Here is a 57,233-nt window from a genome sequence, read left to right as displayed (position 1 = left end):
CCTACGACGGCGGTACAAAACTGGGATATAACCTACTCGCGAACGACAACCGACGACGACTTGTGTTGAGCCGAAAGTTTCTGTCCCCCGCTTGTTTATCGGTTCTCGGCCTGGTCTGGCTGAGCTACTTGGCGGGCGCCGTGGTGATGTTTTTTCAGCTTCCGACTTCCGGGTTCGTGGCCCGGGCGCTGATCGGCGCCAGCGCTTGGCACGAGGGCGGCCGAGCGCCGCCGCCGCCGCCCGTGACCGGAGCCGGCCCGGTCGCCCGAGCGTCGATCGACCGACCGGCGGAGACCTACGACGGATTCACGCTTTACGCCTGTCTCGGTTCCAAGCAGACCAGCACTCAGGCCATGCTGATCGATATGCGAGGCGAAGTCGTCCACCGCTGGGCGGTGCCCTTCAGCCGCGTTTGGCCCAGCCCGACGCATCTCAACACCCGTGTGCCCGATTTGCTGTTTTGCTTTTACGCCTGCCACCTCTACCCCAATGGCGACTTGCTGGTGGTGTTTCACGGCAGGCACTCGCCGATCGGCTGCGGCCTGGCCAAGTTGGACAAAGATTCGAACGTCTTGTGGTCCTACGCCGGCCCCACCCATCACGACGTGGAAGTCGCCGACGACGGCACCATTTATGCCATCGAACAAAAGTCTGTGTACGACCTGCCGAAGGGGCTGGAAAGGATTGCCACCCCTTGCGACGTCGACGACCTGGTGGTGCTCTCGCCCGAGGGAAAGCCGTTGCGAGAGCCAATCTCGGTGCTGGAGGCGTTCCTGGACACGCCCTATGCCGATCTTCTGGAGTCGGTGCAATTGCCGGTACGGCGCCACACGCCGCCGTTCGGCGCGAGCATACCCAAGATCGAATACCAGTTCATGGTGGGCGATCCTCTGCACACCAACAGCGTGCGAGTGCTGGGCCGCGATGTAGCGGCCCAATTTCCGCTGTTCGAGGCCGGGCAACTGCTGCTTTCGATACGCGACCTGGCCGTGCTGGCGGTGATCGATCCCGCCTCGGGCAAAGTGGTCTGGGCGGCCCGCGGGCCGTGGTATGCCCAGCACGACGCGCACTTCCTGCCCAACGGCCACTTGCTGCTGTTTGACAACCTGGGCGCGGCCAACGGCTCGCGGGTGCTGGAATACGACCCGCAAACCCAGGCCTTTCCCTGGTCTTACGCCGGGCCGCCGGCAGACCCGTTTTATTCCAGCGAACGAGGCATGTGTCAACGCTTGCCCAACGGAAACACGTTGATCGTCAACTCGGAGGGTTTCGAAATTTTCGAGGTGACTCGCGAGAAGAACGTCGTTTGGTCGACGCGGGTGAGCGACTGCATCACCACGGCCAGGCGGTATGGCAGCCGCGAAGTCCCGTTTCTCTCGGACCGACCTCCGCGGCCGTGAGCGCTTTGCCAGGGCTTTTTGCTGGCCCGGATTATTCATGGCCCCACACTAACCCGAAGCGCAAGCGAGGCCGGGCAACGAACTTACCTCGCTTGCGCTTCGGGTTGGTGTGCGCGCAGCGTGCCCTGGAATCCGGGCTATCGCTACAATCCGGGCTAGCGCTACGGGGCCGGGGGTTGAAGCCCTGGGCGCTGCGTGGGCGAAACGAGCAACTCCGCCGCCTTGCGCCAACTTTTCGCCATTTCGTGATCGTCGAGCCGCTCCGACAACTCGGCCAGCCGGAAACGCATCGCCGCATCGGTCTCGGTGAGCGCTCGGCGGGTCAGCTCGCTTTGCTCCTCCAGCAGCTTCAAGAGCGTTTCCATCTCGTCGGCGTGCCGGGCGGCCAACTCCTCCTTGCCCAAATGGTGATAGGCCTGCACGAGCCGATAACGAAGGTTGTAGTCGGCCGGCTCCGCATCGACCGCCCGCTCCAAAAGAGCCGCGGCCTGAGGCACATCCCGCTTGGCCATGGCCAGCGTGGCCTTGACCGAGAGCGCGTGGGAGTTGTCCGGAGCCTGCTCGAGCGCGCGATCGACGTACTCCACGGCCCGCGCGAGTTCTCCTTTTGAATAATAGCACTCGGCCCGCAGGGTCAGGCAATCGGGAGTGTCGGCACAGGGACGCAGCGCGTCCAGCGCTTCATCCCACTCGTTGCGGTAAAAAAAACAGCGCGCCAATTCGAGGCGTACGTCTTGCGCGTCGGGGGGGGACGGATCGCGCCGCAGCGATTCTTGATAGGCTTCCACGGCGGCACCAAAGGCGAAGGCATCGCCGAGCACTTCCCCGCGCTCCCGATGGATGATTCCCAGCAGTCGATGCAGCCGGCCGTTCGACGGTTCGCGGAGGGCTACCTCCTCGAGGTGAGGTATGGCGGGCAAGTATAAGCCGAGCTCGTACAACACGACTCCCACCCAGCGGTGCGCCTCGACCTCGTGCGGATCGAGCTCCAACGATCGTTCCAGCAGGTTTAATGCCTCGCGCAACTGGCGATTTTCGTAACGGGCGCGGCCCAGCAGCGCCAACGCCAAGGCGCGGTCTTTATCGTCGTCCTCGACGGCGTCGCTGAGCTCCTCGATCGCGGCGTCGGTGCGTAGGAAGTCGTCGCGGTCCTTCGACATCAGCATCAACCAGCCACGCAGCAGCGAAGCCTGAGCTTGCAACCCGACGCTCGGCTCGATTGCCAAAAGCTGGTAGTTGACCTGTTCCACGTCGCTGGCCCGCAAGGAGCGCAGCGCGGTCTCGAAGCGCCGGTCCGGCGCACCAACCCCGACATACCATCCGCCGGCCAGGGCGAGCGCGGCACAGGGAGCAATCAGGCGAGTCAGTTTCATGCTTTCAATGTAAGCCGAGACCACAGGGGATTCAAGAGGGCCGTTCGCCCAGCTACTCGGTGATGTACAGCGGGTGATCGTCGCGCGTGCGGATGAGCCGCTGGACTTCGTTGTCACGCAAACGTCCCTCCCGGTCCAGGAGCAGGCGGGGTGGAAAATCGCGACGGGAGTCGGCCGCCCGCCGCTGCCAGCGCTCAACCGCTTCGCGCCGCGCGGCGATTCGCGCCGCCGCCGGCGCCCAAAAATCGTAATCGAGATGATCGCCCAGCTTTTTCAACGAGCGGGCGGCAATCAGCCGGACCGCCGAGTAGGGATCGTCCAACAGCCAAGCCAAGAACGGCGGCAGCCAGTCCTCGCCGGAAGCGTCGCGCGCCGCGGGCCATCCGCAAGACCACGCCACAAGCGCCCGCTGCACGGCATCGCCGCGCAACATCCACAAAATGGCCGCCGAAATGCCCTGCTGGTCTGCATCGAATTCAACCGGTTTCTGGCCATACCACTCGGAAAGCGTCTCCGCGCTCCAGGCCAGCGTTTGATCGAGGTGACAAAGATTGCAGGCGTTGGGACGGCCGGTCGCGAGTGCCGCTGCCATATTCGGGCTGCTGATCTGGTGGCTGCGGATGCCCTTCAACAAGGTGTAGGTGGTGTGCGGCATGTGACAGTTGTAGCACAGGCTGCCAGTCGAATTGGCCAGGTGATGGCTGTGTGTCTCGATCTGTTGGCGATACGACGAATGGCAGCGGTAGCAGGCTTCGTTGCCGTCCATGCCGGCCCCCAACTGGTCGTTGGGACCGCTGTCGTGCATCGAATGACAGTCCAGGCACGTCATGCCGCCTCGCTGATAGCAGGCCGATTCGACGAGCCCGTTGTACTCGCGCGCGACGCGCACCATGCCATCGGGCCAGAAGTTCGATTCGATCAACGCCGGCTGATCGTTCAACATCGCCTTCAATTCCTCGACGGGCATGTACGAGGGCGAGATCGTCACGAGCTTCTCGCTTAAATCGCCTCCCGGCCGATAATCGGGGCCAAACAGGAACCAATCTTGATAGAGTTGCGAGTTGGCGAACTTGACCATCCCGTGGCATTGGCCGCAGACCTGAGCGGAGCGGTCGGGCTTCAGGCGTTTAGGATTGACGATCGCGGCGTCAGCCGCGTTGTTTCCCGCACCGGGCCGCTGGCCCGATCGGTCTTGATAGGCTGCGATATGGGCTTGTCCCGGACCATGACACGCTTCGCAGGCGATGCCCAATTCGGCAACCCTCGTATCGGCGATATCGGCGATACGAGTGTGGAAATCGATTCCAGGCACGCCGTTGACGCTGTGGCAAGCAACACAATTCATGTTCCAGGTCGTGTTCCAGGACGTCGGACCGAGGGGCGCGCCGGGCGGGTCGCCGGGCGGGCTCAAAAAGCAGTCGGCACGCGGCACCCAGCGGCCCTGACCGTCCTCTTCGAGCAGCCACATCAGGGGGAGCTGATCGAGAAGATTGCTTCCGTCCCGGCACACCCAATAGCCCTGCATGTGGTGCGAACCCGTTGTCATGACGATGCGGCGTGTTTCCGTCGGCCCCGTTTCGTCCGTCGGCCCAGTCTCCTCCGTGGCCAAGGAAACGGGCCGCTTTTCGACCCAAAACTGGTCGTCGCGGCGCGTCATTCGCAACGTCCAGTCGCCCAGCGAAAACTCTTCGCCGTTGAACGGCGCCAAGACGGAGTCGACGTTGGCGGGTTGCGTCATCCGGCGATGATAGGTCTTGTGCCAACTGGCATGCTGCCGCGGATGACAAGATTGACAGGCCAAGGACGAAACGTATCCATCGTCCGTGACTGCTTTCGGCAAACCGTTAAGGGACCTAGATGAAGGCACCGAAACTTCTTTTCGGGCCGAATCTTCTTTTCGGGCCGAATCTTCTTTTCCTGGAGGCGGACGGTCCCACGACAGCCACCAACTGGCCGTCAGGCCGGCTGCCACGCAGAACAGTGCCGCGCACCACCCGCCAACTCGGCGCAACGACAAACCTTGCATCAAGATGGTGGTTAATCGCATGACGGCAATTCTGAGATTGGGCGCCGCCACCCCGACCTACCAGCCGCCGGCCAGGGCGAACGCGGCGCGAGGTGCAATCAGGCGAAACTGCTTCCTGCTTGCAATGTAAGCCGAGACCAAAGGGGATTCAAGAGGGCGAGAATGAGACATTTTCTCCCAAGCAAAAGCGGTGGCTGGGGCAGAGCTTGGCCTGGTACTCTCGGCCGCGCGAAGCAGCGTCATGTGCGTGAGCGCGGCACCGCTACTCGGTGATGTAGAGCGGGTGATCGTCGCGCGCGCGGAGAAGCCATTCGGCTTCGTCTTCACGCAAGCGTCCCTGCTGGTCCAGGAGCAGGCGTGGTGGAAAATCTCGATGGGAGCCGGCCGCCCGCCGCTGCCAGCGCTCAACCGCTTCGCGCCGCGCGGCCCTGCGCGCCTCCGGCGGCGCCAAAAAATCGTAGCTGAGATGATCGCCCAGCTTTTTTAACGAGCGGGCGGCAATCAGCCGGACAGCCGAGTAGGGATCCTCCAACAGCCACGCCAAGAACGGCGGCAGCCAGTCCTCGCCGGAAGCGTGGCGCGCCGGCGGCCATCCGCAAGACCACGCCACGAGGGCCCGCTGTACGGCATCGCCTCGCAACATCCACAAAATGGCCGCCGAAACGCCCTGCTGGTCTGCATCGAATTGAACCGGTTTGTGGCCATACCACTCGGAAAGTGTCTCCGCGCTCCAGGCCAGCGTTTGATCGAGGTGACAAAGATTGCAGGCGTTGGGACGGCCGGTAGCGAGTGCCGCAGCCATATTCGGGCTGCTAATCTGGTGGCTGCGAATGCCCTTCAATAAGGTGTAGGTGGTGTGCGGCATATGACAGTTGTAGCATAGGCTGCCACTCGAATTGGCCGGGTGATGGCTGTGCGTCTCGATCTGTTGGCGGTACGACGAATGGCAGCGGTAGCAGGCTTCGTTGCTGTCCATGCCGGCGCCCAACTGGTCGTTGGGATCGCTGTCGTGCATCGAGTGACAGTCCAGGCACGTCATGCCGCCTCGCTGATAGCAGGCCGATTCGATGAGCCCGTTGTACTCGCGCGCGACGCGCACCATGCCATCGGGCCAGAAGTTCGATTCGATAAACGCCGGCCGCTTGTTCAACATCGCCTTCAATTCCTCGATGGACATGTAAGAGGGCGAGATCGTCAATTGCTTCTCGCTTAAATCGCCTCCAGGTCGATAAGCGGGGCCAAAGAGCAACCAATCTTCATAGAATTGCGAGTTGGCGAGCCTTTTCATCGCGTGGCATTGGCCGCAGACCTGGGCGGAGCGTTCGGGCTTCAGCCGTTTCGGATTGATGATCGCGGCGTCAACCGCGTTATTTCCCGCACCGGGCCGCTTGCCCGATCTCTCTTGGTAGGCTGCGATATGGGCTTGTCCCGGACCATGACACGCTTCACAGGCGATGCCCAATTCGGCAACCCTCGTATCGGCGAGATCGGCGATACCAGGGTTGGGAGCGATTCCAGGCACGCCATTGACGCTGTGGCAAGCAACACAATTCGTGTTCCAGGTCGCGTTCATGGACGTTGGACCGAGGGGCTCGCCGCGCAGGTCGCCGGGCGGGCTCAAGAAGCAGTCCGCACGTGGCACCCAGCGGCCAGGACCGTCATCTTCGAGCAGCCACATCAGCGGGAGCTGATCGAGAAGATGGTTTCCGTCTCGGCACAACCAATAGCCCTGCATGTGATGAGAACCCGTGGTCATGACGATGCGGCGTGTTTCCGTCGGCGGAGTCTCCTCGGTTGCCAGCCGCTTTTCGACCCAAAACTGGCCGTCGCGGCGCGTCATTCGCAACGTCCAGTGGCCCAGCGAAAACTCCTCGCCGTTGAACGGCGCCAAGACGGCGTCGACGCTGGCGGGTTGCGTCATCCGGCGGTGATAGGTCTTGTGCCAACTGGCATGCTGCTGCGGATGACAAGATTGACAGGAAGAGGACGAAACGTATCCATCGTCCGTCACCATTTTCGGCAAACCGTGAAGGGCCGGAGCTGAAGACGCCGAATCTTCTTTTCGGGCCGAATCTTCTTTTCCTGGAGGCGGACGGTCCGACGGCAGCCACCAACGGGCCGTCAGGCCGGCTGCCACGCAGAACAGCGCCGCGCACCAACCGCCAACTCGGCGCGACGCCACACCTCGCATCAAGATGGTGATTAACGGCATGACGGCAATTCTGAGATTTGAGCTTGGGCAGCCCAGAGAACGCCCTCTGGATGCTTTTCAATATAACCAATCTCGCTTTCCACGTAACTAAGACCCACCTTACACGCGCTTGGAGAGGTCGGGCATTTCAGTCGAGATTGAGTTCGCCGAGATACGTGTCCAATTCCGTCTGCCGCTGGGCAAGCTCGTCGGCCAGCGAGTTGATGAGCGCGCGAAGTTTTTCGACTTCGTCTTCCTGGTCGGTGAACTTCTTCACATAACGGCGGTAAAGATCCGAATTGCGCTCCAACTGCTGCATGTTCTGACGGATGCGGTTCTGCTCCTGGTCGATGGCCGCGATCTGCTGTTCGAGCTGCCGCTTCTTGTTCGCCAACTCCGAAAGCCCCTGTTTGCGACGGATGACCTCGGCCAGTGCTTCTTTGACCTTGTCGCCGGTGACTTTGGCGTTCATGTAAAAACGGATGGTGTTGTCGTCGAGATTGGTCAAAGCGATCTGCTGCGAGACGGCCATCTCCTCGGCCACCTGCAACTTGACCGGTTTTCCGGGCCCGGCGTGGAGCGCAAAGCGGTAGCGATCGCGCGTCGTTTCGGACGGCTCCTTGGGCTTGACCAGCGTCCAACCTCCCTCCAGCGCGTATTCGATCAGCACCTTTTTCGCGTGTTTTCCGGAGTTCTTCACGGTGTAGTCGCGATGACGTTCGAGCTTGCTTGTGGTGTGCAAGACGCCTTTGACCACTCGGCAGCGGACAAGTTGTTGGGGTGGTTGCTGCGTTTCGAAGGCGACCTCGGTTTCGAGATCGAGCGCGTAACTCAGCAGGCGCTCGCTGCCCGGCGGCAGGTCTTCGATCTGCGCGTCGCCGGCATAGGCGCCGTCGTCGAAGACGGTGATCGGTCCTTGCATGAGGTGCAGTTCGGTCGTGTTCTTCAAGCGCCAGCCGTTGAGCGGATGCTTGGCCTCGACGGCCTCGTTGTAGATCGAGACCTTGTCGCCCTTGACCGCTTCGTTGACGATCGGCAGCATCGCCGACTTCTGTCGCGCGAGCGTCACGGGCGTATCGATGGCGTATTGAAACAGCTCGCCGACCTTGCCGGCCGCCGCCAGTGACTCGACGCCGTGGTTGATGGCCATAGCGGCTTTGTCAGCACCAGCCTCCCCGCGCGCAAGACGCTGGCCAGCAAACAGGCCCGCTGCCATCGGGGTCGCGGGCGCCGCATCCTCAGCCGCGACTGCCTTATATCTTTTCAAGCGTTGTTCTCCCTTGGCTTTCTCGGCGAACTCCGCTTCGCCCGCCGCCAGATCCCGCCCATACGTTTGCGGCCGTAACGAGGCGAACAGCTCCGGCTCAACCACGGGCCGCGGCACGTAAAGCGGCTGATAAAGGTCCATCACAAACGAGATTGGCCGGCCGCTGACCAGCGTCAGCGACACTTTCTCCCAGTCCTCCTCAGTGGTGTTTTCGACAATCGCCCAACCTTGCAAGAACGGCGGCTCTTTTTCGGAGAGCACGAGTCGGTAACTCGTCTTCCAGATCGGCGCTTCCCGGATGTATCCCACGCGGACCGGCCGCTTGCCGTCGCCCAGAAACTGCAGCGTGACCGATTTCTTGTCGTTGTCGTGCCCCAGCGCGAGCACGGCCAGCGCCTGACGCAGTTCGGCGTCGAGCTTGTCGTTGGCCAGCTTGATGCGGCCCACCGACTCCAGCTTGACGCTGCGTAGGCCGTCGTCGGTGAGCAAGTTGAGCATGTCGACCTCCACTACGTCGTCGCCCACCTTTTGCTTGCGCGTTTCGACGCCCAAAACGGTTCCTGCCACCTTATTCGGCGCGTCGATCTCGACCTGTTCGCCGCGGACCTGGTCGAGGAGCTGGGCCAAAGTCGGATTGCCGGTCAGGTCGATGGCGAACGTCTTGAGCGTCTTGGTGATCGGATCTTGCGAGCCGTAGGTGACGGTCGAGATTCGCCCGCCGCCGAGGTCTTCGAGCACCATGCTTTTCAGCAGGTCGTTGATGCTTTCGACGTTGAACTTCAGCTCGACCTGGGCATCGCCTTCGATCTCGGCCCCGCGCTCGAAGAAGCCGACGCCCGAATTGAAGAGCACGATGCGTTTCAGCGGGACCTTGGCTTGCGACATGGCATCCTCCGCACGGGCAGGGGAAAAAAGCGAAACAACGGCGGCCAGCGAGGCGGCCACCGCCAGCGGACGACGAATGGATCGCGGACGTAGAGGGATCGACATGGCACTTCTCCTGGGGAACGGCCCCAAAGGGCAGCATAGGTCCGGGCGACGCTGGGGGCAAGGAAAGCGTAGGCCGGTCTCGGTAGCCCGCTTGCTCCGCTAGCGGACGGGCGCGGCTGCGCCGTTGGACCGTCAGTTGGGAGGGCAAACGAACGAATTGGAACGCCGTTCCGCTCACGGAGTGAGCGGGCTACCAAGCCAGCGGGCCTCCGACGGTAAATCGAGCACCAGCCGAACGCCCCCAAGACCGCCGCCAGGCACGCCAGCAGTCTCGATCGTGCCCGGCGCCAACTGCGCCACCGACGACAACCAAGAACCTCCGCATAATACATGGCGCCTGCGCGGCCCGTTCCCGCTCAGACACCATTCGGCCGCGTTTCCAAAAATATCATGAAGGCCGAACGGATTCGCTTCCAGCAGCCCGACCTGGTGCGTGCGGCCGGCGGCATTCGCCTCGTACCAGGCATACCGATCGAGACTTTCGTTTCCGTCGAACCAATATCGCGTCGCCGTACCCGCCGCGCAGGCGTGCGACCATTCGGCCTCGGTCGGCAACCGATAACTGGCCCGCTCGCGATCGCTAAGCCATCGGCAAAAAGCTTCGGCGTCGGAAGCCGTGAGCGCTGTTGCCGGATGCCGGTCGCCTTCCCAGCCGCGGGCAGCGGAGGTCGCGTAACCGCGGGCAGCCAGGAACTGGTGAACCTGGCCGGCCGTCAACTCGTAAACGCTCAGATAAAACGGAGTGCGGACGGCAGGCACCGATTCATCGGGACCATGCGACAGTGGAATCAGAATGAATTGCATGCCCAGCGTGTTGGTCATTCGCCGCGGCACGCCCAGCGACTCCGACCACTGACACGCCTCCGCTTGTGCGGCTTGGTAGATGCTTTCCTTGCTGTCGGGATGAGTTTGCGGACCCGGCTCACGCCCCGATTCGAGCCACGAAAGGCCTGCGATCAGCGTCAATGCGCCGGCAAGCGTCACGATCGCTGTCCTGGGAGAAACGCTCGCGGTACTTGCCGGTGTGTACGATTTACTTGCCCGCGAGCCGGCGGGCGCAAGCGGGCGAACGGCGACCGCCGCGGCACCCGGAGCGTCGCCTGTGAATGTCGGCGCCAACTCCAGGTCGTCGCCGCTTTCACTGCGCCCCGGCGTCAATCGGTCGCTCAGGCGTCCCCCGAGGGGCGACGCAACGAAACGCCTTTCGACGAAACGCAACCGCTCGAATGCAGCGATCACTTCCTCCATGCTTTGCGGGCGCTGGCTGGGGTCTTTGGCGACCAGCTTTTTGAAGATGCCGTCGAGCGACCTCGGCACTTCCTCACGCCAACTGCGCAGCGACGGAATCTTCTGATCGCGGTGGGCCGCGATGATCTCCTGGGGCGAGCGGCCAGCATACAGAAATTCGCCGGTGATCAACCGGAACAGCGTACACCCTAGGCCGTAGATATCGGCGCGAGCGTCAACCTGGCGCGAGCCGGCCGCCTGTTCGGGAGCCATGTACTCAAGCGTGCCCACCACGTCGCCGGGCAAGGTCAGCTCGGCGCCCGCCGTCGGCGCGGGCATGCGGGCCAGACCTAGGTCGAGCACTTTGACGATGCCCGAACGGTCGACGATCAGATTCGAGGGCTTGATGTCGCGGTGGATGATTCCTTGCGAGTGGGCATAGGCCAGCCCGCGTGCGGCGTCGAGCGCATGGCGCACCGCATCCGCCACCGGCAACGGGCCGTGCTGACGGATCACCTCGCTCAAATTCGGTCCATCGACGTATTCCATGACCAGAAAGTGGATGCCCTGCGCTAAGTCGGCATCATAAGCCGCCACAATATTGGGGTGCGACAGCCGGGCGGCCGACAGCACCTCGCGGCGGAACCGGGCGACGGAATCCTCTCCTGCCGATCGCTGGTCGGGCAGGGTCTTCAGCGCGACCACCCGCTCCATGCGGCGGTGCCAGGCCTTGAACACCTGCCCCATGCCACCCGCCCCGATGCGATCGAGGACGACGTAATTGCCCAAGACGAGTGCGGTCGTGCGGCCTGCGCCGATTTCACCGGCCTGAAATTCGCTGATCTTGCCTGCTTCGACCAGCAGCCGGGCCAGCTCTTCGGCCGCTTTAGGCCGTTTCGCGCGGGGCAAGCCACGCTCGAACTCCGCTAGCTCCGCGGGCGAAATCAGCCCGGTGGCAAGCAGCGATTTTCGATAGCGGCGAAGCGGGAGCGCCATCGGCTGGTCCAGGCGGCAAGTGCGGGTGAGGGAAAGAGCTTATCGCTATTTCTGCCATCGGTAGCGAGGTGAGTCGATCGTTGCTCTTTTTCGACACAAGCCCCGGCGAACGATGCACTTTGGCAACAACGGGCGGCAAAACCAGCCGGCGCGAAAGCGACGCAAAGAGCGAGGCGCCCGCGAGAAACGGCGAGCGTTTAACCCCGCTGGCGCTTCGGGTTAGTGCAACGCAGCGCGCCGAGCAGTCACCCGCGAAACCGAACAACGTCACCGTGCCGGCGCACCAGTTGCCTTGCTGGGAATCCATCGTCGGTCACCAGGCGCGGGAGATGTGAACATGGCAATCGTATCGGTGCGGCAATGCCCTTCGCCGTTGCGGCCGTGGGCGATACTGGCAGCGCCGGCGATCGGCCTGGCCGTTCTCGCTTGCTGCTTTGGCGGAGCACGGCCCGATCAGCCACCGCCCCGCGCGTCGACCTGGCGCCGCACGCGCGACGGCTGGCAACAGACGACTTGGCCAGCCGGCAGCGAGGGGCCTTGTGGCGTGCCGTTTCATCCGCTTTGCGCGGCAACGCTTCAAGGGCTGTTGGCCGCGATGGCACTCGTCGGGCATGCCTCGCCGCGGCGCAAGGCGTACCCAAAACCGGCTCCCCATTTTCTGCGCCGCAAGACCGACGCCCCGGAGGCATCGGCTACAATGCGCCTAGTGCCGCGTCCAGTTGAGGAGTCTTGCGATTGTTGACAGCAAACAGGTACCCATGGCCGATCCCACCTTTCAATCTTCGCAGTCCAAGGATTTGAACTCCAGCCTGCAGGCGATCCTTAATTCTGCCAGTTATCTTCTGCCGGAGCGTGACGCGGCCTTTTTGACGCGCCCGGAACTGCGGCCCGTGCGGATGCAGTTGGAGCTGCTCAAGCCGGAGTTGCTGTTGGAAGAGCACCGGGTCGCCTCAACCATCGTGTTGTTTGGCAGCACCCAAGTGGTCGAACGGCAGCACGCCGAAGCGCGACTGGCCAGGGCCGAAATCGCCCTGGCGGCCGCGCCCGACGACCCGCGTCTGCTCCGTTCGGTCGAGCGGGCCAAACGGCTGTTGGGCAAATGTCATTATTACGAGGCCGCCCGCGAATTCGCGCGGCTTGTCACGCAGCAGAGCCAAGCGGGAGGAACGAACCATTATGTGATCGTCACCGGCGGCGGGCCGGGCATCATGGAAGCCGGAAATCGCGGTGCCTCGGAAGCGGGCGGCAAATCGGTCGGCCTCAACATTTCATTGCCGGCCGAACAGGTGCCCAATCCCTACATCACGCCGGAACTCTGCTTCCAGTTCCATTATTTTGCCATGCGGAAGATGCACTTCCTGTTGCGGGCCAAGGCGCTGATCGTTTTTCCAGGCGGCTTCGGCACGCTCGACGAGCTGTTCGACGCCCTGACACTTCGTCAAACGCACCGCATGCAGGAAATACCGGTCGTCTTGTTTGGCCGCGACTATTGGGACCGCGTGATCGACTTCCGCTTTTTGGCCGATGAAGGCGTGATCGCCGACGAGCACCTCGATCTGATCAGCTACGCCGAGACGCCGCAAGAGGCCTGGGACATCATTACTCGGTTCCACCAGGCTTGAGGAATGCCACGTAGCCCGCTTGCTCCGCAAGCGGAACGGCGTTCAACTCGTTCGATTCCCCTCCCCACGACGATCTGGCGGCATGCGAGCGCGTTTGATTTCTCTCTCTGTTGACGAGTCAACGGCATCGCCGCGCCGTTCCGCTTGCGGAGCAAGCGGGCTACGGGTACTTGTAATTCCAATGGAATCTGTCTTAAAATCGCTGGGCGCCGAGGACCTCCTTCGTTACCGAGCGAAAGCGTGAACTCCCATTCCGACAAGTGCCCGTCGTGCGGCAAGCAGCATGTGCCGGGCTTTGCCTTTTGCCAGCGGTGCGGGGCGCCAATGGCACACCACGGTGGCCAGCGCCCACGTCCGACAGAGACTCCACAAACGCAGCCTGACCTGACAGCGACGGACCGCCTCGAAAACGCGGTGGTGGCCATGCTCGAAGACGGCAAGATGGACGAAGCCCTGCGCGCCTTCCGTGAGGCGACCGGTGCCGACACGGCCCGAGCCCTGACGGCCATTGAATTGCTGGAGCAGAGAATCGACTTTATCGCGGGATCTCCCCGAGCCCTCCATCACGGGCGTGGCCGATCGCCACGCAAGGCCCTTAGAGGTCTGGTTGCCGCAGTAAAAGCGGCGATCCAACGTTGTTTGTAGCCACTGGATGTGTTGAGCTATATTTTACGCGCCCGAGAATGAGACCTTGGCGGTGGCTGGGGCAGAGCACTACGTCGGCGCGGTCCGCTGGATCGGCACGTCGAACAGTCGCGGCACGTCGCCCGCCAGCGATTTGGACACGCGCTCGGCAAGCTCATCCGGATCCCCGACCCGCTGCGCCTCGACTCCCAGCGACTTTGCCAGCCCGACCATGTCGATCTCCGGTTGGCTCAAATCGAGCGCCTCGAACTCTCCTCGCATCGCGGCCGGCAAACGGAGCTGCTGCGAACCGACTTTCAGAATGTGGTATTGGGCATTGTTGGCGACGACGAAGGTCACCGGAATGCGATAATGGGCCGCCGTCCAGAGACCTTGAATGCCGTACATGGCCGCCCCTTCGCCCAACACGGCCAACAGCGGACGGTCGGGCCAGGCCAGCTTCACCCCCAGGGCACAGCCGATCCCCCAGCCCAACGCCCACCCACGGTGCGCGAAATAGCCCGACGTGGTGTGCAGCGCGCCGAGTCGTTCGAAGTAGGTGTTCGTGGTGGTGATCGCCTCTTCCACCACCGTCACATTTTCGGGCAAGATCCGCGCCAGGCTCGACATCAGTCCCAAGGGCGTTAGCGGCCGCTGGACCACTTCTTGCTCGGCGCGGTGCCACAAGGCCCGTCGTCGCTCGAGGTGGGCCGTCTCCCTCGACTCTCCGCGGCGGCGGGCCGCACTGACGGCCTTGGGCGGCATGAGCGAGGTCACCAGTTCGCTCAGCTCCGTCAGGCCGGCTTGCGGATCGCCGATCAGGCCGACCTCGGTCGGAAAGTTCTTGCCCAATTGCCGCGGGTCTTGGTCGAGGTGGATGAGCCGCACATGCCGCGGCACCGCCAGGGCGGGCTCGAAGTAAACATAGAGCTGGAGCAGATCCATGCCAACCACCAGCAGCACGTCGAATTCGGCCAGCCGCTCGCACACCTCGGGCGCCCACAACGGCAGGGCCTGGCCATAGAGAGCGTGATCGGCGGGGAAGGCCAGGCGGCCGTGTGTCGTGCCCGACTCGGTGAACACCGGCGCACCGAGTTGCTCAGCCAATGCCACGACCTGCCCGACCGCATCGGCCTCGACCACGCGACTGCCGGAGAGAATGGCCGGATTCTTGGCTTCCGCCAGCAGCTCGGCTGCCCGGCGAAGTGCTTCGGCCGGCGGACGCACGCGCGTGTCGAGCCTCGGTGCCGCAGCCACGTCGAGCTCGGCCATTTCCATCTGCAAGTCGATCGGCAGCGAGAGAAACACGGGTCCGGTCGGCGGCGTGAGGGCGGCCTGGATTGCCCGCCGCAGCAAACTCGGCAGGTCGTCGAGCCGGTCGACCTCGGTCGCCCATTTGGTCCACGGACGCACAACCGAGACCATGTCGGACCACAGGATCGGCTCCGAGGTCATCAGCCGCCGGTCTTGCTGGCCCGCCGTGACCAGCAGCGGCGTTCCGGCGCGGTAGGCGTTGTAGAGCATTCCCATGCCGTTGCCCAGGCCGCAACTGATGTGCAGGTTTGCCACGCCCAACGTGCGCGATGCCTGGGCATAGCCGTCGGCCATGGCGACGACCGGAACCTCTTGCAGGGCAAGCACATACTGAATGCGTCGATCGAGCACCAGCGCGTCCATCAGGGGCAGTTCGGTCGTGCCGGGATTGCCGAAGAGGTAGCGCACCCCCGACTCAAACAGCATGTCGAGCAATGCTTGGGCGCCGCTGATGGCCATGATGCTTCTCAATCGTTAAAAAACAAAAGTCCCTTGTCAAGGCAGACAAGGGACTTTTAGTTTACGCGATCGCCGACGAATGACGAGAGGTGTACCGATGAGGGTACGGGCGTCCCGACTGCCCCGGTGCAGGCAAAACGCCCGCACCATGAGCAACGCGGCTATTCATCTTCTTGCATCCGCACTTGTGGTCGGGGCCGCGATTTCGAGCGGACACGCCGGACACGGGGCGCCTCGGCCACCAGCGCCGGTCCTTCGTCCACCATATCCTCTTCGGCCTCGTCACCCGGCGGCGGCACGGTGGTCACTTCGCGGTAACTGCCCGGCACGACGCGGCTCGCGGGCCGCACCGCGCGACTGCGGTCGTTGGCGACGTACTGCCCTTGCGGCGAGTTGCCGCCCGTTCTGGCGATGATGCTCTGGCCGGTCCAGTCGCCGCAGTGGTCGCAAGTATCGCAGCAATGCGACCAGTTAAAGATGGGAGCACGCTGGCAGCCCATATCGCCGCACTCGTTGTTGCAATGCCGGTGCAGACAGGGAAACATCGGGTGGCAGAACAAGCAGCAGCCGGTGTTGCCGGCCGCCAACGCGAGGGCGAAGCACGCCGAAATCGCGAATCTCATCAGTGGGACTCCTGCAAGGGTCACGGTCGAATTCGGAAAGATCGCACAAACCATGCAGGCTTTATCGGAACGAATAACCGCTACAATCGAGAAATTCGGTGTCCTCGGGAAGGCTGGTGTCGATTGCCCATCCTGCTTGCCGAGAGCTTTCCAGGATGAACCATAACCCGCTGCCGCAGTTGGGTTTGCGATTCACTGATGATGTTTCTGTTCCGGCGACGGCTAACTGAACGATGGGCTTCATAGTCCGTCCTGCGCGTTTTTTTTAGCAACCACACGCCTAAACTGAAACGGAATGGCGGTGGCTGGGGCAGAGCCGAGCCGATTGGGCAGTTCCGCGCAAACCCGCTCCGTCGCGGCGATGCCCCGGTCGCACCACCGCCGGGGCTTCGCTGGGCCGGCGGTGCGTATTGCAAGGGCCGAACCGATCTCGGCCCAGCTTCTGCCCCAGCCACCACACGGGGCATCAAGCATCCCGGCGAAGCGCAACAGCAAAACTGGATTCGCGCCGATGGTGGGCAGGCACTCGCAAGCTCGCTGGTCCCACCCTACGCCGGAACAAACGACCGGCTTTCGGTCCGGGTGGTTGGAATGAGCCGTCGTGCTAAGATATGATATAATCCTTCTGGTCGGGAGAAAAATTCAAACTACGCCCGGCAGGATTCGAACCTGCAACCCTCGGTTCCGAAGACCGATGCGCTGTCCAGTTGCGCCACGGGCGCGAGGCAAGAGTTCCAAGATACGTTTTAGCCGCGGGTTCTTCAAGCGAGATGGCCTTGATCACATTACGAGTGTTGGACGGCGCGGACCGAGGCAAGGTTTTCGAAGAACTTTCCACGCCGGTGACCATCGGACGCGAAGAAGGCAACTCGGTGCAGTTGAACGACGAGCGCGTCAGCCGATTTCACATCAAGATTCAAGAGGACCAGGAGAAGCTGGTGCTCACCGACCTGGAAAGCACCAACGGCACCAAGGTCAACGGCGAAGACATCCAGCTTCGCATCCTGCGGGTGGGCGACATGATCAGCGTCGGGCGGTCGGTGCTGCTCTTCGGTTCGCGCGAAGAGATTGCCGAGCGACTGGCCAAGATGCGAGGCAGCGACGTTTACACCACCGGCACCGTCAGCCCCGACTCTGCCGCGGGCTCGCCACGCGCGGCGAGTCTCGATTTCGAGTTGAATTGGAGCGAGAACCCCGGACTGCAAACGACGCTGGGCATCGCCGAGCCACCGTCGCTGCCCGACCGGATGAGCCCCGGCCAAGCGGCGCAGCTTTCCGAGATGCTGGAGTATTTGCACGTGCGGCTCCGCAACTTGCTGGCATCGGTGCGCACGGAGGGCGGCAGCCGGCGCGTTTCGGTCGACGAGCGGCGCTGGCAGGCGTTGCTCGAGCTGCAATCACTGTTGGCCGAGTACTTGCGCCGCATTGGGGAACCACCGGAGGATTAGGGTTCGGGGGGGTTCGGGGTTCGACGAGGGTTCAGGGTTCAGGGTTCAGGATTGGGCCTTTGGCCTTTGGCCTTTGGCCTTTGGCCTTGGGCCTTTGGCCTTGGGCCTTTGGCCTTGGGGCTTGGGGCCTTGGGCCTTGGGGCTTGGGGCTTCAGTAAGCGAAGGCATCCCTCATCCCTCATCCCTCATCTGAACCCTGAACCCTGAACCCCGAACCCTGAACCCTACACCACTCCCGCGGCTTCCGGCTCGCGAAGGCTGGCCTCGACACTCGACGGGAACCTTACCTCGAACGTGGTGCCCATGCCAAGACTGCTTTCCACCCCCATCGTGCCGCCGTGCGCGATGACGATCGACTTGCATATACTCAGCCCCAGACCGTTGCCGCAGATCTCTTTGCCCCGGTGTCGCGACTTGTCGCCACGGTAAAAGCGTTCGAAGACGTGCGGCAGATCGTCGGGCGAAATGCCCATACCGCTATCGCTCACCGAAAGCACGGCCTGCTCGTTTGCGGCGTCGCGCCGCAGCTCGACGGAAATGCGGCCGCCGGGCGACGTGAACTTCAGGGCGTTATCGATCAGGTTGTTGACCACCTGCCGCAACCGCGCAGCGTCGCCCAGCACCACGGTGGCGACCCGATTGTCGCACGACAGCGATAGATTGTGTTCTTCCGCCGCGCCGCGAAACATCTCCACGGAAGTGGTGACAACCTGATCCAGCCGCACTGGTTCATACTTCATGCGCCGCTCCTCGCTGTCGTGTTCGGCCAGCAGCAGGAGCTGATTGACCAGCACGCCCAGCCGGCTGCACTCATCGACGATTTCACAGAGCAGGTCTTGGTATTCCTGCGGCGAGCGCGGGGCGTTGAGCGCCACATCGACCGAGCTTTGAATGGCGGCCAGGGGCGAGCGGAGCTCGTGGGCCGCATTGGCCACGAATTCGCGGTTGCGCTCCAGGTAGTCGGCAATCTGGTCGAGGAAATGATTGATGGTGATGGAAAGCTGGTCGAGTTGGTCGCCCGTGCCCCGGATCGGCAGCCGTTCGTCCATGTGGCTGGGGCGCAGCCGGGCGGCGGTGTGGATGATGGCTTCCAGGGGGTGCGTGGCCCGGCCAGCCAACCAGAAACCGCCCAACGGCGCCAACAGCAGCACGGCGGCGCCGGCGATGGTCATCAAGTGCGTGACCACGGCCACGTCGTTCTCGATGCCTGCCTGCGAGGCGCCGATGCGGACCGTGTAATGGGGCGTGCCGCGCCCGCCGAAGCGGCGACGTGCGATGCGGTAGCCCTGCGCCGTGGCCAGCAACTCGCCCGAACGGCGCGGGGCGGCTTGCACCTCGGGCGCGTCCTTGCTCGACCGGATCACCTTGCCGTCGTCGTCGAGCAGTTGAATGAACAGGTTCAGGTGCCAATGGGCGGCGGCCTTGCGGTCGATCTGTTGAAAAACGCCTTCCAGGTCGGGGTACGACTGAATCACCGCCTGGGCCAGTTCTTCGGCGTCTTCGCGGAGCCGCTGGTCCATGTCGCCCTGCAGCGTGTGGCGCAGCCCCTCGCGCACGCCGATCAACGCCCCGCCCACGGTCAGCACCACCACCGCGGTGTTCCAAGCGGTCAGCCGGAAGCGCAGCGAGCGAAATGCGCCGCTAAGTCGCCCGTATGGCATAGCCGCGACCTCGCACCGTCTGGATCAACGAGTCCTGGAACTTCTTTTCGAGCTTGCCGCGAAGGCGGTTCACGTGGACCTCGATCACGTTCGTCGTTCCCTCCCAGTCGGACTGCCAGAGGTGTTCGCAAAGCATCTTGCGCGTGACCACCTGGCCGGCGTGCCGCATGAGCAGCTCCAAAAGGCTGAACTCGGTGGGCGTGAGCTCGACTTCGTCAGGGCCGCGATGCACGCGGCGCGTCGTTAAGTCGAGCGTCAAATCGCCCACCTCGAGCACGGCCGAGGGCCGGTCGACGCTGCGGCGGCAAACGGCCTCGATGCGCGCCGTCAACTCGGAGAAGGCGAACGGCTTGACCATGTAGTCATCCGCCCCGGCATTCAGGCCCGCCACGCGCTCGTCGACCGAGCCCAATGCCGTGAGCAGTATGACGGGCGTGCGAATGCCTTGCCGGCGAAGCTCGCGCAGCACATCCAGCCCCGGCATGCCGGGCAGCATCAGATCGAGCACGATGGCGTCGAAGCGTTGGCTGGTGGCCAACGATAGACCTTTGTCGCCCTGCTTTGCCCAAGCGCACTTCTGCCCCGACTCGGTGAAGCCCTGGCGCAGGGCCTTGCCGATGACCGGGTCGTCTTCAATTACCAGGAGTTCCACCGTGTAAATCCAGCTTGAGATTTCGATGCGGCACCCGCCGAACATCGATCCATTGTAGGGTGGAACGAGCGAGGTTGCGAGCGCCGGCCCGCGCGTCGCCGAAGTCGGGTATCGGTTGCCAGCCGCCGTCGCCGGAGATAGACTTGCGGCGCAGCACCCAATCGACCCCGTCAATGCCATGCGCCCCGTAAGCAAAATCAGCCCCGATTGGTGGGACTACACCACGCTCGACCGCGAAATCTTGGACGACGCCGCTCGGCTGACCGCCGATGACCTCGCCGCCCTCTCTCGTCCCGGCTTTCAAGTCCGGTTCTATGAGACAACGGAAGAGTTTTACCTGGCCGAGGCCCTGGAGTATATCACCGCCTGGCGCCAGGCCACGCCCGAACGCCCGGCGGGGATATGCGGCCCGATTGGCCCCACCGAGCAGCTTCCGCTGGTCGCGCGACTGGTGAATGAGCTGGAAATCGACTTGCGGCACGCCCATTTCTGGGGCATGGACGAATGGGTGATCGATGGCCGCGAGGCGCCGGAAGACTTCCCGCTCAGCTTTGCCCGCGCCGATATGGAGATGTGCTTCAACCGCATTCGACCGGAGTTGCGGATGCCACGAATGAACATTCATTTTCCCAAAACGGACGCTCGCGAGTACATCGAAAGTTATCGGCGTGCCCGCTGTGTCACCATGCAAGGCGGGCAGGGCGAGGTGAAGCACTGGGCGTTCAACGATCCGCCCCGTCGCGAGGGCCAATATCGCGACCAGCCGCCCACGCCCGCGGAATACCGGCAGCTCACGACGCGGGTCGTCGATTTACACCCGATGACGATCATTCAGAATGCCCGCACGTCGGGCGGCGGCGTGGTGACCAACGTGCCGACGCAAGCGATCTCGGTCGGCCCGGCCGAAACGTGGTTGGCGGAAAAGGTTTCAATTTGGCACGCCGGCAACCACGACAATCCCTTCGGCCAGCGGCTGACCACGTTGATGATTTCAAAACGCATCCCGGACTCGTCGGTGCCGATGTCGCTGTTGGCGGACCATCCAAACGTGCAGTTCAATTTTCTACGCAGCGGAATCGGGAGCTGCGAGGCGGAGATGCATTAGACGCGTGCCTTGCTACCCGAGCTCGTGCTCAGCCTCGAACAGCAGCAACGACCAAAGCGGCTCAGGGTCCGGCGGTAGGTCGGCGGGCAGAGCCCCGAGCCCCGCAAGCTCCCGCCGCAACCGCGCCACACGCTCCAACTGAGCCGCCCCGGAGGGCCGATGCACTACCTCCGCCCGGTAGCGGTTCCAAGCCTCTGTGATCCGGCGGAACTCCGCCGCATTCGGGCCGGCCCATACCATTTCTGCATCGCCCACCACGCGGAAGAACACTTGCCCCCCAACTCCGACGACGAACTCGTAGTCCGGGCCACCATAGTAAGAGCCGCGGGCGATTACGTCGCCGTCGGCTGCTTCCAGCATCTTGACTTCCACCGGCGAAAGCCTCCGTCGCCTAACGATCGTGATATTCATAGAGTCATGCCGCGCTCGTCGACAGCCCGTCGCATGGGTCGCCACCTTAAAAGAGGCGAACTGAGACGCATTTATGCCCCGCAACAGGAGCTATGGTACAATTGCTAAAACGCCGGAGCAACAAGCCGTGCCGAGCAGCCCCTCGAATGACGCCCCAGCAATTGGAAACGCAGTTGTCGTCTCTTTCGCCTGCCGAGAAGGTTCAGGTGCTCGAATGGCTCGCGCGCGAAGTTTCGGGCGGCGGTTCCGGCATCGAGTCCACGCCGGACGTCTGCGGCGGTGAGCCGTGCATTGCCGGAACCCGGATTCCTGTCTGGGTCTTGGAGCGAGCTCGGCAACTAGGCAGCACCGAAGCCGAACTGTTGCGGGCCTATCCGACCTTGAAAGCTCAGGATCTGGTCAACGCTTGGGCTTTGGTCGAAATGCATCGCGACCAAATCGAGCAGCAAATCCGGGAGAATGAGGAAGCTTAGCGTGGCGTTGCTTTATGCCAACGAGAACTTCCCATTGCCGGTCGTCGAAGAGTTGCGCCGACTTGGCCACGACGCGCTAACGGTCGCGGAAACGGGCAAGGCGAATCAGAAGACCAGCGATCCGGCTGTTCTCGAGTTCGCGATTTCGCAGGGTCGAGCGGTACTTACACTCAACCGAAAACACTTCTTCCGCCTGCACCGGCACCGCGCTGCTCATTCGGGCATCATCGCATGCACCTACGACCCAGATTTCCTCGCCTTGGCCGAACGGATCCATAACGCGATTGTGACTGCGGGTGATCTCGCCGGGCACGTGATACGAGTCAATAGACCGGGCTAAGCCGCTTCGGGGTCGCGATTTTGGCGAAAACCCCGCGAAAAAGCAAGACGAGCCGGTGGCAAACACGATCCACCAATTCAAACCCATTCACCCGCGGAACGATCGCTCGATCACTTCGGGCATAAGGCGGCCGAAGGTAAACGACCTTCCGGAATCGACGTTGCACAGCGTGATCGCGGCGGGACTGAACAGGAGCGGGTCGATTTTGTAAAAATCGTGCCCGGCCCGGCGGAAAACTTCGGCGAAAGGCTCGCCGTGGTCGCTTGACGAACAGCTCGGGATCTTTGGCCCGATCTCCTGCAAACTATCGTCGTCGCCGCGGACCCAGAGCGTCACCCGACCTCCGTAGAGAATGGCGTCGTTCGTACGGCCAATGCCGGCCAGGTCGTCGGCGGCCGGCGGCGGCAACGGCGCCAGCCCCCAACCGCTCTCAATGCGGCTCACGTCGAAATTCAACTCGTGCAGCTTGTGCAACGCCGTCTCGACGCTTCGTGCCACGACTTGCGCCGTGCCCGCCTGACTGGCGGTTCGCGCGGCCACCAGCGTCAGGGCTACACTCGGCAGACCGCACGCATGGGCGAGGTGTTTGACGACTTCCTCCGGAGGCAGTTTCGAGGTTTCCAGCACGCCCACGGCCACATCGGCGGCTTCTGTCAGCGCGAGCTGTTTGACAAGTTCTTCCTTGGCGGCCACGGCACGCATCGGCCCCGACGCCATGGCGAAATACTTGCCGATGGCCACCTGCCAGCCGGCATACTGCGATGCCAGACAAGCGGCGACCGGGTGATCGGTGGCGACCGCTACGGCTGGACCCTGCCATACGGCGGCGTCGCCAGCCACAAGCTGCACGCGGCCCAAGCCCGACAGGCAGATCTCGGCCAGCGCCAGGCCCGCCTCCAGGCCGCCGCGGGCATTTACGCCCAGGTCAATCACTGAGGCGCCGGCGACGCAGTGGACCTCGGCGCGAAGATCAGAGGCACGTTGCGCTACCGCGTGACAAAGCTGCGACGCTCGTTGGTTCAGTTTCATGGTTCTCGGAGCCGATCATGGTGGGCCGGCGCTCGCAAGCTCGCTGGTCCCACCCTACGTGTCGTTTTCCTCTTCTTCGACCTGGCGGCGAATGATTCCGCTGAGCCACCAACCCCAAACAATGTAGTGCAAGGCCGCGATACCGAAAATGACGCCCGCAATCACCGCCGCCGGTGCGACCGCACCGGACGTCAAAATAAACAGTCCGGCGAACACAAGCACCGCCAGCACCAAGGCCAACAATACGCTCATGCAGCCCTTCGGTTTCGGCTGCTCGGCGGGCGCGGCGCTGCGATCGATCACGCTTCGACCTCGACGAACTCCGGCTCGACCGCCTGCGGAATCACGCCCGCCGCGTGGCCGCGCGCCAGCAGTTGCCTGACTGCTTCGCGGCCGCGGGAACCAAAATCGAGCGTCCAGTCGTTGACGTACATCCCCACGAACTCGTCGGCCCGACGACGGTCGAGATCGCGGCCGTAACGCAAGGCGTAATCCAGCGCCTCTTCCCGGTGCGCAAGTCCGTATTGAATGCTTTCCTTCAACAGCCGCGTCACATCGCGCATGACGGCAGGCCCGAGATCCTTGCGGATGCCGTTGGCGCCGAGCGGCAGCGGAAGGCCCGTCTCCTCGTGCCACCACTTGCCGGTGTCGACGATGAGCTTCAGCTTGCGGTCGCCGTAGGTGAGCTGCCCCTCGTGGATAATCAGCCCCGCGTCAATCGGCCGGCCCTGAAAGCTGCCTGCCTCGACGGCGTCGAGAATCTGGTCGAACGGCACAATCACGTGGGCGAAATCGGTGGCCAGACATAGCCGCAATGCCAAGAACGCCGTCGTCAGCTTGCCCGGCACGGCGATGGTAGATTTCCGCAGATCGTCGAGTGACATGGCCGTGCGGGAAACAACCATCGGCCCATAACGGTCGCCTATACTCGCGCCGCAGGGACAAAGGGCGTAGCGATCGGTCAGGTAGGCGTAGGCGTGCAAGCTGAGGGCGGTCAGCTCCAGCTCGCCGGCGAAGGCCCGCTGGTTGAGCGTTTCGATATCGACCAACTCGTGACGGAATTCGTAGCCGTCGGTCTCGATCTTGCCGTTCGCCAGGGCGTGAAACATGAAGGCGTCGTCGGGATCGGGACTGTGACCGACCCGGATCAGGTGTTTGGTAATAGACATAAACAGGAGTTTGTGCGGGGCAATTGGTAGGGTGGGACCAGCGAGCGTGCGAGCGCCGGCCCACCCTACGGCAACCGCGAGGCGGCGCGCACATTAACGCTTTGCGGCATGATACGGCGCGCGCCGGGAAGGCGTCAAATGACCGCTCGTCAAGCGTCGGCTGAAAAGCCGCGGCTGGCCAGGTCGTCGACGTGTTGAAGGAAGTGCGGCGAACGACGGAGCTGCGGGCGCGCGTCGTCGTCGAGCGAGGAACCGAGCTGCTCGCACACTTGCCGCCAGGTTTCGCGCTCGATTTCAAGCACGGTGACGGCGTCGTTCAGCTTGAGGGCGTCACGTTTCAACCCCGCTTCGATCAGCGAGCCGAAGACGAAGTTGTAAAGGGCCGCAACCTTGCCGACGAGCTCCGGCGCTTCTTCAGGCCGGAGCCCGCGCAACAGTTCCGTCACGATGTTCTGACAGCCTGCGATGGCTTCGCCGCCTTCGTAGATGCGGCCGTGTTGCCAATGTTCGGCGGCCCACCGCGCATAGGTCAGCGCGCCGTCGATCAACATCAGCCGCAGCTTTTGCGGCGTCGCGGTAAGAATCTGCGTCTCGAAATAGCTGTCGCCCGGCCGTTGGTACGCCATTGGTTTCCCTTTTGTTGTCGGACAAGATCGCCGGCACTGCGTGCGCCGTCGCAAGGCGATCGCCACTCTTCCATTAACCGCCCGAACTGTTGCTCGAATTCGCCGCGCCGTTCGCATAAAACGCATTGAAGTTGGCCAGATTGCTCAATTGGGTCAGCATGCTTCCCTGTGCCTGGATGGTTGCCAGCGACGTCTCCATGTTGGCAAACTCGTCTTGCAACAAGGTCGTCTTGGAGGCAATTTGGGCGTTCAAGAAGCTGATCTGCGACTGCTGGCCGCTGATCTGCTGGGTGAGATTGCTGCTTTGCTGAGCGATGGCGCCGGTGTAGGGCGTGGTAAAATTCTGTAACGCGGCGGAAAGCTGCGTTGCCATACCGGTCGTGGCGTTGCCCAGGAAGTCCTGCACTCCGCTGGGATCGGCCGTGAGCGCGGCTTGCAGGGCCGTGGAATTGATGCTGAGTTGGCCGTTGCTGAGCGTGATGCCCATTTGCAACAGGCTGCGGGTCTGGTCGGTGGAGTTGCCCGAGACGCCCGTGACGGCGCTGGTGATCGTGTTGCTGATCTGCTCCACGGTCGGATTGGCGTACAACACGCTGCCCGTGTTCGTGCTCGTGTCGTAAGAATCGTCTTGGGCGATCGTGCCCGTCACCGTATTGAAGTCGTTGACGAAACTTTGGATGGCGCTTGCCAGAGCACTGGTGTCTTGGCCCACCGTGACCGTCACCGGGGTAGAGCTGGTGCCGGCGACGTTGACCGTCAAGTCCGGCAGAATGTTGCTGAACGTGTTGGTGGGCGAGGTGAACAGCAAGTTGCTTCCGTCGCCCTGGCCGACTTGGATGGCCGCGTCGGCGGCGGGCGTCAACGTCGAGAGCGAAAGTCCGGTCGTGCCGGTATCGACCAGCAGCCGCCCGGCGAGGCCCGACTGAGTGCTGCCGATCAGGATGTGATACGGTTGCGATGAGTTGCCGTCGTTGAGGATGTTGGTGGTGACCGGCGCCCCCGAGTTGAGTAGCGACTGCTCCAGCGTGCTGAGGGTGTCTTTCGGGCCAACCGCGACGGTATACCGAAAGGCGCCGTCGATTTGCCCGCCGATGGCCGTGCCAGCCAGTTTCAGGCTGGCGGCGGTCGTGCCTCCCTGATCGGCGACCTGCAACGTGCCGCTGCCGCCGGCCACGTCGGTCAGCAAGATGCCGTCGCCCGTGGCATTGATCGACGCATGCACGCCGACGCCGGAGGTGTTGATGGCCGTGATCACGTCGCCCACCGTATTGATGTTCGTGCCGCTCAAATCCACGGTGCCGGTGCGGCCCGCGCTGTCGGTGATCTGGAAGGTGCCGGGCTGAATGCCGGCGCCGCCGTTGAGTTGGCTGAGCGGGGTGTTGGTATTGATGTAGCGGAGATTGAGGTCGCCGCTGTTCACGCTGTTGGCAGCGGCGTTGGATGTGATGTGCAGATTTGCGGCGGTGGTGCCGCCGCCCACGTCGGCGACAATCAGGTTCGAAGTCGTCTTGCCGGTGGTGTCGTTGATTTGGATGCCGTCCCCGGCCGCGTTGACCGAGGCGGCCAAGCCGAGTCCCGCGCCGTTGATGGCCGTGATGACGTCGTTGAGTGTCGCGGCGTTGGTCAGGTCGACGGTCGCGGTGGCGCCGCTGCGGTCGGTAAGCTGGATCTGGCCCGGCGTGGTAATGCCCGACCCTCCGTTGATGTCTTTGAGCAGTACCGTGTCGAGGCCCGAGATGATTTGCGTTCCGGTAAGGACGCCGCCGCCTTGCTCCGTGCCGAGAATGCCCAGGTCCTTCGCGGCGCTGCTGCCGTTGAGCGCGGTGACGGAGAGTGTGCCCGCGCCGCCTGTGTTGTCGGTCAATACGAGGTGTGTGCCGGAGATTGAAGCGGTGAGCTTGCCGCCGTTCTGGCTGTTGCCGTTGATGGCGGTGAGCACGTCCTGCAACGTCTTCGCCGAGCCGAGCTGAACGGCGAAGCTGCTGCCGTCCTTGAGCGTGACGGTGAAATCGGCGACTCCCGGCGCGGAGGCGACGCCGTTGTTGTCGTTCAACGAACTGAGTTGCGTGCTGCCCGATAGGCTGACCAGATCGGTGCCCGTGAGCGTATTGGCGGCGACGGAACCGACGATGCCCAGGCTGGCGGCGGTAGTGCCGCCGGCCACGTCTTGTACGATCAGGTTGTCGGCGGTCGAACCCGACTTGTCGGTGATGACCAGCGAATTGCCGCTCAGCGAGGCCTGCACATGAATGCCGGCCGTCTGGTTGATGTCGTTCACCACATCGTCGATGGTGCGGGCGGAACCCAGGTCGATGGTGGCGGAAGCGCCGCTGCGGTCGGTGATGCTGATTTTTCCGCGGGCCACGCCTAGTCCGCCGTTGAGCGGCTGCAACGAGGTCGAAGGGGCGACAAAGCCGCCTAATTTGATCGTGATCGTGCCCTGTCCGACCGGCGTGTTGGAGCTGTCGGAAAATCCGTTGGAGAGCAGTGCTTGCGTCTGCGCCTGGGCGACGGGCGTCACCAGGTAGCTCGCCAGCGGCGCGCCCGCGCTGGCGGAGGCGGTGAGGGCCGACGGGTTGGAGCTGCTGGCCGAGCGGGCGCCGAGCACGCTGAAGCTTGCCAATTGCTGCGCGTCGGCCTGCAACGCGGCGAGCTGGGACGATAATGTCGAAAAAGCGCTCTGCTGGTTTTGCTCGGAGGTGATCTGGTTGTTGAGGCTCGTGACCGGTTCCTGGTCGAAGGTCAACAACGCACTGATAATCTGCTGCGTTTGCAGCCCGCTGACGATGCCCGTGCTGGACGAGATGAGGCCCTGTCCGGCGGTGGGAACAAAGGCCGTGGGCGAACTGCTGCTGGAAGACGGCGTTGCCACGCTGCTAACGCCCGCCATCGTGATCGTCCTCCTGCTCTCTGTGGGATCTTCCAAAGGTCCTAGGCGTCAGACGCCTAGTCGTAAGGTGGGACCAGCGAGCTTGCGAGCGCCGGCCCACCGTAATCGACGTCGCCAACGGTGGGCCGGCGCTCGCAAGCTCGCTGGTCCCACCCTACGTGCCCCAACCACCGAAAAATGTCTTGTTCTTCCCCGCGTGTCGTATAAACGCGGCCGGCCAGACGAATTCGTCTGGCCGACCGGGCAAATTAGCGAATTCACGGTCTAGCCTTTGGGCAGCAGGGCGAGCACGCTTTGCGGCTGCTGGTTGGCGATGGCCAGCACGCTGGTGCCGGCCTGCACGAGCACCTGGGCCCGCGTCAGGTTGGCCGTTTCGGCGGCGAAGTCGGCGTCCTGAATGCTGCTTTGGGCCGAGGTGACCTGCTGCAGGGCGGTTTGTTGACTGGTGATGTTGCTTTGCAGCACGTTGGCTTGCAAGGCGCCAAGCTGGCCGCGGAGCGTGGCGATCTGGCTGATCGCTTGCGACACGATGGTGGCCGCATTGGTCAAATCGGTGCTGCTCAGCACCTGGCTTCCGCCGGTGTGAAGGTCGTGCAGGCCAAGCGAGCCGGTCGTGCCGACATTTTGGCCGAGTAAGTGGCTATCGAGCGTGGTGATGTTCACATTCACTTGATTGGTGTAGTTGACGGTGGGGCCGATCTGGAACAGGGCGCCGCCGGTCACGTCGAAATTGGCGACGGCGGTGTTCGGCGCCGCGGTGCCGGAGGCCGTCGCTGTGAATGTGCCGGCGTTGTTGAAGGTCGTCACGTCTCCGGCAACGCTAGCGGCACTGGCCTGGATGGAAACACTGCCCCCCGGGCCCACCGTGCTGCTGGTGAGCGCGATGTTGCTCAAGGCATACGAGCCGCCCACGGCCTGCGTGCTGGCGGTGACACCGGTCTGCAGCGACACCTTATTGATGGCGTCGACCAGCACACGGCTGTCGCCTTGGAGCTGGGCCACGTTGATGCCGCTGATGCTGGCGGAGCCGAGAGAACCGGTTACTGTGAAGGAAATCGTGTTGCTGTCGGTCGCGCCGGCGGTGAGGTGGCTGATTCCGGCACCCGCGCCGCCCGAACCAACAATCGTCGTGGTGGCCGCGGTGGGTGGGGCCAGGTTCGGCGAACTCGTCGCGGAGAGGTTGATCGAGTTGTCGGTATAGGTGATGTTGGCGCCTTGGCCGGTGAAAGCGCCGCCGCCCTTGCTGGTGGTCACGGTGCCCGCAACGTCGAGGCCGTTCGTCGTTTGCTGGGTGTTGGCCGCGTTGAACAGCGTAATGTCATTCGCGTTCGTGGCGGAGATGGCCGAAATCGAGAGCTGCGCGTTGGAACCGTAGTCGAGGCTGGTGAGCGTGACGTTGCCTCCCGCGCCGGATCCGGAAGCGGTGATGCCGGTCTGCGACGTAACGGCGTTGATGGCGTTGGCCAGGGCAGACGAATCGTTGAGCACGGCGTTGTTGTCGACCGTGATCACCGCGCGGCCCGAGTCGCCGATCAACTGCAGCGTGACCTGGTTCGTCGTGCCGTCGGTGCCGACCTGGTTGCTGAGAGCGTGGCCCGAGCTGACAATGGTCGAATCGCTGCCGCTACCCGAGGCAGTGACGGTGGCGACGGAGCCGCCGCCGGCGCCGTCGGAGGTGAGGACGACGTTGCCTGATGAGTTGACCGAGGCGGTAATTCCAGTCGTGCCGGTGCGTGTGTTGATCAGGCCGGCCAGCGCGGTGGCACCGCTGTTGGCGGCGCTGTTGTTGATGATCGTGTCGTTGCCGCCGATGGTGGCGGTATCGACGGTGGCCGAGCCTTTGTTGCCGGTGATCGTGAAGACGGTATGGCCGGTGCCCGTAACGCCCGCGGTCAAAGAACCTACGGCACCGTTGGCGGCGGCGGCGGTCGCATCGGCAACAGCACCGGTGAACTGGCTTTGATTGGCATCGGCCGTGAACGTGGCAGCGTTGCCCGTACCGCTGTCCGAAATACTGCCGATGAAGGCAGGCGACTGCGTTCCCACGGTATTGTTCGTAAGCAGGATATTGCCGCTGCCATTGATCGTGGCCGTGACGCCGGTGGAAGTGGTCTGGGCATTGATCAAACCCTCAAGATAGGTGGCACCTCCCGCACCTGCGATCGAGCTGCCGTTGGCAACGATGTTGCCCGACGTGCCTGTCGATCCGGTGACCTTAAAGGTCAGTGTGCCGGAGGCGACATAGGTGCCGAAATCGGCGGTGCTGATGACCGAGCTGGAGTGCGCACCCGTGTAATTGGAGAAGCTCACGTTCGCCGCGGCACTGGCGCCGACATAACTCGAGGTGAGTACGACGTTGCCGCCGCTCAGCGAAGCCTCGACGCCCGTCTGACTGGAGTGGGCGTTAATCAGGCTCTGCAGGTTGGTGGCAGTGTCGAGACCGCTTGCGCCGCTCAGCGATTGCGCGGTAATGGTTTGGCTGCCGAGATTTCCCGTAATCGTTACATCGACATTTGACGTGCTGTCGGCGACCACGGCAGACAGCGTGGCAGCCGTAATCGTGCGCGTGGCCCGCGTGGAGGTCGTGTTCAGGTCGTTCAGACTGTTATTGCTGCCGATACTGAAGTTATTGGTCACCAAGGTGTCGGTGGCGCGGGTGGTGCCCGAACCGAGCGACAGATTGGAAAGACCGTCGCTGTTGGCCCCCTGCGAATCGCCGACGACGTTCACCGTTTTCTTGGTGGCGGACTGGGTAATGGCCAGCGACACGTCGCTATTGGGCACGCCGGAGTGCAGCGATGGATCGAACGAATTGACGGTGATGTCGGAGGTGCTCTGGAAGGCGGAGCCGAGGTTGCCCGTCACGTTGAACGCTTTGCTGCCGTTGAGCAGTTGGTCGCCGCCGAACACGGTGGTTTGACCGATGCGGTCGATGCTCTCGATGGCGCTGTCCACCTGGACCTGGTTGGCGGCGATTTCCGATGAAGAAACAGCGCCTTTATTGGCCGACGCCTCCACCAGGCCGGCGATGTCGTTCAAGAGCGTGCCGACTTGGGCCAGCGCGGCGTCGGCCGTGGCCACAATGTTGTTGGCCCGTTGGCTGTTGGTGATCGCCTGTCCGGTAGAGACGACTTCGCTGCCGAGCACCGAGGCGGCGATCAGGCCGCTGGGATCGTCTTTGCCGGAGTTGATCCGCAGGCCGGTCGAGAGCCGTTGCAGCGAGGTCTGCAGCGAAAGCTGGTTGTTGTAGAGATTGGTCTGCGCCTGAAGGGAGGTGAGGTTGGTGTTGATGCGGGTCATCGTGGATTTCCCATATTGGTGTAGGAGGGACTAGTTCCAAGCCTGGCCGGTGGTTGGAGAGTCGCTCTTTCCGAACCAGCTTGCCTGCGCGGCGGATTGGCTAGGTCCCGCAATCCCTTCCGCGTCGTTTGTGTTCATGGCCGCCTTGTTCGGCGCCACCCGTCGAGACGTTCAGGTCTCTGGCAAGCGAACGCCGAATGCCATGCCCCTATGTCGGTCTCTAAGGCCACTATCGGCAGACCGGCTTGCGTACTTTGGAGAAAATGTGCGGCGGGCCAAGTGCGCGCGTGCAGCGAGGCGGAACAATCGCTACAGGCCGGATACAGGGTTCTACTCGGATCCCTTGGCCTTGCCGAGGTGCCGCGTGTCTTTGGGCTCGATGCGGCTGGCGCGGAGGTTCTCGCGCTGGATGGCTTCGTAGACTTCCTGGCGGTGGACGGGGATTTCCGCCGGCGCGTTGATGCCCAGCCGCACTTTGTCGCCGCGGATGTCGACGATGGTGACGACGATGTTGTCGCCAATCATGATGCTTTCGTCGCGCTGTCTCGACAAGACGAGCATCGGTGGCTCCTTTGCTGCTGGCGCGGCTATGCGCTTTTCTTCAGGGTGGCGGGGACGCTGTTGAGCTCGTGTTGCAGGGGAAGGTCGCCGTTGGCCACCACCTGGCGGCCCAAGCGCCGCTCCAGGTTGATGACAATCGGGGCCTTCAAATTCAGGGTAATCGAGCGCTCGTTCTTGCCGACGATCGTCAGCACCTGGGCGTCTTTGACGCCGGCCAGCTCCAATGGGGCCAGCTCGCTGCGGTACACGCGGAACTGATAATGCGGAACGAAGCGCCGCGGGCTGACCACGGCCAGCGCCACGTCGGGGCGGGTGGTCGATTGCAGCCAGCCCAAGGCGCCGTTTTGGGCGTCGGCCAGCAACACCCACTGACGGCAGTCCTCCAGACCCAACAAGCCGCCGGGAAACTGGATCGTATCGCCGGGTTCAAGCTCCAACGAGCCGAAACGCGTGGTGCGGATTTGCATAGCTACGCCCTTACGTCCCTGGGGCATCGGTTCCAAGTATGCCGCTCGCCGGAGCGCACATTCCTTAGATCGGTTCGGGATGCGGCAGGAAACAAGAAAAAGTCGCGGATTGCGATCGATGAGGGATGAGATTCGGCAGCTTGAGCGTCAGTGCATGCACGCGTAACGCCAAGGCGTGCGCCAACCGACACACCTCAAGCTGCTCGTGCGGCCGTTGCACTCGCCTGTTCATCCCTCATCCCTCATCCCTCTTACAGGTAATTGATCAACGTCAACTTGCTGATCAACCCCGTCACCTGCAATGATGCCTGAAACGCCGTTTGTTGCGACACCAGGTCGGAAATGGCCTGGGCCATGTTCACGTCGACGTTGTTCGACAAGGCGCCTTGCAACTGCGTTTGCTCGGTTTGCACCTGGCTCTGCAACGAGGAGACAGCCTGCTCGTTGGCGCCTAATGCCGCGCGCGTGTCCGACAGGTTTTGCTGCGCATTGGTCAACAGGGTCGTGGCCCGTTGGATGCCCGTCACGTCGTTGTTCCGCAGGGCCGTTTGCAGTCGCTCCAGCGCGGTGAAAATGCCGGGAACTTCCTGGGGGTTGGTGTCGGCGCCGCTGAGCGTGTCGGGCGTGCCGCCGGCCAGGGTTCCCGTCGCCGTCGGATCGATGATGCCGGTGCCGTCGTTGGCGGCGCCGCCATCGGTGGGCGCAAGTGAGGCGGAAAACAACTTGCCGGCCACGGGATCGTTAGCTAGGGTGCTGATGATCGCATTGGCCGTGGTTGCCGGACCGACGTCAAACGTCAAAGTGTGGGCGGTGCTGTCGTAGTTCACGGTTTCGCTGCCCGGCGCGGCGCCCGTATTGACAAACTGCACCGTCACTCCGTTCAGCGCGGTGCTGGAACCCGTCGCTTGAAAGACCAGGTCGTTATTGCCGCCTGTGCCGACGACCGTGGCGGCGGCCAGCGCGCCGGCGGTGGGTGGGTTGCTCGTTCCCGAGTTGGCCGGCACCAGACCCAAATCCTTGGCCGCCGTGCTGGGGCTAACGGCGCTGACCGAGAGCGCGGCCGTGGTCGACGGGTCGTTGTCGACCAGCTCGATGCCGTTGCCGTAGGAGTTAAGCTGGGCCACCACCGGCACGCCGCTGGCGGTATTCGTGGCGTTGTTGTTGATCAGGTTGACGACGTCGCCAAGGGTCTTGGCCGAGGAGATGTCGACCGTGAACGTCACGCCGTCTTTGCGCTGGACCGTGAAATCGCCGCCGGTGGTATGGCCTACGCCCTGCCCGTAGTTGAGATCGGCCAACGGCGTGGTGCTCGTAAGCGTGCGAATGCCTAGTTCGGTCGCGGTTTGGCCGCCATTTTCACCGATCGAAAAGTCGCTGCCGCTGAGCCGCGACTGAACGTTGATTCCGGTGCCCGCCGGGTTGATGGTCGCCAATACCGAGGCCCCGGACGTGTTGATGGAGTTGAGCAGGTCTTCGATGGTCTTGTTACCGGCGAAGCTGAGGGTGTAGGTCTGGCCGCCGTTGACGATTTGAATGCCCGAATTCTGGTCGAAGGCCACGCCGCTGCCGCCTGACAGCGTTCCGCTGGCCGACGGGTCGGCCAGCGCGTCGCTGACGACGCCGGTGCCGTCGTTGCCCAGCTCGCTGATACTGAGCGAAGCGTTGAAAGCGGCGGTCTTGTTGATGGCGTTGACGACGTCGTTGGCAGTGCTTGCGCCGCTTTGAATGTGTACCGCCAACGTGTTCGCGTCGGCCCCGGTCAAATAGGTGTTGCCGACGTTGTTGTGGATGTCGGCGGGCAACACGAAGCCGCCCGACGTGTTCGGCTCGGCGGAAGCGTCGCGCGTGGCCGTGAAGACGCCGGTGGAGTTGACGGCGGCGATGGCCGAGTCGATCGAAGTCTGGCCGGAGCCGTCGACGGTCAAGGTCAAAGTCTTATTCGAGGCATCGTAGCTTGCCGAGGCATTGTCGCCCATCGCTCCGCCGTTGACGATGTTGACCGCGACGTTGTTGTATGCCGTGCCCGGTGTGGTGGCCGTGAGCAGCAGATCGGCATTGGGGCCGCTGAGCTTGAGCGAGGCCACGGCGGAAGTGGCCGTCGGACTGTAGGTGGCGAACTCATTTCCGGCGGTGATGCCCGGCGCGGCCCGATACCAGGCATCGTTCACGTAAACCACGTTTGCGCCGTTGGATTGCGGGCCGTTGGTATCGGCCTGGACGGTGATGTCATTATTGGGCCCGGCCGAGGCGATGGTCGTCGAGGCTTTGGTGCCCAGGATGTTGCCGAGCGGCGTCTGCAACGTCAGCACGGGATTCAAGTTGGTTCCCACGAGAGGACCCGGACTGTTCAGCAACGTGCCGGCGATACCGAGATCCGCGGCCGTCTTGCCTCCGCCTACGTCGGCGATGCTCAAGGGACCGCCCCCCGCCGCGTCGAGTGAAACCGACAAACCGGTGTTGGTGATGTCGACCGTCACGGAGCGTCCGGCGGGCGGGTGGGCCTCGATCATCTTCACTACGTCGCCGACGGTCGCCGCCGAGCTGAGATCGACGACGCTGGTCTGGCTGCCGTCGCTGATCGCGATGCTGCCGGGCGTGACGCCCGTGCCGCCGTTCAAGTCGGCCAACGGCGTGCCGGCGGTCAAAACGGGAGTGAGGTTGGCGGAGCCGATGTCGCTGGAGAACCCACCGAAGGCGCTGTCGCCGGTGACGTTGGTGGTGAAAAGATTTCCGGTGTCGGCATAGCTCAAGAGCCGGGAGTCGTTGCCCTTGTACTCCACCCCGGCTGAGGTGAGCACGTAGGGTTGCGCGCTGGTCTCCGAGCCGGCGAACAAGTAGCGGCCGTTGAAGATCGTGTTCGCCAGGCTGAGAATCTGGTTCATCGTATCCTGCACCTGCGACACGTCCGATTGGCGGGTGCCGGCGGTGGCGGTGGTTCCGACGGCGCCCAGCGCAATGCCCTGTACGTTGTCGAGCAACGTGTTGACCTGGCTCAGCGCCGAATCCGAAGCGCTTAACGACGACGAATTGGTGCTGAGGTTGGTCGAGTATTGCTGGTTCTGGGCCAGCAAGCTTTGCAGCCCCACGGCCTGCAATGCGGCCGAGGGATTGTCGCTGGGCAGAGTGAGCTGGCTGCCGGAGCTGATTTCCTGTTGCAGCTTCGACAGATTCTGCTGCTGCTGCTGCATCTGCTCCAGCAGTTGCTGCTGGACGTAAGTGTCGCTGATGCGGCTGGAAGGGACCGGAATAATGTTCATAACTGAATATTCATTAGCGCATTGAGCAGGGTGTTGACCGTGGAAATCAACTTCGCCGAGGCTTGGTAGGTCTGCTGAAGCGTGATCATTTCCGTCGCCTCTTGGTCGATACTGACGCCGCTGACGGCCGTTTGCTGCCCCTGCAGCGTCTGCTGAAACGAACCGTCGCCGGTGGCCACCGACTGGGCCACTGCCGAGCCCTGGGTGACGTCGGCGACGATCTGATCGTTGAGCTGACCTAGCGTCTGACCGTTTTGCGAGGCCAAGGGCTGGTTGATGAAGTTGGCCAGGGTCACCGCGTTCGTGGTGTCGGCGCCGATGCCAGCCGTGCTGGCGGCGAAGGCCGCCGGGTTGCTGACCAGGGCCTGATTCACTCCCAGGTCGGCCGCGGTCGAGCCGGTGAAAAACGTGTTGAGTCCCAGCGCCGCCAGGGCGCCGCTGGTGTCGTTGCCGAAGGAGAACTGCAGGCCGGGCGAAGTGGTGTTGATCGTCAAGTTGCCGCTGGGCGACACCGAAGCACTGAGTCCGTTGATGGCATTGATTTGACTGGCGACCGAGTTTAACGACGTTTCATTCTTGTCGAGCCCGTTCAAGTCGACCTGAATGGTGGTGGTCGTCGTGGCGCCCGTCTGCGGGTCGAGTGTCTGCACCTGAAACGAGCCATTCACCGGCGTGAAGGCGAGTCCCGCGGCGTCGAGCGGGGCCGAAGCCGAAGTCACTGGATACGTGCTGGTCAGCGACGTGTAACCGGTGAGTCCTTGTCCCTGCGAAAAGGCCTTGTTGAACTCGTTGGCCAGCGTGCCGGCAAAACCGTTGAGCTGATCGAGATAGCCGCCGAGAATCTGGTCGCGCGAGGTGATCAGCCCGGCGAGTTGCCCACTTTGCGCTTTCAGTTGCGAGTTTTCGCCTACGATCGAGATGTTGGCGGCCGTCAGGCCGTTGCTTTCCTGATAGGTTGTTTCAACCTGCCGGGCCGTGCCTTCGAAAACCAGGTAGTCGCCGCCTGCATACACGTTGTCTGAACCATCGGGCTGCTCATGCACGGTGATGCCGACCAAGTTCGACAACTGGGTCAGGTCTTGGGCGCGCTGGTCGCGCAGCCCCACCGCCTGGCTCGTCTCGGAGTTCCCCCCCTCCATGGTCACGATCTTCGTATTCAGGCCGGTGATCTGCGTCAGCAGTTGGTTGATGTTCGAGGTCACGCCGGCAACCTGGTCGTTCAGGTCGCTGCGGGCCTGCGTGACGCGCGTAGCCATGTTGTTGATGTTGTTCGCCAGCGTTTGGCCCTGCAGCACGGCCAGGTTGCGGGTCGATGTGCTTTGCGGCTGATTCAGGATATCGCCGATGCTCGAAAAGAAGCTGTTCATGCCCGAATCGATACTGTTATTCTGCAGCGCGCCCACGATGCTTTCCAGGTTCTGGTAGGTCTGGCTCTGCTGCGAGCTGTTGGCCACGTCGCTGTTGGCCCCGCGCAGGCGCTCTTCCAGATATTGGTCGACCACTTGGACGACGCCTTGCACTTGCACGCCCGTGCCCAGCGCGATGGTGCCGATCTGCTGCGTCGGCGCGGGAACATAATTGACCACCTCGCGGCTGTAGCCGGGCGTCGTGTCGTTGGCGATGTTCTGGCCGACGACCTGCAGGCCGATTTGATTGGCCTGCAGCGAGTTCGAGGCGATTTGGAGGGTGCTGAAGAGCGACACGAGGAATTAGGGATGAGGGTTCAGGGTTCAGGGTAGGGTGGGACCAGCGAGCTTGCGAGCGCCGGCCCACCGTGAATGGGTAAGTCGTTCCAAAGCTGCAGCGCGGCAATCGGTGGCCAGCGCTCGCAAGCTCGCTCGCCCCACCTTGCGCAGCCATCCAAAGCACAACATCTCTCACCTCTCATCTCTCATCCTTTATCTCTCATCTCTCATCATTTATTAGGCTGCCTGGTCTAACAGCGATCCGCCCGACCGGCCTTGTTCAACTTTTCCATAGGTCGGATTCTTGCGGCCTCCCGTGGCAATAATCTCCAGCAATTGTGATAAGTGGAGCAAGCTGCGCTGGATGAGTACCCAGTTGGCCAGGCTGTGATGGCTGAGAAGCCGAAAGCGCCGGGCGGTCTCGTCGACGTGCTCGGCGATTTCGCCTCGTGCCGGTTCGGGCACGACCTTGGCCAACGCTCGAAGGCTGTCGCTTGGCAAGCGCTGGCTTGCGGCGCGTTGGAGCAGCTCCCGGCGATGGTCCTGACAGGCGTGCAGGCGCTCGATCATCGCCTCTTCGCGCGGGCCCATTTCCGCCAGGCCCGCAGCGTCGCGGGAGACGATGAACCGGCGCTTTTCGTCGAGCAGCGCGAGCAAATCGGCCTGAGTCGCGGTCAGCTCATTCAACAAGGCGGTGATGTCTTCTTCCCAAGAGTGGTCGATCATGAAAGTGTGCTTTCAGCCTCGTTGGAGTGTAAAAAGGTGGAACATCGGTCCGGTGAAACTGTCGGCATTGGCCTTGGCCATTTGCTCGCCCAGCACCTGGTCGAGCTGTCCCTGAAAGATTTCTTCAGCGCGGCCACCGTGAAAATACGCCGGCTTGCCGAGCGTTTTTCGCATCGAGGCCAGCATCTGCCCATAAAACGTTTCGCCCACGAACTGGTCAAACGCCTCGCGCAGCTTCGGCGAGGTCGGTGCCGGCGGCGTCGGCACCGCCGGCTGGGAAAGCAATTGGAGGTTGGGGGTTTGCATGAGGGGTGAGGGCGTCAGGGTTCAGGGTTCAGGGTTCGGGGTTCAGGGTTCGGGGTTCAGGGACCCTACTCCACAATAAGTTGCCCATGTAACTTTCCGTTGTGCTCAATGTCCTTGATGATCTGGATAATGTCGGCGGTCGGCACTTTTACCGCGTTCAGCGCCGCCACCAGCGCCTTCAGCTTCGCCGTTTGCAGTTCGCTGGGATCGACCGCCACAAAACGTTCGGCGGGCAGGTTGTCGCCGGTTTCAACCACGATGTTCTTGTGGGCCACGACGATCGAACCGATTTCGACGTCGGCGCCGATCACGATACTGCCCGCACGCTCGTTGATGACGACCCTTGCCGGACTGCGCACTTCGCCGATGGTCAAGGCCATGACGCTGGACACGAAGTCGACCGGTTCGTCTCGATAGGCGTCGGGAATGGTCACCTCGATAAAGAGCTGATTCAGCGCTTTGGCCACCGGCTTGGTCTGCAATGCCAGGAGCTTGACCGACGGACGGCGCTGCGATGCTTTTCCCTGGTCCGAGAGGTACCAGTTGCCGTTGATCATGTCGGCGATCTCTTGGGCCACTTCGAAATCGGCGTGGTGCTCGTCGAGGACCAGCGTGATCTTGTTGTTCTTGACGAAGACGTTCAGAAAGTCTTCTTCCAGGCGGCATCCGCGGTGGACGCGCGCCGTCGTCGGGAACTTCACGTCATGGACGTGGAGCGCCCCTTCGGCAAAGGCATAAATTCGGCTCCCTTCGGCTTGCGGTCCCATCATGGCCGTGATGAACAACCGGCCCCCCTCCAGGCTTTTCGCGGACCCGATCGAGGCCACGCTGCAATCGATCTCGTCGCCCTGCCGCGCCCCCGCCGCCGGCACCGTGGCCGTAACGCTGACCAGCGCGACGTTCCGCGCGTCCTTGAGCTCGGCGGCGCCCCCCTTGCCGATCTGATTCCCCATCAGCTCCATCGCCATCGCCAAGCTGCGCATCGCCGGAAGGAAGGTTCCGCCGTCGCCGGATCCCTTCAAGCCGATCACCAGGCCCATGCCCTGCAGGGTATTTTGCTCCTGGCCCTTGATGCGGCAGATGTTTTTCAGCCGAATCTGCGCGTGCGCCGAGGAAAGGCAGAGGGCAGAAGGCAGAAGGCAGAAGGTCAAGAAGACCCTCCGCGGCGAAATGCCTACAGCCCGCCGCCGATGGCGATAAATCACTCTCCGTTCCGACTTCATTTGCATACTTCTGCCTTCTGCCTTCATCCCACTGCCTTTTAGAACGGCTTATGACGGTCGAGGAACAACCACAGCCAGCCGCGGCGCCAGCCGTCGCGAACGTGGCCTTCTTCGGTCTTGTAAACGCTTAACTCGGCCACGTCCTCGCTGAGGACCGTATTGTTGGGCAAGACGTCTTGCCGCCGAACGATGCCCGACAGGGAAGCCTTCCAGATCTCGTTGTTGTCTTGCACGCGCTTGTGTGCCTCGACCACCAGGTTTCCGTTGGGCCGGAGGTCGACGACCGTGGCGCCGATGCGAAACTGCAGGCCGTCGGAAGCCCGCAAATTGGACTGCACCATGTTTTGCAGGTTGTACATGGCTTCGATTTCCGGGCTGCCGCCGGTCATCGGCGCGTGCCCTAGTCCGAAATTCTTGAACTGCAGCCATTTTTGCAGGTCGGCGTCGAAACTGGTTTGCTGCCTCCGCATCAACATCGCCTGGCTGATGAGTTGCTGTTTTTCGTCGATAATCACGGTGATGACGTCATTGATCTGGATTTCGGGCGGCTCTTCCGGCTTGATGTACAGCCAGGAGGTGTTTTCCAGCGTCAATGGCCTCCGTGCCCCGGGCGAGCCGTAGAGGCTCGAACTTTGGGCGTTGGCATCGACGCCCCGCGTCAAAGCCAGCCCGGTCACGGTGGCAAAAGCTGCCCGTCGAATGATCTTCATCGTCGCCTCCTTTCCATCATTGCCGGTTTCAACGCGGCGGTCCGTCGCTCGCCGTCGCCTGTGGCGGCGTCCGCGTCGGCCGCCTGTGCAAACACTTCGACCTCGTGAATGCCCGACACCCGCGCCATGAAACGCTCGCGATTCAACAGCGATTCCACGACGATCAAATCGCCCTTGCCGCCGTCTTCCTGGGCGCGCGCGGTGGCCCGCACCTGGATTCCCGCGCTTCGGGCAAAAACGGCCACGGCGTCTCCGCGCCGCACCAAGATGGGCGAGCGCAAGTCGTCTTGCTTCAACACTTGCCCTTCCACGACGGCGCGTTTCGTTTCCAGGCCGAGTACTTCCTCAAGGCGGTGAAAGGGGAAATCCGAGGCGTCGCACTTGGCCTTTCCGAGCTTCACGTCCGGGCGCTGCACGACGTCGCCCGGCACCATGGCCCGCGTCGCCAGCACCACCAGGGGAACGGCGGCGACTTTGGCGGTTACGACGAAAGCCTGGTCGCCCGCCGCGCCGGGCACGGCGATCGCAAATTCCTGTTCCCCGATCCAGGGCGGTTTGCCGCCGCGGGCGACGATCGACTCTTTCGACGCGGCGAGCAGCCGGACTTGATCGTCTTCCAGGCGTACTTCCGCGGTCCATGCCTCGTCGCCGGCGGCCTGTCGCCGCAAGCACGCGGCAATCGCGGCTTCCACACGCTCGGCGGCGCGCCGAGCGGCACTCGTCGAAACCGGCGCCGTCGATCGGGAACCATTGCGAATCTCGATCTGGCTCGACCCCGTCAGGCGGTGCCGGGAGAGGTCGAGGCCCCGCAATGCCAGCAGGTCCTGCACTTCGCGGGCACGAACGAACGACTTGCCTCCCACCGGTGGAGCGGGAAGAAGCTCAATGGCTTGCAATTGCTCGCGCTCCTTGGCGTCGGCGGCGTGGATTTCCGCCACGTCGCCCAGACGCACGAGTCCGCTGGCCTGGCATTCGCCGCGAAGCTGAATCTCAGCGGCGTCGGTGCGCAGGATGCAAAGGCAGAAGGCGGAAGGCAGAAGGCAAAAACGAATGATTCGCCATAACAGCCTTGTCGTGTCTCCTTCTGCCTTCTGCCTTCTGCCTTCTGCCTTCATACTAGAACCTCCGCAGGTTGTTGACGAGCTGCAGCATTTGATCGCCCGCTTGCACGCACTGCGAGTTGAGCTCGTACGAGCGCTGCGTGGTGATCAGGTCGATGAGCTCGTTGGTGGGATCGACGTTGGATTGTTCCAGGCTGTTTTGTACGACCGTGCCCAGGCCGTTCGTGCCCGGCTGGCCGAAGATCGCCGCGCCCGACGAGAGCGTCTCCTGGTAAAGGTTTTCACCCATGGCCAGCAGACCTTCGGGATTCATGAATTTTGCCAGTTGCAATTGGCCCACCTGCGAGAATTGCGTCTGGCCAAATTGCTGGATGGAGACGTTGCCTTCGGAACTGATCACGATGCCCATCGTGTTGATGGGGATGGAGATCTGCGGTTGCACCTGGCGGCCGGTGTTCGATGAGCCGACGACGAGAATGCCGTTGGAGTTGACCGCGAAGTTGCCGGCCCGCGTATAGAGAAAGTTGTTGGTGGTCGGGTCGATCACCTGAAAGAACCCGTCGCCATCGATCGCCAGATCGTAGGGGTTGTTGGTGACATCGAACGTGCCCTGGTCGAAGATCATTTGCGTGCCCTGCACGCGCGTGCCGAGCCCGATAGCCAGGCCCGTTGGAGCATAGTTGTTGAAGGCATCCTGGGCCCCCGGTAATTTGATGTATCGATAGAACAAGTTCTCGGTGTTGGAGCGCGACCGCTTGAAGGCGATCGTGTTGACGTTCGCTATGTTATTAGCGATCACGTCCAGGTTCATTTCCTGCGCCCGCATGCCGGTGGCGCCGGTGCGGAGGGCTTGGATTGACATGAGCGTTCAGGATCAGGATGAGGGATTCAAGATTTACCGATTTGGTCTTGGGCCTTTGGTCTTGGGCCTTTGGTCTTGGGCCTTCGGCAGCTCCCAAGACCTAAGACCTAAGACCCAAGACCTAAGATCTATGTTTTCAACACCCGACTCACCAACTCTCCAAGAATCTGGTCCTGGCTGCGAATCATGTTGACGTTCGCTTCAAAGGCGCGCGAGGTTTCAATCATCTCCGTCATTTCGCCCACCGATTGGACGCCCGATGCCTCCAAAAAACCGCTCAACACATGCCGCTCGTCGGGCGCGATGGCGAGCGGCGGGGCCAAGGGCGAAAACAGGTTGTCGCCGGTCTTTACCAGTTCGCCGTAGGATTTCGGACGGACCAGCGACAGGTAGACGTTGTCGCCGGCCTGCGAAACGGAGCCGTCGGGGGTGATGTGCCAGGCGCCGAGCTGCGGGTCGATGACGACGGGCGTCCCTTGGGTCGAAAGCACCGCATCGCCGTTGGGCGTCACGAGATTGCCCGTCGGCGTAAGCGTGAAATTGCCGGCGCGCGTGAGAAAGTCTTTGCCGTCGCGGCGGACTTGGAAGAAGGCGTCGCCTTCGATTGCCAGATCGGTGCGGGCATTGGTCGGTTGCAACGCGCCGGGCGAGAAATCGGTGATCGTCGCCAGGCTGTCGACGCCGCCGCCCAAGTCATCGAGGCCGCCCCTGCCCGGCACGGCCATGCCGCGCTGGACGGCTTCGGCCAACCGCGACTGAAAGACCGCCTGCTCGCGCTTGAAGCCGGGCGAATTGACGTTGGCCAAATTGTTGGCAATGACCTCCATGCGCAGGCTTTGCGCCTGGGCGCCTTCGGCCGAGATATAAAGTCCGTAGGGCATCGCCTGGCGATCTGGCGGTCACGCCCCCCCGGGCAGGAACGGTCGCCCCATTCAGCAAGCCGTGTGCCAACGTTCGATGGCGGACCGTCAAAGGTGGTCGGAAAGTACGCTAAGTCGATTGAAAGCGGGCAATTATCGCGACGCCACGTGGACGGCCGCAAGGCTTGATGGCGTTGAACAACGCGGTCTCTTACAGGCGGGAGTTGCCGCTGAGGCGCAGGTTCAGCCGGTTCCGTTCTTGGCTGGGCGAGTGAATCCTGGACGGCTATACCTTACGCGGCCAGCAATGAGACATTTAGCCGAACCAAGAATGGCGGTGGCTGGGGCAGAGGCTGGCCAGTTAGCGGTCGAGAATGAGACAGTTTTCCGCGAGCAAAAGCGGTGGCTGGGGCAGAGCTTGGCCCGATAGCGGCTGGCGACTTCAACAGCGTGACGGCCAAGCGATGCCCCGGTTGGACGCACCGGGACATCGCCTGGCCGCCGAGATGAACGAAGTGCCATCCTCCACCTGGCCAGGCTCTGCCCCAGCCACCGCCGATGTCTCATTCTCCGCCGCGTGAAGTGTATAATAAACCAGCCTCCGCAAAGCAGGCCGGAACGAATGCGACCTACAAGGATAGACTTATGACGAGAATCACGATCGATGCCGAGTTGCGCAGCAAGCTCCTCAACCTCAGCCAGCCGCTCGATCTGTGCGATGAGACCGGGCGTGTCGTCGGGATATTTACGCCGGTGAGCACTTCGCCGCCTCCCGGATACGATGAACCGCCCCTTAGTGAGGAAGAGTGGAAGCGCAGAGAAGAAGGGCCGGACTACAGCATCGATGAGGTCCTTGCTCGACTGGAGCGCTTGTGAAATTTGTTGTTCGGTGGAAGGACGATGCCGACGCGGACCTTGCTGCAACGTGGGTTAATGCTGATTCCTTGGAACGACGGAAAATCACAGCCGCTGCCCGCGACATTGATCGGCTCCTTCAAAGCGATCCGTACGCGCACAGCGAATCGCGCGAAGCCGATCGTCGAATCGTGTTCGTTGCCCCTTTGGGAGCAACCTTCCGGGTCGATGTTCGGGCCCAGAAGGTCGTGGTTCTCCGTGTTTGGCGGTTCCGCTAATCACCGGCCTGCCACAAAGCCCGCTGGAAGCGGTTCAGTCCGAGTGGCTGTTCGCACCGCTCTCAACAGGCGTTGATTCGCCGTCCTGCCGGCCTCGGCGCACACGGGAATCCCCTCCCTCCGAGGAGGGCTTGTGGAAATGCCCGCGCCCGTGCCGGCCGTGTTCGCCCGGCGGGCAAACGCGCTGCCGCCGCTCTTCCAGCCAGGCCGTCCACTGCACGCGCTGCTCGTCGTTCAGCACCGCGGCCACGGCCTCGTTCATCTGCGTGAACGACTCGCGAATCTTCGGAAAGAACACTTCGCGCCGCAGCCGATCCATCGACGCCAGATGCTCTTTCATGATTCGATCGACCTGAGAGACCTGCTCCTCGCTCAGCGACAGTTTTTCTTCGAGCTCCGATGCCACCTGGTGGCCCACAATCACGGGATCGTGACGCTTGGCGCTGTCTTCGATGCGGCGGTTGATGAGCATCAGCGAGGCGCCGCTGCCGATCACGCCGCCGGAACAGAAGACGGCGACCATCATGCCGAGCAGCAGGCGGCGCGGGGGTCGCCCGCCGGTTGCGGCGGTTTGCGGAACGGGCCAGGTCGTTTCAGTGGTACTCATTCGAAGATTGCGCTTAACGGTTTGCAAAAGGCCACCAGGGGATCTTCGAGCGACTCCCAACACGGCAGCGCGAACATGCCCACCAACACCGCCGCGGCCAGCGACAGGCCGGCAAAAGCCAATAACGGCGAATCGGCCCCCATGCCCAAGTAACCCACCGCTCGCAACGCCCCGCGGCGGCACTCGAACGCGTCGACGCTGGCGGCCACGCGCGCAGCCACGTCGATCCGCGGAGCGCGCTCGTTGCGGGCCACGCTTGCCAAACGCTCGAATTGGTTCAGATCGCTCATCTTATTGGATCAAAACTATCGCTCAAAAATCGACTCGTCGATTTGTCGTTCCTCGAGCAGTTTCTTCAGCTTCTTGCGTGCCCGGTGGGCCTGCACCTTGACCATCGTCTGGCTCCAGCCGGAACGATCGGCGGCTTCGGCCACCGAGCAACCCTCCAAATAAAGCAGCGTGAGCACCAGCCGGTCGCGCGGCGGAAGCTCCCCAAGCACGCTGTGGACGATAACGGCGGCTTGCTCGGCGGCATCGTTGTTGACCGGCTCGACGCTACGGTGCCAGTCCTGGATCGATACGCCCGCCTGGCGACGCGCCCGCGCCTGCTCTTTCCAATAACGATAGCCGACGCGGGTGGCGATGCGGCGGAGCCAGTGCAGCAGGGGCGCCCGTCCCTTGAAGGCCCGCAAACTCAAATACGCCTCGACAAACACTTCGTGAACGAGTTGCTCGCAGTCGGCGCGTTGCCGGCTGAGCCGCCACATCTGGGCGGTGATTTGGTCTTGATAGCGGCGAACGATTTGCGCGTAGGCCTGCCCATCGCCTCCCAGGGTCTTGGCGATGTCCGACCAGTCCGCTTCCGATACCGGTGACGCGCCGTCGCCCTCATGCGACAAGCTGGTCAGGTCGATGGCGGCGCCGGCCACGCTCGCCGAGGCCGCCAACAGCCCCTGGGCATGCGCCAGAAGCTTCTGCGCGTGTGTCAACAGGCTGCCTGCGGCGCGTTCGCCACCGTCGCTGCTCCAGCTTGCTCCGGACGAGCCTAGCGCCCCAACCAAGGAAGTCATACCACTCCTTTACCGCCGGCCGACTCATGTACGCCGCAAGCGCTTGCGGCATCGAAACCTAAGTGTAGCGATTCAGGCCGCCAGTTACAGCGGGACCGGACCAAAAAAACCGCTCCCTGCGTGGCGACGCGGAGCTACCGGGAATAGTCCGTCGTCGAACGCCGCAGGGAGCGGAGGCGGTTCGCTGCCGGGCTCGCCTTGAACCGGCAACAGGAAGCGTTGCCGATGTGCCCGGCACGACCACAGTGAAGAAGTGGACCGCCAGGGCGTTCGGTTACACCATCCTTGTGCGAATCGCGATCGCCACAAGCCGCCGACGGCGAAAACGACACAAGTCTTTGGGTACAGGAGATTTGCGACACCGAGCGCGGTGGCTGGGGCAGAGGTTGGCCAGGCAGCGGCCGGATCTGCTCAACCACTCGGCGGCCAACCGATGCCCCGGTTCGCGACCACCGCGACCTCCGGGCCAGGAAAAGGTTTCAGGCCAGGAAAAAGCCAGGAAGGACTTTTGTTTTATCGCGGTCGGCCGCTGCCCATGGTCGGACCGACGCCAAAGCCGGAAAATGCCCGGCCCGCGCCGTTTAGTCCGCCAACGCCCGTGGAGGTCCCAATGCTGGTGTTGATCCCGCTGGGAACGCCAACCGGATCGGTAAACGATCCGCTGGGGGCACCACCGGCCGATCCCTGCGTGCCGCTCAGAGGTAAACCCTCTCCTCCCCCTTGCCAGATGAGGCCTCCGCCGACGCGCGGCCAGCGGCGTCGGCCAAGAACGCCTTCTTTGTATTCCAGCCTCAACAGCGCGGGATCGACGGGCCGCCGCACATAGCCGATACCGGCGGTGTACGGCCTCCAGCGGGAGCCGTCGAAATACGACCAACGATTGTCGGGCGTCCGATACCACCAGCGGCCGTTGGAGAGGCGGTATCGCGAGCGGTTTTCGGGTGCGCCGCCGGTCGGGGCGCGCTCTTCCGCGCGCCGCGCGCTCGCCTGGGCGGGTGTGCCCGGCGGGGCCGCAGACCCTTCCTGTGCCGCAAGCCGGGCGCTCGCGGCGATTAATACGCCGCTCGTGAAGAGAAAAACGCTTCGCCACATAAAGAGGGCCTTTCAGCACGTTGGATCGTTCAAATACATTCTACCCGCTGTGCAGACGCCATGCCAGTGTTGATTGCCCAGCGAAGACGCCACCGGCACGTGGAGCACGACCGTTTCCACCCGCACGACTGCCAGAATCGCTAAAGACGGCAGAATTCGCCAACCGAAGTCCAGATAGGCCGGCAGCGCGTCCGGGATTACGTGGCTGCCGCCTGCCCGGCAACGATTGGTGCCGGATGCGGAAGCATTGTGGTAGTTCGTTCTTTACAGGGAGGCAACCCGGTGTCAATTCACCGCAGGGTTCAGGGTTCAAAATCCAAAATCCAAAATCTGATATTACTGCTCCTAATCGCGGCCCCCGGCTGCACGCGTGCCTTCTGGCGTGGCCGGGCCGACCGCGAGGTGGCTTATCTGGTGGCGGAAAAGTCGAACAACCCTCGTTGGGCGTTGCCGGCCGGATTCAACCTGAACATGGATCCGCGCAGCCGCTACTACGACCCGACCAACCCCGACCATCCGCCGCTTCCGCCCGACGACCCGTACTCGCACGTCTACATGCACCGCGTCGACGGCAAGCGCGCCGCGCCGTGGTGGCATATCAACGGTGAGCTGCCGCAGTTGCCCAATCCTGGCTGGCGGCAGCGGCTGGCGGAGTATTGCGAGATGACGCCCGAAGGGGCCGTCAAGCTGGACATGCCGGGCGCGGTGGCCCTATCGTATATTCATCAACCCTTGCACCGTACCCAGCTTGAAACGCTGTATCTCTCGGCGCTCGACGTCAGCGCCGAGCGGTTCCGCTTCAACCTGCAATTCTATCCGGGTGCGGGTCTCTCCTTCTTGCGGGCGGGGACGGCAGCCAACGGTGTCATCGCCACGCCGGCTTCGCCGGGCCATCCGGCGATTGTCGTGCCACGAAGTCAACTTACCCAGACGAACGGCGTGGCGCCTGGCTCGGCGGCGGTCTTAAGCAAGGAGTTCGTCACCGGCGGCACGCTGCTAGTGAATTTCGCCAACAGCTTCGTCTGGCAGCTTGCGGGCCCACACACGAACGCCACGAACTCGCTGATCAACATGAACCTGGTCCAACCGCTGTTAAGCGGCGGCGGCCGGATCATCACCCTCGAAACGCTGACCATCGCCGAACGCACCCTGTTGGCCAACCTCCGCACGTACGAGCGCTGGCGACAGGGCTGGTTTATGAATGTGTCAACCGGCACCAACACCCAGACCGGCAGCGCGCTAACCAGAAAAGGCGGCGGTTTTGGCGGCACGGGCATCACCGGCTTTAGCGGCACCGGCGTCGGCGGTCTTGGCAACGTGGCCACGGCCGCCGGCTTTACCGGATTCGGCACCGGGGGAGGCGCGGGCGGCCTCGGCGGCACGGCCACGGCCGCAGTGGCCGGCGCCGCCGGCGGCGGCGCCGGAAATGTCGGCGGCTTCTATGGCATCTTGCAGCAGCAAGTCAATATCGACAACGCGCAAAACGCGCTCAATTTGCAGACTCGCACCCTCCGACTGCTGGAGGCCTACCTCACGGCAGGCTTGATCAATATCGCCCAGGTCGACACCTTCCGGCAAAGCGTGGAAACCAGCAAGGCGAACATTTTGGCCGCGCGAATTGGCCTGGAGAACTCCAAGGACTCGTTTAAACAAACCATCCTTGCTCTGCCGCCCGATCTGCCTATGGTGTTCGACGACCCGCTGATCAAACAATTCCAGCTCATCGATCCACGCCTCAACGACCTGCAGAACAAAATCGCCGACTTTACCGAAGCAGCGGGGACCGTGTCCGTCAATGCCAGCGACGAACAGTTGACGCAGATTCTTGACGACCTGTCTCGGCTGCGCGCCGACACGGGCGGCGCGCTGCCCCGAATGCGCGACGACATGCGACTGCTCGACAGCCGCACGGAAGCCCGCACCCGCCGCATGACGCCCGTTGAGCGTTCCGAGTTTCTGGCCGACAAGCAACGGCTCGACGATAGCGCCACCGAGCTCGAAACGCGCTTCACGCAGTTGGAGGCACGCGTGGAAAGCTTGCGCGAGACGTCCGGCGTGCAGCCGGCGGAGCAAACGATCAATGAGGCCGTGGCGTTGGCCAACGACCTTTCCGGACTGGCGCAGGAAGTCGCGTTGGTCACCGCTAAGGCCCGCCTGGAGTCCGTCAACATCGCGCCGATTGAGCTTTCCACCGTCGACGCGCTGCAGATCGCCCGCGCCCATCGGCTCGACTGGATGAATATTCGCGCCAGCGTCGTCGATCAGTGGCGGCTGATTTGTTACAATGCCAACTCGTTGCGCTCCATTTTGAATTTGACGGCCAACGGCAGCCTGGGAACAGTGGGCAACAACCCGGCGAAATTCGAGGCCAATAACGGCCAATTGACGCTCGGCGTGCAATTCGCTCCCCCCTTCACGCGCCTGCTGCAGCGCAACAACTATCGGCAGGCGCTGGTGCAGTATCAGCAACAACGCCGCGCGGCAATCCAGTACGAGGACGCCGTCAACATCGCTCTCCGCGCCGACATGCGACTCATCACGCTCTACGAAGTGAACTTCGAGATCCAGCGGCAAGCGGTGCGGATCGCCGTTCGGCGCGTCGACGACACGCGCGAGGAGCTGAACCAGCCGCCGCCGCCCGTGGTCCTCGGACAACCGCCGGCCACCTTGGGGCCGACCGCCGCCAACAACCTGCTGAGCGCCTTGCAGGCCCTCAGCGACTCGCAAAACAATCTGATGAGCAATTGGTTCCAGCACTACCAGCAGCGCATGACCCTCTACAACGACCTGGGCGTCATGCGTCTGAACGACCGCGGCGTGTGGATCGACGAGCCAATCGATCAGGGCCTGGCCCAACTTGAGCAGATGTACCCTTTGCCGCCGGAATTGCCGGTCGATTGGCTCAAGGATGCCGGACTGGCGCCGCCGTCGCTGTACCCGACGGAGGGCGTTCCGCCGTTAGGCGGCACGACCGCCCAAGTGCAGGCTGAGGCGGCCACGCCGGAAACTCCGCGGCCCCGCGCCGACATTCCGCGGCCCGAAGAGCGGCAGCCCTCGCGCGAGATCGAACGTCTGCCGCTGCCCGATGGCGAAAACCCGCCCGAACCGCCCGGCGAAGCCACCTTGGACGAGGCCGCCAACGACGGGCCGGCCAAGCCGAAGAAAAAAGGATGGCCCTGGCCGATCAAGTTCACCAGCCACAGGCGGCAAGAGCCAATCGCAAATTGATTACTTCACGCGGCCGATCGTGAGACGTTTTGCCCCGACGAAAAGCGGTGGCTGGGGCAGAGCTTGGCCAGGTAGCGGCTGGCAGCCTTCATGAGCGTGGCGGCCAAGCGATGCCCCGGTTTGACGCGCCGGGGCATCGCTTGGCATGGCGCGGACGTGTCCATGAGCCGGCTTTAGCCGCGCTTGGACGGTCTGCCACCAGCTTTAGCTGGTGGTGCGCGGCTACCCTGCCTGTTCCTTTGAGCCGGCTTTAGCCGGGCTTCTCGACCATCGCGGCCTGGGTGTCGCGGGCAAGGGCTACAGCCACGATCGAGAAGCCCGGCTAAAGCCGGCTCAAGATTATTGATGATGTTCGCCCACCACCAGCTAAAGCTGGTGGCAAACACGATCCCCGATCGGAACAAATCCCGTATGACTTAACCGCATCCGAGCCATCGGTTTTGCGCGCGCCGGTCGGCGCCTACGGCACCGCGACCGCTAAGGTATCCGCGTGAGCCTGCTCGTCGTCCGCCTCCTCAACCGGCGAGTGAAACGGGCTGAACGTCTTGGGGCAATCGCCGAAGCTGATGCCCAGCGCCCGCGCGGCCTGCACGGCGGCGCTCGTCGGATCGACCCGCCGCAGCCGGCTGACCGCTTCGGCGATCGGCACGCTGTCGATCTGCGGCGGCTGAAAGCAGATCATCTGCCCGAAGTGGCGGTGATGGACGAGCCGCACCGCGTGCGCCCCGAACTGCGTGGCCAGCACGCGGTCGAACGTGGTCGGCGGCCCGCCGCGCTGCAAATGGCCCAGCACCACGCAGCGCACGTCGCGGTGCAGCCGCTCCTGAATCTCGTTCGCCACCACGTTGCCGATGCCGCCCAGCCGCGTCTGCCGGCTCTCTTGCCGCCGCTCTTGCGTCACCAGTTCGCCGTCGGGCAAATGCGCGCCTTCGGCCACCACCACCAGCGTGAACCGCTTGCCCTGCGACTCGCGGTCGAGAATCTTGTGGCAGACGTGATCGAAGTGCCAGGGAATCTCCGGAATAAGGATCACGTCGCCGCCGCCGGCGATGCCCGCGTGCAGGGCGATCCAGCCGGTGTGGCGGCCCATCACTTCCAGCACCATGATGCGGTCGTGAGCGGCGGCCGTGGTGTGCAGGCGGTCGAGGGCATCGGTGGCGCAGGCCACGGCACTGTCGAAGCCGAAGGTGTAGGCCGTGGCCGACAGGTCGTTGTCGATCGTCTTGGGCACGCCGATCACCGGAATACCGAACTCATAAAACTGCTGGGCGATGGCCAGCGAGCCGTCGCCGCCGACGCAGATCAGGCCCGACAGGCCAAGTTGCTCGACGGTCACCTGCACTCCGGCCAGCAGCTCGATGTCGATCTCGACCCGCTGGTCGACGCCGCGCGTGGCGGCGAAGCGACCCTGATTCGTGGAGCCGAGGATAGTGCCGCCCTGGTTGAGGATGCCCGATGTGTTCTTGTGGTTCAGCGGCAGATAACTGACCGGGTCGACCAGACCCTCATAGCCGCGCAAGAAACCGACGCAATCGTAATCGAGCCGCTCGGCTGATTTGACGACGCCGCGGATGACCGCGTTCAGGCCGGGACAATCGCCGCCGCTGGTCAGGATGCCGATTCGCTTTGTCATGTTGGTTCGTGCAGCAGGAATAGCTCGTGGTAACGTTCGCCCGACAAATGTAGGTCATCTTGGCCGGTGCGATTGTGCGGATTCTGATGGGCGGACGGACTTGCAACGCGTCGCGAGGCCGGTATGCTGACGTACCGAGCCTGATCTACCACGGAGCCTTCAACATGATTCGCCGTCGTCTGACATTCGCCGTTCTCGCCGCCGTCGCCGCGGCGTCATTCACCCCGGCTTTTGCCGCCGATGAGTTCACCACCACCACGCCGGTAGCGAGGCCCGACGATTGGTGGCAGGCGCGGCACCAAAAGATCAACGACCGCGCCAACCAGGGCGACGTCGATCTGATTTTCATTGGCGACTCGATCACGCAGGGTTGGGAAAGCGATGCGGCTCAAGGCGTGTGGCAGAAATTCTACGGCCCGCGCAAGGCCATGAATGCCGGCATCGGCGGCGATCGCACTCAGCACGTGCTGTGGCGGCTCGACAACGGCAACATCGACGGCATCCAGCCCAAGCTGGCCGTGGTGATGATCGGCACCAACAATTCCGGCAGCGACAGCCCCGATGACATCGCCGCCGGCATCACGGCCATCGTTCAGAAGCTGCGGACGAAGCTGCCCTCGACCAAGGTCCTGCTGCTGGGCATTTTTCCTCGTGGTCCGGACGCCAACGACGCCAAGCGAAAGGTGAACATCGCCACCAACGAGATCATCAAGAGCCTGGACGACGGCAAGTCGGTCGTCTACCTCGACATCTCCGAAAGCTTTTTGAGCGACGACGGAAAGCTCGAGCGCGAGATCATGCCCGATCTGTTGCACCTGAGCAAACGCGGCTACGAGATCTGGGCCGAAGCGATCGAGCCGCAGGTGGCGAAGCTGCTGGGCGAGTGAACGCCGACGAACAAGGGGGTGGCTGGGACTTGAACCTAAGCTCCGGCCGGAATCAAATCCTTGACGGCCAACTCGATCGATGTGCCGTCCGACAGACGCAAGCTCACGCTGTGGCTCATCGCGTACACCGTTTGCCGCGAGTAACGTCGCTTCCGTTTATCAGGCAAGGCGTACACCTCGATCTGATCATCGATCAGATTCACGATCCAATAGGTGGCGATGCCCGAAGCGGCGTAGAGAGCGCATTTGGTGCGGCGGTCGTAGTCGAGCGAGCTATCGGCCACCTCGACGACGACGAGCACGTCGGTGGCCGCGGGATGCCGGGCGAGATACCGGTTTGGGGCACCTTCAACGAGTGCCAAATCCGGTTCCGGCTCGCTGGTTTTCGACAACGTGACCGGCAGTTGCGTGCGAATGTGGCAGTCGTATCGGCCGGTATGCTGCTCCAGGAGCCGTTGAATCTGGGCGATCGTTGCCGCATGACGACGACCGTGAACCATTCGTCCTTCTCCCACCGCAGCGCGGTCTTTGTGCATGACGACGCCGTCGATCAGCTCGACCGGATCGCCTTCCACCAAGATGCCCTGACCGACCATCTTGTGAAACTGCTCGACGGTAAAGGGAAGTGGCGCCGGCACGCGTCCCGCGACCACATCATTCAATCTGCCGGTATTCATAGACCTTGCACCTTTGGCCACTCGCCGCTCTATGAAAACATCATACCACTTGGCCGACGTGCCACGCCACAAATTCCCGCACGCCGTCCTCGAATGAAACCCGCGGCTTGTAGTTCAGCAGCCGCCGGGCCTTCGTCAGGTCGGCATGGGTCAGCGGCATGTCGCCCGGCTTGGCGGGCTGATAGTCGATGGCGGCTTTCTTGCCCAACGCAGCCTCCAAGGTCGCGATCACATCCTTCAATTCGATCGGATGATCGTGTCCCAGGTTGATGGCCTCTCCCACAACGTTTCGTGCGTCGAGCGCGGCGAGCAGGCCGCCGCAAATATCGCTGACGTGGGTGAAGTCGCGAAGCGCGCTGCCGTCGCCGAACAGCGGCAGAGGCTTTCCCGACGCAATGGCGGCGGTCCAAATCGACAAGGCCAGGTCGGGCCGGAGACGCGGTCCATAAACGCTGAAGGGCCGCAATGAGACCACCGGCACCTGGTGGAGCTGAAAGTAAGTCATCCCGAAGAGCTCCGCGGCACGCTTGCTGGCGCCGTAGGGACTAAGCGGCCGGCCCAAAGGCGCGTCTTCCACGAACGGCGCCGTTGCCGGATGCCCGTAAACCGTGGACGAAGAGACGAGCAGGAACCGCTCGACGGGAAACTGCCGGGCGGCCTCCAGCAGCGACAGCGTGCCGCCGACGTTCGTCGTTTCGTAGATCAGCGGGTTGGCCACGCTGGGCCTCACGCCGGCGTAGGCGCCCAGATGAATTACGTGCGAGAAGCGATGCCCCTGGAACAGTCGCCGCATGGCCTCCGCATCGCGGAAGTCGCCTTCGATCACCGCGACCTTTTGACTTCGCGCGAAGCTGGCGACGCTGGCTCGCTTGACCGCGGGGTCATAAAAGTCGTTGAAGTTATCGAGGCAGACGATTTTCTCATCGCGCTCGGCCAGCAAGCGTTCGATGAAGTGGCTGCCGATGAAGCCGGCCCCGCCGGTAACGAGGAAAGGCATGGGTGGTTAGTGGTTAGTGGTTAGTGGTTAGTGGTTAGTGGTTAGTGGTTAGTGGTTAGTGCATGGACTACCTTCCCAGCCAATTCCTACGGCCCAGCGCCAGAATCACCCACAGGGCATGCCAAGCCTCCTTGGAATTGATCTTGGAGCTGCCGCGCACGCGGTCGACGAACGTGATCGGCGTTTCACCGAAGCGGCAGCCGAGCCGTTTCAAGTGCCAGAGCACCTCCTCTTGAAAGGCGTAACCCTGCGAGAGAAAGCCGCCAAAATCGAGCTGCGCCAACCGCGTAACACGGTAGCAGCGATACGCGCCGCTACAATCTTTGGTCGTCAGTCCCAACAGCATGCGGGCATACAGATTGACGCTGCGGCTCATCAAGTAGCGCTTCAGCGGCCAGCCTTCGATGCCGCCGCCCGGTACATAGCGGGACCCGATCATCACGTCCACCGGCGGACCATCGGGCGGATCCATCGCCGCGATGAGCTGCGGCAGATACCGCGGATGGTGGCTGAAATCGGCGTCGATATTCAGCAGATACTTGTAGCCCTGCTCGATGGAGTAACGCATGCCGGCCACGATGGCCGAGCCCAGCCCCAGCTTGCCTTCGCGGTGCAGGCAATGAATGCGCGGGTCTTGCCGCGCCTGTTCGTCGCACCAGCGGCCGGTTCCGTCGGGCGAATTGTCGTCGATCACCAGCAGATCGACCTGGGGCGCATGCTGAAAAACCTCCGCCACCAACAGCGGCAGGTTGTCGATCTCGTTGTAGGTCGCCACCGTAACGAGTGTTTTTTCGGCGTTGGACATTTCCGGCATTTTAGCGTTGCACCCGGCCACCCGCCACGCCAGCCCATCGACATCCGATGCGCGTTCGCCGCACCCGCGCGAACCTCTTCAGGCAATCCTCGCTCTTCTCGTCGGCAGGCATGAGGCTTGCTGTGCCTTGTGGCCCGACTGAGTATAATGGCCAGAACCAGTGCCCTCCTTCACACGGCTGTGATGCCCCCGCCGCTTACCGCTCCTGCCGCACCCACCGCCCCGCTGGCGTCGCGCGCCGCCCGGCCCAAGTGCTCGCCGGCCGGTGACGGGGCGGCGTTTGGCGCGCCGTTCTGGTTCACCTACGCGGCAAACACCTCCACGATGGTGGCCGTAAGTCTGCTTTACCGCTATGGCGATTTCGTGTCATTCATGGGCGGAAATGAGGTCGATCTCGGCTGGATCGTCGCCGCGGGCATGGTCGGCAGCCTGCTGATGCGGCTGGCCCAAGGCACGGGCATCGACACCTATGGGCCGCGGCGGATCTGGCTCTGGTCGTCCGCCATGCTCATCGTAAGCTGCGCCGCGCACCTGCTGGTGACCACGGCCCACGGTCCGCTCATCTACGCCCTGCGCGTGCTGTTTCAAACCAGTGTTTCCGGGTTCTTCGGCGCCTCGATCACCTACATTTCCGGCCGCGCGCCGGTTGCCCGCATGGCCGAGGTCATCGGCACCTTGGGCACGTCGGGCTTCGTCGGCATGATGATCGGCACGCAGCTCGGCGACCGGCTGCTGTGTACGCTCGACCGGGACCACGTCGCGAGCATGTTTTATGCAGTCGTTTTGATCGCGTCGGCCGGTTTTGCGTTTTCGTGGTTTGCCACGCGGGGCGTCGGGGTGCGCCCCAAGCGGCGGCAGCCACCCATGCTGTTGGTCCTGCGGCGATATCATCCAGGCGCCGTGCTCTGGGCAGGGGCCGCGGCCGGCTTCGGGCTCGGCCTGCCGACGATCTTCTTGACCCGTTATGCGGCGGAACTGCACATTCCGAAGCTGGCCGTGTTTTTCTGGATTTACGCGCCCACGGCGTTTGTCACGCGGATGCTCATTCGGCAGTTGCCGCGGCGCTGGGGAGTGCGGCCGATGGTGCTGTGCGGCATGACGAGTCTGTCGCTGGGCACGCTCAGCTTTTTGCTGGTCAAGACGGAATGGCAGTTCGTCTTTCCGGCGGTGCTGATTGGCATCGCCCACGCGTTCGTGTTTCCGGCGGCCGTGGCGGGCGGCAGCGGGGCATTTCCCTTGCGCTATCGCGGTTTGGGCACCACGCTGGTGTTGGCGATGTTCGATGTCGGCAATCTGATCGGCATGCCGGCCGTCGGCGAGATGGTTTACTGGTACGGCAAGATGGGTTTGCCCGACTATCCCGCCACGTTCGTCACCGCCTCGGCCGCGATCTTCGCCACCGGCGCCGCCTACACATGGTTCAGCCGTGAGGCGCGCACGGCGTAGTTCTCGATTTTCGATTGATTAAGGTCCGAGGCGCGCGATATGGTCTAATCCGGCTCCCGTCGTCCCTGCTTTTTTTGCGAGGTCCGGCGTTTGTTTTCCAGCCGGCGCCTGATCGACGCCCGTGTCGGCTTGGTGCGCTTGCGCCGCGTCGGCGGTGCGGCCACTGCCGCCAGCATCTCGCGGAGTCGGTCGAGACAATCGTCGACATTGCGGCCCTGGTCGCGAAAGCGCTGGCTGGAAATGAGCAGGTCGCCATCGACCGTGATGCGGTTGCCGTAGCGGCCGACAAAACGCTCGCGCACCGCTTCGGGCAAGCTGGGACTGGTGCGCACGGGCCACCGCAGCAGGGCCTTGCTGTTCACTTTGTTGACGTTTTGCCCGCCCGGCCCCGAACTGCGCGCAAAGGTGAACTCGAACTCCTCCAGCGGAATCCGGATGCGGTTGCTCACCGTCAGGAACGATTCAGGGTCTTGCGGTGTCTCAGCAGATGACATTGATATAGTATAGGGCAGAAGGGCGCGGGGAGACGAGATAGTTTGAAGAACGGCAGGAGAGCAACAACATGAAATCCGTAGCAGCGGACTTCCTGAGAAGTCTGGCCGTCGGCCGGATGACGCAAGCGGTGGCTGGGGCAGAGCCGCGCCATGGGCCAGTTCGGCGTCTACACTCGATCGCGGCGACGCCCCGGCAGGCTGACGACCGGGGCATCGCTGGC

General features: G+C 63.1%; 50 protein-coding genes and 1 tRNA gene (1 of these 51 running past the window's edge). 13 read left to right on the top strand and 38 right to left on the bottom strand.

Annotation, left to right across the window (positions count from 1 at the left end; all coding sequences use genetic code 11):
* Nucleotides 1–1,400: the 3' portion of an arylsulfotransferase family protein gene (locus VNH11_01210; protein ID HVA44978.1), read on the top strand. 97 nt of this gene lie to the left of the window's left edge; the window shows 1,400 of its 1,497 coding nt (coding positions 98–1,497); the start codon falls outside the window, past its left edge; the stop codon is at nt 1,398–1,400.
* A 161-nt stretch (nt 1,401–1,561) separates the two neighbouring features.
* Here the strand turns inward: VNH11_01210 and VNH11_01205 are convergent, their stop codons facing one another.
* From VNH11_01205 to VNH11_01185, 5 genes are all read right to left on the bottom strand, one after another.
* Nucleotides 1,562–2,773, bottom strand: a complete 1,212-nt coding sequence (locus tag VNH11_01205; GenBank protein HVA44977.1) for a tetratricopeptide repeat protein — start codon at nt 2,771–2,773, stop codon at nt 1,562–1,564.
* A gap of 52 nt (nt 2,774–2,825) precedes the next feature.
* A complete protein-coding gene (locus VNH11_01200) occupies nt 2,826–4,511 on the bottom strand; it encodes a cytochrome c3 family protein (GenBank protein ID HVA44976.1) in 1,686 nt (561 codons plus the stop codon).
* A gap of 550 nt (nt 4,512–5,061) precedes the next feature.
* On the bottom strand, nt 5,062–6,720 hold the full coding sequence (locus tag VNH11_01195; GenBank protein HVA44975.1) for a cytochrome c3 family protein: 1,659 nt from the start codon (nt 6,718–6,720) through the stop codon (nt 5,062–5,064).
* Between the two features lie 418 nt (nt 6,721–7,138).
* On the bottom strand, nt 7,139–9,247 hold the full coding sequence (locus VNH11_01190) for a hypothetical protein (protein HVA44974.1): 2,109 nt from the start codon (nt 9,245–9,247) through the stop codon (nt 7,139–7,141).
* A gap of 174 nt (nt 9,248–9,421) precedes the next feature.
* Nucleotides 9,422–11,470: a bifunctional serine/threonine-protein kinase/formylglycine-generating enzyme family protein gene (locus VNH11_01185; protein ID HVA44973.1), complete on the bottom strand. Its 2,049-nt coding sequence runs from the start codon at nt 11,468–11,470 to the stop codon at nt 9,422–9,424.
* A gap of 80 nt (nt 11,471–11,550) precedes the next feature.
* On the opposite strand from VNH11_01185, the gene VNH11_01180 reads away from it, so the two are divergent.
* The 4 genes from VNH11_01180 to VNH11_01165 all read left to right on the top strand — a co-directional run bounded on the left by VNH11_01180 (nt 11,551) and on the right by VNH11_01165 (nt 13,737).
* A complete protein-coding gene (locus tag VNH11_01180) occupies nt 11,551–11,805 on the top strand; it encodes a hypothetical protein (GenBank protein HVA44972.1) in 255 nt (84 codons plus the stop codon).
* A 2-nt stretch (nt 11,806–11,807) separates the two neighbouring features.
* Nucleotides 11,808–12,212: a hypothetical protein gene (locus VNH11_01175; protein ID HVA44971.1), complete on the top strand. Its 405-nt coding sequence runs from the start codon at nt 11,808–11,810 to the stop codon at nt 12,210–12,212.
* Nucleotides 12,213–12,228: 16 nt separating this feature from the next.
* A complete protein-coding gene (locus tag VNH11_01170) occupies nt 12,229–13,092 on the top strand; it encodes a TIGR00730 family Rossman fold protein (GenBank protein ID HVA44970.1) in 864 nt (287 codons plus the stop codon).
* A gap of 423 nt (nt 13,093–13,515) precedes the next feature.
* Nucleotides 13,516–13,737: a hypothetical protein gene (locus VNH11_01165; protein HVA44969.1), complete on the top strand. Its 222-nt coding sequence runs from the start codon at nt 13,516–13,518 to the stop codon at nt 13,735–13,737.
* A 69-nt stretch (nt 13,738–13,806) separates the two neighbouring features.
* On the opposite strand, the gene VNH11_01160 is transcribed toward VNH11_01165, so the two are convergent.
* From VNH11_01160 to VNH11_01150, 3 genes are all read right to left on the bottom strand, one after another.
* Nucleotides 13,807–15,489 carry a thiamine pyrophosphate-binding protein gene (locus tag VNH11_01160; GenBank protein HVA44968.1) on the bottom strand — a complete coding sequence of 561 codons (1,683 nt, stop codon included), beginning with the start codon at nt 15,487–15,489 and terminating at the stop codon, nt 13,807–13,809.
* Nucleotides 15,490–15,650: 161 nt separating this feature from the next.
* On the bottom strand, nt 15,651–16,112 hold the full coding sequence (locus tag VNH11_01155; GenBank protein HVA44967.1) for a hypothetical protein: 462 nt from the start codon (nt 16,110–16,112) through the stop codon (nt 15,651–15,653).
* Between the two features lie 648 nt (nt 16,113–16,760).
* Nucleotides 16,761–16,834: transfer RNA gene (locus VNH11_01150), tRNA-Arg, on the bottom strand.
* A 48-nt stretch (nt 16,835–16,882) separates the two neighbouring features.
* Here VNH11_01150 and VNH11_01145 point away from each other — a divergent pair.
* Complete coding sequence (locus tag VNH11_01145; protein HVA44966.1) at nt 16,883–17,560, top strand: FHA domain-containing protein; 678 nt, start codon at nt 16,883–16,885, stop codon at nt 17,558–17,560.
* Between the two features lie 224 nt (nt 17,561–17,784).
* Here VNH11_01145 and VNH11_01140 read toward each other — a convergent pair whose 3' ends face one another.
* Both VNH11_01140 and VNH11_01135 read right to left on the bottom strand, forming a co-directional pair.
* The gene (locus tag VNH11_01140; GenBank protein ID HVA44965.1) at nt 17,785–19,221 is read right to left on the bottom strand and encodes an ATP-binding protein; all 1,437 of its coding nucleotides are present in this window, start codon (nt 19,219–19,221) and stop codon (nt 17,785–17,787) included.
* A complete protein-coding gene (locus VNH11_01135) occupies nt 19,202–19,918 on the bottom strand; it encodes a response regulator transcription factor (GenBank protein ID HVA44964.1) in 717 nt (238 codons plus the stop codon). Before VNH11_01135 ends, VNH11_01140 begins: the two co-directional genes overlap by 20 nt.
* Nucleotides 19,919–20,051: 133 nt before the next feature.
* Between VNH11_01135 and VNH11_01130 the strand changes: the two genes are divergently transcribed.
* Nucleotides 20,052–20,978: a glucosamine-6-phosphate isomerase gene (locus VNH11_01130; GenBank protein ID HVA44963.1), complete on the top strand. Its 927-nt coding sequence runs from the start codon at nt 20,052–20,054 to the stop codon at nt 20,976–20,978.
* A 12-nt stretch (nt 20,979–20,990) separates the two neighbouring features.
* Here the strand turns inward: VNH11_01130 and VNH11_01125 are convergent, their stop codons facing one another.
* A complete protein-coding gene (locus VNH11_01125; protein HVA44962.1) occupies nt 20,991–21,389 on the bottom strand; it encodes a hypothetical protein in 399 nt (132 codons plus the stop codon).
* Nucleotides 21,390–21,535: 146 nt separating this feature from the next.
* Here VNH11_01125 and VNH11_01120 point away from each other — a divergent pair, with 146 nt between their 5' ends.
* Together VNH11_01120 and VNH11_01115 are read left to right on the top strand one after the other, a co-directional pair.
* Nucleotides 21,536–21,862, top strand: a complete 327-nt coding sequence (locus VNH11_01120; protein ID HVA44961.1) for a DUF433 domain-containing protein — start codon at nt 21,536–21,538, stop codon at nt 21,860–21,862.
* A gap of 1 nt (nt 21,863) precedes the next feature.
* Nucleotides 21,864–22,202, top strand: coding sequence for a DUF5615 family PIN-like protein (locus VNH11_01115; protein ID HVA44960.1), 339 nt, complete (start codon nt 21,864–21,866; stop codon nt 22,200–22,202).
* 87 nt (nt 22,203–22,289) lie between these two features.
* On the opposite strand, the gene mch is transcribed toward VNH11_01115, so the two are convergent.
* From mch to VNH11_01030, 17 genes are all read right to left on the bottom strand, one after another.
* Entirely contained in the window at nt 22,290–23,231 is a 942-nt protein-coding gene (gene mch / locus VNH11_01110; protein ID HVA44959.1) for a methenyltetrahydromethanopterin cyclohydrolase, read from the bottom strand.
* 54 nt (nt 23,232–23,285) lie between these two features.
* Nucleotides 23,286–23,534: a hypothetical protein gene (locus tag VNH11_01105; GenBank protein ID HVA44958.1), complete on the bottom strand. Its 249-nt coding sequence runs from the start codon at nt 23,532–23,534 to the stop codon at nt 23,286–23,288.
* Nucleotides 23,531–24,400, bottom strand: a complete 870-nt coding sequence (locus tag VNH11_01100; GenBank protein ID HVA44957.1) for an MqnA/MqnD/SBP family protein — start codon at nt 24,398–24,400, stop codon at nt 23,531–23,533. Before VNH11_01100 ends, VNH11_01105 begins: the two co-directional genes overlap by 4 nt.
* 149 nt (nt 24,401–24,549) lie before the next feature.
* A complete protein-coding gene (gene fliS, locus VNH11_01095) occupies nt 24,550–25,026 on the bottom strand; it encodes a flagellar export chaperone FliS (protein ID HVA44956.1) in 477 nt (158 codons plus the stop codon).
* A gap of 73 nt (nt 25,027–25,099) precedes the next feature.
* Nucleotides 25,100–27,916, bottom strand: coding sequence for a flagellar filament capping protein FliD (gene fliD, locus VNH11_01090; protein HVA44955.1), 2,817 nt, complete (start codon nt 27,914–27,916; stop codon nt 25,100–25,102).
* A gap of 264 nt (nt 27,917–28,180) precedes the next feature.
* Nucleotides 28,181–31,216 (bottom strand): flagellin, encoded by a 3,036-nt coding sequence (locus VNH11_01085; GenBank protein HVA44954.1) that lies wholly within the window; start codon nt 31,214–31,216, stop codon nt 28,181–28,183.
* A 330-nt stretch (nt 31,217–31,546) separates the two neighbouring features.
* A complete protein-coding gene (gene csrA / locus VNH11_01080; protein HVA44953.1) occupies nt 31,547–31,777 on the bottom strand; it encodes a carbon storage regulator CsrA in 231 nt (76 codons plus the stop codon).
* Nucleotides 31,778–31,803: 26 nt separating this feature from the next.
* Entirely contained in the window at nt 31,804–32,244 is a 441-nt protein-coding gene (gene fliW, locus VNH11_01075; GenBank protein ID HVA44952.1) for a flagellar assembly protein FliW, read from the bottom strand.
* Between the two features lie 251 nt (nt 32,245–32,495).
* On the bottom strand, nt 32,496–35,501 hold the full coding sequence (gene flgL, locus VNH11_01070) for a flagellar hook-associated protein FlgL (GenBank protein ID HVA44951.1): 3,006 nt from the start codon (nt 35,499–35,501) through the stop codon (nt 32,496–32,498).
* Nucleotides 35,498–37,204 carry a flagellar hook-associated protein FlgK gene (gene flgK / locus VNH11_01065; protein ID HVA44950.1) on the bottom strand — a complete coding sequence of 569 codons (1,707 nt, stop codon included), beginning with the start codon at nt 37,202–37,204 and terminating at the stop codon, nt 35,498–35,500. Before flgK ends, flgL begins: the two co-directional genes overlap by 4 nt.
* 219 nt (nt 37,205–37,423) lie before the next feature.
* Complete coding sequence (gene flgN / locus VNH11_01060) at nt 37,424–37,912, bottom strand: flagellar export chaperone FlgN (GenBank protein ID HVA44949.1); 489 nt, start codon at nt 37,910–37,912, stop codon at nt 37,424–37,426.
* Between the two features lie 12 nt (nt 37,913–37,924).
* Entirely contained in the window at nt 37,925–38,218 is a 294-nt protein-coding gene (locus VNH11_01055) for a rod-binding protein (protein HVA44948.1), read from the bottom strand.
* A 65-nt stretch (nt 38,219–38,283) separates the two neighbouring features.
* Complete coding sequence (locus tag VNH11_01050; protein HVA44947.1) at nt 38,284–39,369, bottom strand: flagellar basal body P-ring protein FlgI; 1,086 nt, start codon at nt 39,367–39,369, stop codon at nt 38,284–38,286.
* 110 nt (nt 39,370–39,479) lie between these two features.
* Nucleotides 39,480–40,151: a flagellar basal body L-ring protein FlgH gene (locus VNH11_01045; protein ID HVA44946.1), complete on the bottom strand. Its 672-nt coding sequence runs from the start codon at nt 40,149–40,151 to the stop codon at nt 39,480–39,482.
* A complete protein-coding gene (flgA, locus tag VNH11_01040) occupies nt 40,148–41,266 on the bottom strand; it encodes a flagellar basal body P-ring formation chaperone FlgA (GenBank protein HVA44945.1) in 1,119 nt (372 codons plus the stop codon). Before flgA ends, VNH11_01045 begins: the two co-directional genes overlap by 4 nt.
* 1 nt (nt 41,267) lies before the next feature.
* Entirely contained in the window at nt 41,268–42,074 is an 807-nt protein-coding gene (gene flgG / locus VNH11_01035; GenBank protein ID HVA44944.1) for a flagellar basal-body rod protein FlgG, read from the bottom strand.
* 128 nt (nt 42,075–42,202) lie between these two features.
* Nucleotides 42,203–42,955, bottom strand: a complete 753-nt coding sequence (locus VNH11_01030; GenBank protein ID HVA44943.1) for a flagellar hook-basal body protein — start codon at nt 42,953–42,955, stop codon at nt 42,203–42,205.
* Nucleotides 42,956–43,579: 624 nt separating this feature from the next.
* Here VNH11_01030 and VNH11_01025 point away from each other — a divergent pair.
* The gene (locus tag VNH11_01025; protein ID HVA44942.1) at nt 43,580–43,810 is read left to right on the top strand and encodes a hypothetical protein; all 231 of its coding nucleotides are present in this window, start codon (nt 43,580–43,582) and stop codon (nt 43,808–43,810) included.
* A 291-nt stretch (nt 43,811–44,101) separates the two neighbouring features.
* Here the strand turns inward: VNH11_01025 and VNH11_01020 are convergent, their stop codons facing one another.
* The 4 genes from VNH11_01020 to VNH11_01005 all read right to left on the bottom strand — a co-directional run bounded on the left by VNH11_01020 (nt 44,102) and on the right by VNH11_01005 (nt 46,836).
* Nucleotides 44,102–44,674 carry a hypothetical protein gene (locus VNH11_01020; GenBank protein ID HVA44941.1) on the bottom strand — a complete coding sequence of 191 codons (573 nt, stop codon included), beginning with the start codon at nt 44,672–44,674 and terminating at the stop codon, nt 44,102–44,104.
* On the bottom strand, nt 44,671–44,964 hold the full coding sequence (locus tag VNH11_01015; GenBank protein ID HVA44940.1) for a hypothetical protein: 294 nt from the start codon (nt 44,962–44,964) through the stop codon (nt 44,671–44,673). The genes VNH11_01020 and VNH11_01015 overlap by 4 nt, the downstream gene beginning before the upstream one ends.
* Nucleotides 44,965–44,979: 15 nt before the next feature.
* On the bottom strand, nt 44,980–45,744 hold the full coding sequence (locus VNH11_01010) for an RNA polymerase sigma factor (GenBank protein ID HVA44939.1): 765 nt from the start codon (nt 45,742–45,744) through the stop codon (nt 44,980–44,982).
* A 513-nt stretch (nt 45,745–46,257) separates the two neighbouring features.
* Complete coding sequence (locus VNH11_01005; GenBank protein ID HVA44938.1) at nt 46,258–46,836, bottom strand: hypothetical protein; 579 nt, start codon at nt 46,834–46,836, stop codon at nt 46,258–46,260.
* Nucleotides 46,837–47,118: 282 nt separating this feature from the next.
* Here VNH11_01005 and VNH11_01000 point away from each other — a divergent pair, with 282 nt between their 5' ends.
* Nucleotides 47,119–50,064 carry a hypothetical protein gene (locus tag VNH11_01000; GenBank protein HVA44937.1) on the top strand — a complete coding sequence of 982 codons (2,946 nt, stop codon included), beginning with the start codon at nt 47,119–47,121 and terminating at the stop codon, nt 50,062–50,064.
* A 5-nt stretch (nt 50,065–50,069) separates the two neighbouring features.
* Here the strand turns inward: VNH11_01000 and VNH11_00995 are convergent, their stop codons facing one another.
* On the bottom strand, nt 50,070–50,201 hold the full coding sequence (locus VNH11_00995; protein ID HVA44936.1) for a hypothetical protein: 132 nt from the start codon (nt 50,199–50,201) through the stop codon (nt 50,070–50,072).
* A 323-nt stretch (nt 50,202–50,524) separates the two neighbouring features.
* Nucleotides 50,525–51,697, bottom strand: coding sequence for an ATP-dependent 6-phosphofructokinase (locus VNH11_00990; GenBank protein ID HVA44935.1), 1,173 nt, complete (start codon nt 51,695–51,697; stop codon nt 50,525–50,527).
* 164 nt (nt 51,698–51,861) lie between these two features.
* Between VNH11_00990 and VNH11_00985 the strand changes: the two genes are divergently transcribed.
* Nucleotides 51,862–52,584 (top strand): platelet-activating factor acetylhydrolase IB subunit, encoded by a 723-nt coding sequence (locus VNH11_00985; GenBank protein ID HVA44934.1) that lies wholly within the window; start codon nt 51,862–51,864, stop codon nt 52,582–52,584.
* 35 nt (nt 52,585–52,619) lie between these two features.
* On the opposite strand, the gene VNH11_00980 is transcribed toward VNH11_00985, so the two are convergent.
* The 3 genes from VNH11_00980 to VNH11_00970 all read right to left on the bottom strand — a co-directional run bounded on the left by VNH11_00980 (nt 52,620) and on the right by VNH11_00970 (nt 55,063).
* The gene (locus tag VNH11_00980; GenBank protein HVA44933.1) at nt 52,620–53,261 is read right to left on the bottom strand and encodes a Uma2 family endonuclease; all 642 of its coding nucleotides are present in this window, start codon (nt 53,259–53,261) and stop codon (nt 52,620–52,622) included.
* A 40-nt stretch (nt 53,262–53,301) separates the two neighbouring features.
* Nucleotides 53,302–54,258: a GDP-mannose 4,6-dehydratase gene (locus tag VNH11_00975; GenBank protein HVA44932.1), complete on the bottom strand. Its 957-nt coding sequence runs from the start codon at nt 54,256–54,258 to the stop codon at nt 53,302–53,304.
* A gap of 67 nt (nt 54,259–54,325) precedes the next feature.
* A complete protein-coding gene (locus VNH11_00970) occupies nt 54,326–55,063 on the bottom strand; it encodes a polyprenol monophosphomannose synthase (protein HVA44931.1) in 738 nt (245 codons plus the stop codon).
* 192 nt (nt 55,064–55,255) lie between these two features.
* On the opposite strand from VNH11_00970, the gene VNH11_00965 reads away from it, so the two are divergent.
* Nucleotides 55,256–56,518, top strand: a complete 1,263-nt coding sequence (locus VNH11_00965; GenBank protein ID HVA44930.1) for an MFS transporter — start codon at nt 55,256–55,258, stop codon at nt 56,516–56,518.
* A gap of 44 nt (nt 56,519–56,562) precedes the next feature.
* On the opposite strand, the gene arfB is transcribed toward VNH11_00965, so the two are convergent.
* Nucleotides 56,563–57,012 (bottom strand): alternative ribosome rescue aminoacyl-tRNA hydrolase ArfB, encoded by a 450-nt coding sequence (gene arfB, locus VNH11_00960; GenBank protein ID HVA44929.1) that lies wholly within the window; start codon nt 57,010–57,012, stop codon nt 56,563–56,565.
* Between the last annotated feature and the right edge of the window lie 221 nt (nt 57,013–57,233).

The sequence above is a fragment of the Pirellulales bacterium genome, assembly GCA_035533075.1.
GTDB lineage: Bacteria > Planctomycetota > Planctomycetia > Pirellulales > JAICIG01 > DASSFG01.
Note: the sequence above shows the minus strand (reverse complement) of the source record. Positions and strands in the feature narration are given on the sequence as shown.

What these genes read in the sequence shown, in the direction of transcription:
- VNH11_01025 (HVA44942.1), top strand. Translation starts at nt 43,580, where the DNA reads ATGACGAGAATCACGATCGATGCCGAGTTGCGCAGCAAGCTCCTCAAC.
- arfB (HVA44929.1), bottom strand. Translation starts at nt 57,012, where the DNA reads ATGTCATCTGCTGAGACACCGCAAGACCCTGAATCGTTCCTGACGGTG.
- flgL (HVA44951.1), bottom strand. Translation starts at nt 35,501, where the DNA reads ATGAACATTATTCCGGTCCCTTCCAGCCGCATCAGCGACACTTACGTC.
- VNH11_01045 (HVA44946.1), bottom strand. Translation starts at nt 40,151, where the DNA reads ATGAAGATCATTCGACGGGCAGCTTTTGCCACCGTGACCGGGCTGGCT.
- VNH11_01030 (HVA44943.1), bottom strand. Translation starts at nt 42,955, where the DNA reads ATGCCCTACGGACTTTATATCTCGGCCGAAGGCGCCCAGGCGCAAAGC.
- VNH11_00985 (HVA44934.1), top strand. Translation starts at nt 51,862, where the DNA reads ATGATTCGCCGTCGTCTGACATTCGCCGTTCTCGCCGCCGTCGCCGCG.
- mch (HVA44959.1), bottom strand. Translation starts at nt 23,231, where the DNA reads ATGAAACTGAACCAACGAGCGTCGCAGCTTTGTCACGCGGTAGCGCAA.
- VNH11_01140 (HVA44965.1), bottom strand. Translation starts at nt 19,221, where the DNA reads ATGCCATACGGGCGACTTAGCGGCGCATTTCGCTCGCTGCGCTTCCGG.
- VNH11_01125 (HVA44962.1), bottom strand. Translation starts at nt 21,389, where the DNA reads ATGAATATCACGATCGTTAGGCGACGGAGGCTTTCGCCGGTGGAAGTC.
- VNH11_01005 (HVA44938.1), bottom strand. Translation starts at nt 46,836, where the DNA reads ATGTGGCGAAGCGTTTTTCTCTTCACGAGCGGCGTATTAATCGCCGCG.
- VNH11_01185 (HVA44973.1), bottom strand. Translation starts at nt 11,470, where the DNA reads ATGGCGCTCCCGCTTCGCCGCTATCGAAAATCGCTGCTTGCCACCGGG.
- VNH11_01135 (HVA44964.1), bottom strand. Translation starts at nt 19,918, where the DNA reads ATGTTCGGCGGGTGCCGCATCGAAATCTCAAGCTGGATTTACACGGTG.
- VNH11_00965 (HVA44930.1), top strand. Translation starts at nt 55,256, where the DNA reads ATGCCCCCGCCGCTTACCGCTCCTGCCGCACCCACCGCCCCGCTGGCG.
- VNH11_01170 (HVA44970.1), top strand. Translation starts at nt 12,229, where the DNA reads ATGGCCGATCCCACCTTTCAATCTTCGCAGTCCAAGGATTTGAACTCC.
- fliD (HVA44955.1), bottom strand. Translation starts at nt 27,916, where the DNA reads ATGGCGGGCGTTAGCAGCGTGGCAACGCCGTCTTCCAGCAGCAGTTCG.
- VNH11_00990 (HVA44935.1), bottom strand. Translation starts at nt 51,697, where the DNA reads ATGACAAAGCGAATCGGCATCCTGACCAGCGGCGGCGATTGTCCCGGC.
- fliW (HVA44952.1), bottom strand. Translation starts at nt 32,244, where the DNA reads ATGCAAATCCGCACCACGCGTTTCGGCTCGTTGGAGCTTGAACCCGGC.
- VNH11_00975 (HVA44932.1), bottom strand. Translation starts at nt 54,258, where the DNA reads ATGCCTTTCCTCGTTACCGGCGGGGCCGGCTTCATCGGCAGCCACTTC.
- VNH11_01020 (HVA44941.1), bottom strand. Translation starts at nt 44,674, where the DNA reads ATGAGTACCACTGAAACGACCTGGCCCGTTCCGCAAACCGCCGCAACC.
- flgN (HVA44949.1), bottom strand. Translation starts at nt 37,912, where the DNA reads ATGATCGACCACTCTTGGGAAGAAGACATCACCGCCTTGTTGAATGAG.
- VNH11_00970 (HVA44931.1), bottom strand. Translation starts at nt 55,063, where the DNA reads ATGTCCAACGCCGAAAAAACACTCGTTACGGTGGCGACCTACAACGAG.
- VNH11_01160 (HVA44968.1), bottom strand. Translation starts at nt 15,489, where the DNA reads ATGGCCATCAGCGGCGCCCAAGCATTGCTCGACATGCTGTTTGAGTCG.
- VNH11_01010 (HVA44939.1), bottom strand. Translation starts at nt 45,744, where the DNA reads ATGACTTCCTTGGTTGGGGCGCTAGGCTCGTCCGGAGCAAGCTGGAGC.
- VNH11_01100 (HVA44957.1), bottom strand. Translation starts at nt 24,400, where the DNA reads ATGTCTATTACCAAACACCTGATCCGGGTCGGTCACAGTCCCGATCCC.
- VNH11_01085 (HVA44954.1), bottom strand. Translation starts at nt 31,216, where the DNA reads ATGACCCGCATCAACACCAACCTCACCTCCCTTCAGGCGCAGACCAAT.
- VNH11_01155 (HVA44967.1), bottom strand. Translation starts at nt 16,112, where the DNA reads ATGAGATTCGCGATTTCGGCGTGCTTCGCCCTCGCGTTGGCGGCCGGC.
- VNH11_00980 (HVA44933.1), bottom strand. Translation starts at nt 53,261, where the DNA reads ATGAATACCGGCAGATTGAATGATGTGGTCGCGGGACGCGTGCCGGCG.
- VNH11_01165 (HVA44969.1), top strand. Translation starts at nt 13,516, where the DNA reads ATGCTCGAAGACGGCAAGATGGACGAAGCCCTGCGCGCCTTCCGTGAG.
- VNH11_01195 (HVA44975.1), bottom strand. Translation starts at nt 6,720, where the DNA reads ATGACGCAACCCGCCAGCGTCGACGCCGTCTTGGCGCCGTTCAACGGC.
- VNH11_01015 (HVA44940.1), bottom strand. Translation starts at nt 44,964, where the DNA reads ATGAGCGATCTGAACCAATTCGAGCGTTTGGCAAGCGTGGCCCGCAAC.
- VNH11_00995 (HVA44936.1), bottom strand. Translation starts at nt 50,201, where the DNA reads ATGCCCCGGCGCGTCAAACCGGGGCATCGCTTGGCCGCCACGCTCATG.
- VNH11_01145 (HVA44966.1), top strand. Translation starts at nt 16,883, where the DNA reads ATGGCCTTGATCACATTACGAGTGTTGGACGGCGCGGACCGAGGCAAG.
- VNH11_01190 (HVA44974.1), bottom strand. Translation starts at nt 9,247, where the DNA reads ATGTCGATCCCTCTACGTCCGCGATCCATTCGTCGTCCGCTGGCGGTG.
- csrA (HVA44953.1), bottom strand. Translation starts at nt 31,777, where the DNA reads ATGCTCGTCTTGTCGAGACAGCGCGACGAAAGCATCATGATTGGCGAC.
- VNH11_01175 (HVA44971.1), top strand. Translation starts at nt 11,808, where the DNA reads ATGGCAATCGTATCGGTGCGGCAATGCCCTTCGCCGTTGCGGCCGTGG.
- flgG (HVA44944.1), bottom strand. Translation starts at nt 42,074, where the DNA reads ATGTCAATCCAAGCCCTCCGCACCGGCGCCACCGGCATGCGGGCGCAG.
- VNH11_01120 (HVA44961.1), top strand. Translation starts at nt 21,536, where the DNA reads ATGACGCCCCAGCAATTGGAAACGCAGTTGTCGTCTCTTTCGCCTGCC.
- flgA (HVA44945.1), bottom strand. Translation starts at nt 41,266, where the DNA reads ATGAAGGCAGAAGGCAGAAGGCAGAAGGCAGAAGGAGACACGACAAGG.
- fliS (HVA44956.1), bottom strand. Translation starts at nt 25,026, where the DNA reads ATGGCGTACCAACGGCCGGGCGACAGCTATTTCGAGACGCAGATTCTT.
- VNH11_01130 (HVA44963.1), top strand. Translation starts at nt 20,052, where the DNA reads ATGCGCCCCGTAAGCAAAATCAGCCCCGATTGGTGGGACTACACCACG.
- VNH11_01200 (HVA44976.1), bottom strand. Translation starts at nt 4,511, where the DNA reads ATGACGCAACCCGCCAACGTCGACTCCGTCTTGGCGCCGTTCAACGGC.
- VNH11_01055 (HVA44948.1), bottom strand. Translation starts at nt 38,218, where the DNA reads ATGCAAACCCCCAACCTCCAATTGCTTTCCCAGCCGGCGGTGCCGACG.
- VNH11_01205 (HVA44977.1), bottom strand. Translation starts at nt 2,773, where the DNA reads ATGAAACTGACTCGCCTGATTGCTCCCTGTGCCGCGCTCGCCCTGGCC.